Annotated in this window: 57 protein-coding genes and 1 tRNA gene (2 of these 58 cut by a window edge); 36 read left to right on the top strand and 22 right to left on the bottom strand. The window is 31.7% G+C overall.

Going from position 1 to position 57671, the window contains the following annotated elements:
* From DYH56_RS05735 to DYH56_RS05700, 9 genes are all read right to left on the bottom strand, one after another.
* Positions 1-944, bottom strand: the 5' portion of a protein-coding gene (locus DYH56_RS05735) for an NgoFVII family restriction endonuclease (protein ID WP_114641910.1). The gene continues 367 nt to the left of window position 1, outside the view; the window shows 944 of its 1311 coding nt (coding positions 1-944); its start codon is at positions 942-944; the stop codon falls past the left edge of the window.
* A gap of 159 nt (positions 945-1103) precedes the next feature.
* A complete protein-coding gene (locus DYH56_RS05730) occupies positions 1104-1520 on the bottom strand; it encodes a very short patch repair endonuclease (RefSeq protein WP_114641909.1) in 417 nt (138 codons plus the stop codon).
* 304 nt (positions 1521-1824) lie between these two features.
* Entirely contained in the window at positions 1825-2475 is a 651-nt protein-coding gene (locus tag DYH56_RS05725; RefSeq protein ID WP_114641908.1) for a hypothetical protein, read from the bottom strand.
* Entirely contained in the window at positions 2460-2750 is a 291-nt protein-coding gene (locus DYH56_RS05720) for a hypothetical protein (protein WP_114641907.1), read from the bottom strand. Before DYH56_RS05720 ends, DYH56_RS05725 begins: the two co-directional genes overlap by 16 nt.
* Before the next feature lie 14 nt (positions 2751-2764).
* The gene (locus tag DYH56_RS16120) at positions 2765-3103 is read right to left on the bottom strand and encodes a hypothetical protein (protein WP_199532979.1); all 339 of its coding nucleotides are present in this window, start codon (positions 3101-3103) and stop codon (positions 2765-2767) included.
* 23 nt (positions 3104-3126) lie between these two features.
* Positions 3127-4050, bottom strand: a complete 924-nt coding sequence (locus DYH56_RS05710; RefSeq protein WP_114641906.1) for a DUF4268 domain-containing protein — start codon at positions 4048-4050, stop codon at positions 3127-3129.
* Positions 4051-4062: 12 nt separating this feature from the next.
* On the bottom strand, positions 4063-4302 hold the full coding sequence (locus DYH56_RS05705; RefSeq protein WP_114641905.1) for a hypothetical protein: 240 nt from the start codon (positions 4300-4302) through the stop codon (positions 4063-4065).
* Positions 4299-4430 carry a crossover junction endodeoxyribonuclease RuvC gene (locus tag DYH56_RS16355; RefSeq protein ID WP_147269593.1) on the bottom strand — a complete coding sequence of 44 codons (132 nt, stop codon included), beginning with the start codon at positions 4428-4430 and terminating at the stop codon, positions 4299-4301. Before DYH56_RS16355 ends, DYH56_RS05705 begins: the two co-directional genes overlap by 4 nt.
* 101 nt (positions 4431-4531) lie before the next feature.
* A complete protein-coding gene (locus tag DYH56_RS05700) occupies positions 4532-5230 on the bottom strand; it encodes an XRE family transcriptional regulator (RefSeq protein ID WP_158539072.1) in 699 nt (232 codons plus the stop codon).
* A gap of 144 nt (positions 5231-5374) precedes the next feature.
* Between DYH56_RS05700 and DYH56_RS05695 the strand changes: the two genes are divergently transcribed.
* The 24 genes from DYH56_RS05695 (at position 5375) to DYH56_RS05590 (ending at position 23213) form a co-directional block, all read left to right on the top strand.
* A complete protein-coding gene (locus tag DYH56_RS05695) occupies positions 5375-5554 on the top strand; it encodes a helix-turn-helix domain-containing protein (protein ID WP_114641903.1) in 180 nt (59 codons plus the stop codon).
* 39 nt (positions 5555-5593) lie between these two features.
* Positions 5594-5734, top strand: a complete 141-nt coding sequence (locus DYH56_RS15935) for a hypothetical protein (protein ID WP_158539071.1) — start codon at positions 5594-5596, stop codon at positions 5732-5734.
* 12 nt (positions 5735-5746) lie between these two features.
* Complete coding sequence (locus DYH56_RS15930) at positions 5747-5902, top strand: hypothetical protein (RefSeq protein WP_158539070.1); 156 nt, start codon at positions 5747-5749, stop codon at positions 5900-5902.
* A gap of 9 nt (positions 5903-5911) precedes the next feature.
* Complete coding sequence (locus DYH56_RS05690) at positions 5912-6208, top strand: hypothetical protein (protein WP_114641902.1); 297 nt, start codon at positions 5912-5914, stop codon at positions 6206-6208.
* Positions 6205-7206 carry a hypothetical protein gene (locus DYH56_RS05685; protein WP_114641901.1) on the top strand — a complete coding sequence of 334 codons (1002 nt, stop codon included), beginning with the start codon at positions 6205-6207 and terminating at the stop codon, positions 7204-7206. Before DYH56_RS05690 ends, DYH56_RS05685 begins: the two co-directional genes overlap by 4 nt.
* On the top strand, positions 7206-7919 hold the full coding sequence (locus DYH56_RS05680; protein WP_114641900.1) for a ParA family protein: 714 nt from the start codon (positions 7206-7208) through the stop codon (positions 7917-7919). Before DYH56_RS05685 ends, DYH56_RS05680 begins: the two co-directional genes overlap by 1 nt.
* The gene (locus DYH56_RS05675; RefSeq protein ID WP_114641899.1) at positions 7919-8578 is read left to right on the top strand and encodes a hypothetical protein; all 660 of its coding nucleotides are present in this window, start codon (positions 7919-7921) and stop codon (positions 8576-8578) included. The genes DYH56_RS05680 and DYH56_RS05675 overlap by 1 nt, the downstream gene beginning before the upstream one ends.
* A gap of 27 nt (positions 8579-8605) precedes the next feature.
* Complete coding sequence (locus tag DYH56_RS05670; protein ID WP_114641898.1) at positions 8606-8803, top strand: hypothetical protein; 198 nt, start codon at positions 8606-8608, stop codon at positions 8801-8803.
* 192 nt (positions 8804-8995) lie between these two features.
* Positions 8996-9337: a TrbC/VirB2 family type IV secretion system protein gene (locus DYH56_RS05665; protein WP_114641897.1), complete on the top strand. Its 342-nt coding sequence runs from the start codon at positions 8996-8998 to the stop codon at positions 9335-9337.
* A gap of 21 nt (positions 9338-9358) precedes the next feature.
* A complete protein-coding gene (locus tag DYH56_RS05660; protein ID WP_114641896.1) occupies positions 9359-10030 on the top strand; it encodes a VirB8 family type IV secretion system protein in 672 nt (223 codons plus the stop codon).
* Between the two features lie 12 nt (positions 10031-10042).
* Positions 10043-10804 carry a TrbG/VirB9 family P-type conjugative transfer protein gene (locus DYH56_RS05655; protein WP_114641895.1) on the top strand — a complete coding sequence of 254 codons (762 nt, stop codon included), beginning with the start codon at positions 10043-10045 and terminating at the stop codon, positions 10802-10804.
* Between the two features lie 8 nt (positions 10805-10812).
* Positions 10813-11877, top strand: a complete 1065-nt coding sequence (locus tag DYH56_RS05650; protein ID WP_114641894.1) for a TraB/TrbI/VirB10 family type IV secretion system protein — start codon at positions 10813-10815, stop codon at positions 11875-11877.
* A 39-nt stretch (positions 11878-11916) separates the two neighbouring features.
* Entirely contained in the window at positions 11917-13815 is a 1899-nt protein-coding gene (locus DYH56_RS05645) for a type IV secretory system conjugative DNA transfer family protein (RefSeq protein WP_114641893.1), read from the top strand.
* Between the two features lie 58 nt (positions 13816-13873).
* Positions 13874-14191, top strand: a complete 318-nt coding sequence (locus DYH56_RS05640; RefSeq protein WP_114641892.1) for a hypothetical protein — start codon at positions 13874-13876, stop codon at positions 14189-14191.
* Between the two features lie 16 nt (positions 14192-14207).
* Complete coding sequence (gene trbB / locus DYH56_RS05635; RefSeq protein WP_114641891.1) at positions 14208-15128, top strand: P-type conjugative transfer ATPase TrbB; 921 nt, start codon at positions 14208-14210, stop codon at positions 15126-15128.
* 13 nt (positions 15129-15141) lie between these two features.
* Positions 15142-15384 (top strand): VirB3 family type IV secretion system protein, encoded by a 243-nt coding sequence (locus DYH56_RS05630; RefSeq protein WP_158539069.1) that lies wholly within the window; start codon positions 15142-15144, stop codon positions 15382-15384.
* 14 nt (positions 15385-15398) lie between these two features.
* Entirely contained in the window at positions 15399-17858 is a 2460-nt protein-coding gene (locus DYH56_RS05625; RefSeq protein WP_114641889.1) for a TraG/VirB4 family ATPase, read from the top strand.
* 16 nt (positions 17859-17874) lie between these two features.
* On the top strand, positions 17875-18627 hold the full coding sequence (locus DYH56_RS05620; protein WP_114641888.1) for a hypothetical protein: 753 nt from the start codon (positions 17875-17877) through the stop codon (positions 18625-18627).
* Positions 18628-18636: 9 nt separating this feature from the next.
* Positions 18637-19641 (top strand): type IV secretion system protein, encoded by a 1005-nt coding sequence (locus DYH56_RS05615; protein WP_114641887.1) that lies wholly within the window; start codon positions 18637-18639, stop codon positions 19639-19641.
* 31 nt (positions 19642-19672) lie between these two features.
* Positions 19673-20089 carry a hypothetical protein gene (locus DYH56_RS05610; RefSeq protein ID WP_114641886.1) on the top strand — a complete coding sequence of 139 codons (417 nt, stop codon included), beginning with the start codon at positions 19673-19675 and terminating at the stop codon, positions 20087-20089.
* Position 20090: 1 nt separating this feature from the next.
* Positions 20091-20567 carry a S26 family signal peptidase gene (locus DYH56_RS05605; RefSeq protein WP_114641885.1) on the top strand — a complete coding sequence of 159 codons (477 nt, stop codon included), beginning with the start codon at positions 20091-20093 and terminating at the stop codon, positions 20565-20567.
* A gap of 32 nt (positions 20568-20599) precedes the next feature.
* Entirely contained in the window at positions 20600-21757 is a 1158-nt protein-coding gene (locus DYH56_RS05600; protein ID WP_158539067.1) for an autotransporter outer membrane beta-barrel domain-containing protein, read from the top strand.
* Positions 21758-21962: 205 nt separating this feature from the next.
* The gene (locus tag DYH56_RS05595; protein WP_114641883.1) at positions 21963-22133 is read left to right on the top strand and encodes a transcriptional regulator; all 171 of its coding nucleotides are present in this window, start codon (positions 21963-21965) and stop codon (positions 22131-22133) included.
* Between the two features lie 3 nt (positions 22134-22136).
* Positions 22137-23213, top strand: coding sequence for a site-specific integrase (locus tag DYH56_RS05590; protein ID WP_114641882.1), 1077 nt, complete (start codon positions 22137-22139; stop codon positions 23211-23213).
* A gap of 66 nt (positions 23214-23279) precedes the next feature.
* Here the strand turns inward: DYH56_RS05590 and DYH56_RS05585 are convergent.
* Positions 23280-23356: transfer RNA gene (locus tag DYH56_RS05585), tRNA-Arg, on the bottom strand.
* A gap of 82 nt (positions 23357-23438) precedes the next feature.
* On the opposite strand from DYH56_RS05585, the gene DYH56_RS05580 reads away from it, so the two are divergent.
* The 7 genes from DYH56_RS05580 to DYH56_RS05550 all read left to right on the top strand — a co-directional run bounded on the left by DYH56_RS05580 (position 23439) and on the right by DYH56_RS05550 (position 32917).
* Positions 23439-24758: an SH3 domain-containing protein gene (locus DYH56_RS05580; protein ID WP_114641881.1), complete on the top strand. Its 1320-nt coding sequence runs from the start codon at positions 23439-23441 to the stop codon at positions 24756-24758.
* A 63-nt stretch (positions 24759-24821) separates the two neighbouring features.
* On the top strand, positions 24822-26879 hold the full coding sequence (gene fusA, locus DYH56_RS05575) for an elongation factor G (protein ID WP_114641880.1): 2058 nt from the start codon (positions 24822-24824) through the stop codon (positions 26877-26879).
* A gap of 440 nt (positions 26880-27319) precedes the next feature.
* Positions 27320-28843 carry a glutathione ABC transporter substrate-binding protein gene (locus tag DYH56_RS05570; RefSeq protein WP_114641879.1) on the top strand — a complete coding sequence of 508 codons (1524 nt, stop codon included), beginning with the start codon at positions 27320-27322 and terminating at the stop codon, positions 28841-28843.
* A 77-nt stretch (positions 28844-28920) separates the two neighbouring features.
* Positions 28921-29847, top strand: a complete 927-nt coding sequence (gene nikB / locus DYH56_RS05565; protein WP_114641878.1) for a nickel ABC transporter permease — start codon at positions 28921-28923, stop codon at positions 29845-29847.
* A gap of 15 nt (positions 29848-29862) precedes the next feature.
* Positions 29863-30774, top strand: coding sequence for an ABC transporter permease (locus DYH56_RS05560; RefSeq protein ID WP_114641877.1), 912 nt, complete (start codon positions 29863-29865; stop codon positions 30772-30774).
* Positions 30775-30952: 178 nt separating this feature from the next.
* Positions 30953-31936, top strand: a complete 984-nt coding sequence (locus DYH56_RS05555; protein WP_114641876.1) for an ABC transporter ATP-binding protein — start codon at positions 30953-30955, stop codon at positions 31934-31936.
* A 12-nt stretch (positions 31937-31948) separates the two neighbouring features.
* Entirely contained in the window at positions 31949-32917 is a 969-nt protein-coding gene (locus DYH56_RS05550; RefSeq protein WP_114641875.1) for an ABC transporter ATP-binding protein, read from the top strand.
* Positions 32918-33817: 900 nt separating this feature from the next.
* On the opposite strand, the gene DYH56_RS05545 is transcribed toward DYH56_RS05550, so the two are convergent.
* Positions 33818-34033 carry a hypothetical protein gene (locus DYH56_RS05545; RefSeq protein WP_114641874.1) on the bottom strand — a complete coding sequence of 72 codons (216 nt, stop codon included), beginning with the start codon at positions 34031-34033 and terminating at the stop codon, positions 33818-33820.
* A 102-nt stretch (positions 34034-34135) separates the two neighbouring features.
* Positions 34136-35614 (bottom strand): glucose-specific PTS transporter subunit IIBC, encoded by a 1479-nt coding sequence (gene ptsG / locus DYH56_RS05540; RefSeq protein ID WP_114641873.1) that lies wholly within the window; start codon positions 35612-35614, stop codon positions 34136-34138.
* A gap of 442 nt (positions 35615-36056) precedes the next feature.
* On the opposite strand from ptsG, the gene DYH56_RS05535 reads away from it, so the two are divergent.
* The gene (locus DYH56_RS05535) at positions 36057-37136 is read left to right on the top strand and encodes a Mu transposase C-terminal domain-containing protein (RefSeq protein WP_114641872.1); all 1080 of its coding nucleotides are present in this window, start codon (positions 36057-36059) and stop codon (positions 37134-37136) included.
* Positions 37137-37350: 214 nt separating this feature from the next.
* Here DYH56_RS05535 and DYH56_RS05530 read toward each other — a convergent pair whose 3' ends face one another.
* From DYH56_RS05530 to DYH56_RS05495, 8 genes are all read right to left on the bottom strand, one after another.
* Complete coding sequence (locus tag DYH56_RS05530) at positions 37351-39255, bottom strand: amino acid permease (protein ID WP_114641871.1); 1905 nt, start codon at positions 39253-39255, stop codon at positions 37351-37353.
* 267 nt (positions 39256-39522) lie between these two features.
* Positions 39523-41442 (bottom strand): amino acid permease, encoded by a 1920-nt coding sequence (locus tag DYH56_RS05525; RefSeq protein ID WP_114641870.1) that lies wholly within the window; start codon positions 41440-41442, stop codon positions 39523-39525.
* Positions 41443-41665: 223 nt separating this feature from the next.
* Positions 41666-43279 carry a Na/Pi cotransporter family protein gene (locus DYH56_RS05520; RefSeq protein ID WP_114641869.1) on the bottom strand — a complete coding sequence of 538 codons (1614 nt, stop codon included), beginning with the start codon at positions 43277-43279 and terminating at the stop codon, positions 41666-41668.
* Positions 43270-43803, bottom strand: a complete 534-nt coding sequence (locus DYH56_RS05515; RefSeq protein WP_255414680.1) for an HNH endonuclease — start codon at positions 43801-43803, stop codon at positions 43270-43272. The genes DYH56_RS05520 and DYH56_RS05515 overlap by 10 nt, the downstream gene beginning before the upstream one ends.
* Before the next feature lie 175 nt (positions 43804-43978).
* The gene (locus DYH56_RS05510) at positions 43979-44668 is read right to left on the bottom strand and encodes a M48 family metallopeptidase (RefSeq protein WP_114641867.1); all 690 of its coding nucleotides are present in this window, start codon (positions 44666-44668) and stop codon (positions 43979-43981) included.
* On the bottom strand, positions 44665-45252 hold the full coding sequence (locus DYH56_RS05505; RefSeq protein WP_158539066.1) for a class I SAM-dependent DNA methyltransferase: 588 nt from the start codon (positions 45250-45252) through the stop codon (positions 44665-44667). Before DYH56_RS05505 ends, DYH56_RS05510 begins: the two co-directional genes overlap by 4 nt.
* Positions 45253-45339: 87 nt before the next feature.
* The gene (locus tag DYH56_RS05500; protein WP_114641865.1) at positions 45340-46866 is read right to left on the bottom strand and encodes an alanine/glycine:cation symporter family protein; all 1527 of its coding nucleotides are present in this window, start codon (positions 46864-46866) and stop codon (positions 45340-45342) included.
* Positions 46867-47373: 507 nt separating this feature from the next.
* Positions 47374-49842 carry an AMP-binding protein gene (locus tag DYH56_RS05495; protein ID WP_114641864.1) on the bottom strand — a complete coding sequence of 823 codons (2469 nt, stop codon included), beginning with the start codon at positions 49840-49842 and terminating at the stop codon, positions 47374-47376.
* Between the two features lie 226 nt (positions 49843-50068).
* Here DYH56_RS05495 and lon point away from each other — a divergent pair, with 226 nt between their 5' ends.
* The 4 genes from lon to DYH56_RS05480 all read left to right on the top strand — a co-directional run bounded on the left by lon (position 50069) and on the right by DYH56_RS05480 (position 55425).
* On the top strand, positions 50069-52438 hold the full coding sequence (lon, locus tag DYH56_RS05490; RefSeq protein ID WP_114641863.1) for an endopeptidase La: 2370 nt from the start codon (positions 50069-50071) through the stop codon (positions 52436-52438).
* A 292-nt stretch (positions 52439-52730) separates the two neighbouring features.
* The gene (locus DYH56_RS15925; protein WP_158539065.1) at positions 52731-52892 is read left to right on the top strand and encodes a hypothetical protein; all 162 of its coding nucleotides are present in this window, start codon (positions 52731-52733) and stop codon (positions 52890-52892) included.
* Between the two features lie 78 nt (positions 52893-52970).
* Positions 52971-53792 carry an NAD(P)H-hydrate dehydratase gene (locus DYH56_RS05485; protein ID WP_114641862.1) on the top strand — a complete coding sequence of 274 codons (822 nt, stop codon included), beginning with the start codon at positions 52971-52973 and terminating at the stop codon, positions 53790-53792.
* 127 nt (positions 53793-53919) lie between these two features.
* Positions 53920-55425 (top strand): sensor domain-containing diguanylate cyclase, encoded by a 1506-nt coding sequence (locus DYH56_RS05480; protein WP_114641861.1) that lies wholly within the window; start codon positions 53920-53922, stop codon positions 55423-55425.
* Positions 55426-55472: 47 nt separating this feature from the next.
* On the opposite strand, the gene pyrB is transcribed toward DYH56_RS05480, so the two are convergent.
* Complete coding sequence (pyrB, locus tag DYH56_RS05475; RefSeq protein WP_199532977.1) at positions 55473-56495, bottom strand: aspartate carbamoyltransferase; 1023 nt, start codon at positions 56493-56495, stop codon at positions 55473-55475.
* Between the two features lie 147 nt (positions 56496-56642).
* A protein-coding gene (gene carB, locus DYH56_RS05470; RefSeq protein WP_114641860.1) for a carbamoyl-phosphate synthase large subunit crosses the window boundary here: on the bottom strand, positions 56643-57671 show its 3' end. It continues 2178 nt past the right edge of the window; the window shows 1029 of its 3207 coding nt (coding positions 2179-3207); its start codon lies beyond the right edge, outside the window; it ends in the stop codon at positions 56643-56645.

Genomic DNA, 57671 nt, shown 5'->3' with positions numbered 1-57671 from the left:
CTTAATTTAACAGCCTCACTATCAAAAGCATCTATACCAAAAAACTTTGGGAAAACTCTATGTATCCAAGTGCTGATTCTAATTTCTATTTCATACTCTGGACGCGGTGTATTACTTCCTTTATTCTTAGATTTTGCATGTCGAATATTTACACCGGAGCAATCTGAGACGATTCCTCCATCTTTTTTATCTTGATAAAGAGGAAGGTATATTTCTTCAAATATAGTTTCTTTATTTTTTTTAGGAAGTTCAATCATTCTTATAAGCTCAAAAGGATCATCAAATTGTTCGATTTTAATCTGTGCTATTATTTCCCCTTTTGAAGCATCAAATTTTTTCTGTAATACACTCTTACTTCTATAAAATTTATATTCATTTTTTTTATCTTTGAAATTATAGGTTTTTCCATTAGTGTCAATAAGCTCAAGGCTGTCAATATCTATTAAATCATACGGTGCTTCTACAATATTCATAATATCATCATCACGAGTGATGTAATGATATACATCTCTATCTGTTTTATATAAACGTTTATCAAGCATTATACGTTCATTTCTAAATTCTGAAACCTTCTTTATAACTTGCTCTGGTGTACCCTTCTCTATTAGTGGTGCTATAAAGTCTGGAGCTAATTTATTAAACTCAGCTACCTTTTGATATGTATGGTCTCTTGTATGCATCCATGTTTTAAGACCAATTCCCACTCTATCATTTTTCCAGGTTCCAAGTGCATCAAAAGCACTATTTTTTCTAGCTAAATCATCTACACTAAAAATTCTAGTAAAAAGTTGTTCATGATTTCTGTAATATAAATACGGCTTTCTGGCATTCGCCCCTTCTTTATTATCTTTAAATAAACCACTTAAAGCCCCGAATATTTCCAAATACTGAATATATTCTTCTTTTTCTTCCTTTAAAAATTTATTCCAAATAATATCCGCCATAATAACTCCTCCTAGTGCTAATATTGTTTCTGTTAATTTAAATTGTATTTGGATTACTATAACCCTTAAAAATATAGGGAATAGCTAGACAGCATATTAAATTTTAAAATATAATTTAATATTTCCTTTTCTATTTTTAGGTCCAAGGAAAAAGCTTAATTATAGCTTTTTATTCAGCATTTTCTCCACTTTTTTTACACACTCATCCAAGTTTTTCAGTACATTTTTACTCCAAAACCTCAATACAATCCACCCTGCATCCTCTAATTTTCCTTGAATTTCCTTATCCCTCTGCATATTTCTTTCTATCTTCGGAATCCAGTATTCACGATTGCTCTTAATATCTTGCTTTCTATTCTCCCAGTCAAATCCGTGCCAGAATTCTCCGTCAACAAAAATAACTGTTTTCTTTTTTGAAAAAACAATATCAGGTTTTCCTGGTAATTTTTTATAATTTTTAAAATATCTATATCCTTTTTTCCAAAGAGCTTTTCTCAGCATGACTTCAGCCTTTGTATCCTTCGATTTTATGGCTTTCATATTCTTTGTTCTTTGCTCGGGTGTCAAATTATCCATAATATTCCTTTAATTCATTTTCCCAAAATATATTATTTATGGCCGTTTTTATTTCCTCATATAATCCCATGGAGCTATTGGATTAGATGACTTCCATAATCCCAATTTATTTGATCTAGTATACTTCTCTGCACTCTCTAGATCCTTGTCTGTTTTAGCATAATTCTTATAACACCATGCATATCTATTGTTTCATTATTTATATCAAGACTAGCTTTATTTGTTCCATCTCATTTGGTAAAAAAATTGATTTATTTAAATATTTCTCCTTTAACTTTACTGTAGCTATAAAGTTTCGCTTTTTTTATGCAACTACTAAAAAGATAATCGCAATTATCATTGGAATTTTTAGCATAATGTGATAATTTTTGAATAAAAAAATCAATATTGACAATACAATCATAGGGATTATATATTCCAATTTTTCAATAAGATTGATTTCTAAATCCTTAAATAAAAAATCTATAATATAATATACTAATGTTAAAGAAATAAACAAATTTGCTTTTCCCATTAATTTCAAATCTGGTCTTTTGTATCCATTGTATTGATATCTATAACCTTCTTGACACATTATGAACACATATTCACTGTTATCTTTATTAAGAACACAATAATTTGAATCGATTGCTAATAAGGTTTTAATTATAAGTTCTTTTATTTTTTTTATTAAATCATCTTCATCTATTGCGCTTGCCATTATTCTCTTACTATGATTTTTCGATATGAAATTTAAAGTTTTTAAAGCCATCCCTTTAAAATTTTCAGCTGTAAATGTTAATTTATCATCGCCTAAAGTTGTCCCAAAATCATTTATTTCATTTCTAGCGAGTTGATGTTCATTCATAAATATTAACATCATTTGATATCCTAGAGATTGTTTTTTATCTATTATGTGCCTTAAATAATATTCATTATATTTTTGTTTTATAGAAAGTTTTAATTTTTCAAACATATTTTTACCTGCTTTTTTATATTTTTGGTTATATTATTTTCTTTTTTTATAGCTTCTAAAGTAAATTTATAAGACGTTGTTTCATCTTTGGTATTGGTATCTACTTTGCATATTTTAATCTCATTAAAGTCTGAAATACCATTTTGCCTTGCAAATTTTCCTATCGCAAGTTCCTTAGCTAATAAATTTTCATAATCTTTACTTTTATTCTTTGAAATTTTATTTGAAAATTTTTTATAATTTAATTTTATACTTTTAATATCGAAATCTGCCATTATTTACTCCCCTCCTACTCCCAACAAACCTTACAAGCTTCTAATCCTCTACCTCTAGCCTCTTCTACACTCATAGCTCTAGTATTCTTGTTATACCTACAACTCTCTCTATGATACTTTTTACCACTTTTAGTTATATACACTACATGTTCTATCTTTTCATTAGATTTATTTACAGTTATTTTTTCACCTATTATATCTTCCTTTAAAGATTTCTCAAATTCTTCAGAATTAAGATTTTGAGGTCTTTCTATTGTAATTCCTGTCTCTGTTGGATCTGAATATATAACTTTCAAATTTAGCTTTCCAAAGATAGAAACTGATAGTAATAAAAATAAAATTAATTTTTTCATAATTGATCTCCTTGATTATGGTCTTACTTATTTTTACCAAAAACTAATTTCATTTTTTGAGCTTTATCCAACAACCAATTATATCCTTCTACCCAACTTTCTTTGTTTTTAATATCAAATTCTTTATATATAATTATTTTGCTTGCTTTCTTATCAATGAGTTCTTGCCACTCTAAATTAAATTCCAATTCTTTTTCTATTTCTCTCTTTTTTTCAAAAAAATTACGATAACAATCTTTATCCCGATAAATATAAATTCCAACACCCAATTGTTTCGTTTTAGAATTTTCAGTTAAAAGTATATAATATAAACTACTTCCAGCAGAAAGATTATAGCAATTCTGAGATCTTACAGTTCGAAACTTCAGACTTGAATAATTATCTTCTCCATATTCTTTTAAGTTTGTCCAAAATTCTAGTTGAAGCTTTTTGGTATCTGTTAATTCTCTTTTCCCACTATTAGAGCTGCTCTTAATAACTTTAGCCCAATTGTTTGGACTTTCTAGAACACTAAACCTTGGAGCAGGTTGTGAATCTCCTATTTTCCAAACTTCTATTCTTATTAAAAACATATTAATCTTCTCATCTAAATGATTATTTAACCATTCTATCGCCTTTTTATGTTCATCCTTCGCATCTTTAACTAACCATATAATAGTCTCTGCATCATATCCTGAGGCATAGGTGATTATCTTTCCTAGATGATCATGATCCGTTCTTTCTAGTTGATTTTCTATAATTATCTTACTATCTGTACTACTATCCCTTGCTAATATATCTACATTAAATGAACCTACACTTGCCTCTGTTTCTATCACTTCTATATCTATTCCAATTGTATCTGATAGAAGATCTATATTTTTCTCTTTTGCGAGCCACTTGGTAAAATCAATAGCTTCATGTTTCCATACATCTCTTAATTCAACTTTTTCTAATTTTCCTAACATGAATATCTCCTCCTAATCATTATCAACAGCTTTTAAAGATCTAGCTCCACTTCCAATAGAAGTAGCTTGGTATTTTCTGTGAAATTCTAGCTTAATTTCTGATTCAAGTTTCATGGTAGTTTTAGCTTTAATATAATATACATTTGCACCGTGATTTCTTATATATAAATATCTATCATTATCCCAAATATATTTTAATTCAGAATCTTTTTTTAGAGTTTTTCCACTCAAGTTTTTTTCTATGTTACTCAATACGGCTTACAAACCATACAAGCTTCTAATCCTATTCCTCTAGCCTCTCCTACACTCATAGCTGTAGTATTCTTGTTATACCTGCAACTCTCTCTATGGTACTTCTTACCACTCTTGGTTACATACACTACACTTTTTACATTTTATATCTTCTTTTAAAGCTTTCTCAAATTTCTTAGAATTAAGTTTTTGAGCTCTTTCCATTGTAATTTCTGCGTCTCTTGGATATTTACAATTTCTTTTCAGTAATTACTTTCACAACCCTACCTTCTACCTTTACCTGTTTTATCTCTTCATCAATTATGTATTTATCTTCATAATTGGAATTTAAACTCTTTAAAACTATTATATTTTTTTTAGGACACTGAACTTGTTTTATATAAGTTTCGTCATTATAAGTTATTACATATATTTTTCCAGCAACATAATCATTTAACTGTGGATCTACTACTACTATATCTTCATCATTGATAAGTGTAGCCATGGAATCTCCATTTACCTCTACAAGAAAAGAATCGGAGCTAAAGCCATCATTTATAACTTTTTTATATTTAAGAATGGTCTCTAAATTAAGGTATCCTTTTCCAGTGGAAGCTACCCCGTATACAGGGAGTTCTACGACCTTAACGCCTGTATATTCAGCTTGACTATCTTTAATTTCCATTTCCTCTTTAAAATCTTCTTCTTCTAAATATCCAACTATTTTATATAACTCTTTATAGTCAATTCTTAAAGCCACTGCTAATTGTCTTAAGAAAAATGGATTTATTTTTAAAATTTTACCCGCTTCAATTCTTGAGAGAATAGTTTTTTGTATCCCAGCTTTCATAGCTAATTGGTTTAATCCAAATTCTCTTTTTTCTCTTAAAGTTTTTATATAAATTGCTAACTTTTTTCTTCCTTCTTCGCTAACCACAAATTCTGACATAATAACTCCTCCTTTTCTCATTATAATTTTACTCAATAAAGTCACAAATGTGAACTAATTGAAAAATATGTGTTGACATTTGTGTCTTTTTAGGTTAAATTTATAGTGTTAACATATGTGGACAAACTAGGAGGGGATTGCACAATGCTTGATAAAATAAAAATTAAATGTATTAACAGAGGTCTTACAATGACTGAATTAGCTATGAAATTAGGGATTTCTAGGGAATATATGTATAGAAAAATCAAAAGCAAAGACAACGATTTTTTAAAAAAAACAGAAAAAATTTTAAACCAACCAGACACGTTTGTGTCTGAATTATAGATTGATTTATAAATTTTTATTTAATAACAGGGGGGAACTATGGAAATTTCAAATGCTGTGGTTATAAAAAGTGTATTTAGGAATAAAAAGAAGATAAAAAAGAATGAATTTATAAAGAAAGTAAAAAAAATTTCATATGATCTTACTCCTAATGGAGAAAAGCAGTACAAATTATTTTGAGGGAGGGAAATTATGGCTAGACCAGAATCAGCTTTATCTTTAGAGCTGGAGAGAAGTATGAATATGCAGGTGCGAGTATCAACCTTTGAAGAACATCTGAGACATGCTCAAATGATAAGTGATTTAGACCGTGAAAGAAGGGTGAAAAGTTTTAACTTAAATAAATGAAATGAGGATATGCAGAAATCATTTAGTAAAACCAGATCTGGTATTTTGGAATTAAAAGATTTTTTATCCATGAAAGAAGCTCTAAAAGAATTAGATCAAAAAATAATAAAATTTAATGATACATACCTTAAGAAGAGAAAAGAAATAGATGCTTTAGAGATCGAGTACGATACTTTAAGTAAAGAATTAATTCTATGGCTCTTAAAATATGCTGTTAATTGTAGGGAGAAGCTAAAAGTAGAAAATTATAATATTGAGAAAAAACTTATTAAAGAGAATTTAGACATAAAGAGAGGGAAGTTATGAAAAGAGATAATATAAAGTATACAATTGGAGAAGTCCAGCAACATAAACTTATAGAGTTTGGTTTGGATATAAAAGATGCTTTTATTATTTCTTATTTAAAAGATATGAAAACTTGGAAAACCATCCTTGAAAAATCTGTAGATGGGGATAATTATATGTGGGTTGACTATCAAAAGTTATTAACCTATCTTCCAGCATTAAAGATAAACTCAAACGATGTATTATCTAGAAGGTTAAAAAAATATGAAGCTCTTGGATTGATAAAAAGACATCTTCATAAAAATTTAGTTTATGGATCATATAACTTTATATTTCTAGAGGAAAAGTTCAATACCTTGTTTGAATTCAATAAGATAGAAGATAATGAAGATGAGATAGAAGAGATGAAAAAAAAGATGGGTCTTCTAGGTCAACAAACTCCGCACCCGACTCAAAAGTCGTGTGGTTTCGACTCAAAAGTAGCCTCTACGCCGTCTCAAAAGTCGTCTGATAATACTCCCATAAATATACTCCCACAAAAAGATAGTAGTAGCACAAAAGGAAATCCTGCTGCTGCTTCTGATGAAATTATTTTAAAAACCATAAAAGAGTTGATAGTTAGAAATGGATTTAAAAACTATAACTCCCAAACCCTAAAAAATATTAAAAATTATTCCAAGGGATCTGTAGGCGAAGTTGAAAAAGTGATTGAATTTATGAAATCAAAGAATAAACCTCTAAACTCTAAAATTTTAGTAGCTATTTTAAAAGATAAAGATCATCGGATAGTTGAGTCGATAGATCTTAAGAAAATCACTAGGAAAGAAAAAATAACCTTCATGGTTAAAAATCTAGGGGAATCTGAAATTAGATCTATGAGAAATTCAATTTTAAAAAATATTGGGTATGAGTGCCAAGGTGTAGATGATGATCTTGGGAACCAGCTCTGCAAAAAATATAATAAATTAAAAACTCAAGAGGTATTATATGAAAAAAAAAGTGAGAAGGTGATTGTCTAATGGGAAAAGTAATTCTATTTAAAAATAATAAGGGTGGAGTAGGAAAATCGTTACTTACATTTTGGACCGGACATATTTTATCTTCCCTTGAAAACCTTCATGGAAAGAAAAATAAGGTGTTAATTCTTACATCAGATTCTCAAAACAATATCTTGCAGCTTGCAGGTATTGATACGGGGTATGGTAAGGGATTAGAGGGGTATATTGAGGATGGTCATGGAGAGCTCATGAGGTTACGGGAAGGGTTACTCTATATCCCACTGACTACTACAAGGATTAAATCTACATTTGAAGATAAATTTTTAAAGTTAATTGAAATTTTTAAAAAACAATATGATTATATCTTAATTGATGGGTCTCCAGTACTGAAACTAGATGATATATTTTTAGATGTCAGTGATAAAGTGGTTATTCCCACATTTCTGGATAATGTGACTACTAAAGGGATGGTCAATCTAATTAAAGAAATTGGTATTGAAAAAATAGCTATGGTGGTTCCTAATCGAGTTGGTAGAAGTAAGATGGAAAAAGAACATCTAAAAATGCTTAAAGATAATTTAGATAAGGGAGGAATTCAAGTTCTAGATCCAATCTTTCAATCTTCAAAAATTATGAAATTAACAGAGAAAGGGAAAACAATCATGGAAACTAAAAGTATTCAATACAAAACCATACAATCTACCTTCGTAAAGATCGTAAAGGGGGTGATGTAGTGGATATCTTTGGAGAACTACAAGAAGTAATAAAAAAGGATATCTATGTTTCTAATTTTGATTTCGGAAGTTACGAAATTGAAGAAAAAGATATTGAATTTATAAAGAGTAGTGAGCAAAAACTAAGGAAAAGCTTCATGGCTATAAGTAATTCTCTATATGATATTTGTACAGTGCTTAATCAGGTATCTTTAAAATTTAAAAACTCCGGAGATTTTATGAAATGGTATCAGGCCAATGGTTTAAATAAAGATAACATTTCAGAATTTAACAAAAGGTTTATTTTGTTTAATGAATTTAAAGAAAAAAAGGATCTTATTTCTTCTCTTTCTAACCAGGCGGTAAAACTCTTAACCCATAAAGATGTAACTTACAGCACCAGAGAAAAGATCATTAAAGAAAACATTACTAAAGCCCAAACCATTAAACAACTACTGAGATCTGTGAAAGATCAAGGTATTCTTGAATTTAATGATAAACCTAAAACACATATAAATTTAAAAAAGTTTGAAAAAATGAAAAATAACCTGACAAAGGTTAAAAATTCAAAAGAACTAAAAAATATAAAAAGTGAGATAGATATCATTGAAAAATATTTAAAAGAGATAAATCAAATAGTAAAAAATAAAGAGAACGAATTGGATAAGAAAAATAATTAATTATCATTACCATAAGGGAGGGGGACTATGACCGATAGAAATCAAGAATATTTAGGAGAACTATTGTCAAAGATTCAAAAGAATGAAATCAAATTAAGTAGTAATTATAAGGGGATGAACTTAGATCTAAAGGGTTCCGTATGCAGCTTAAAGATAACATATGATTTTAAATTTAATGTCAGTGATCTTGAACAAATTTTAAAAAATAAAGCACTTAATAACTAGTAACCAACAACTTAAAAATTAAATCTAAATAAATTAGTAGGGATTAACCTAAAGGTTTATTTATAAAAGTAAGATTAATTTTTAAATAACAATAGATAGTGAGCATAATGACTCAAAGTCTGTTAGAAAAAGCAATTAAATATTGCTTTCTTTTAGCAGGCTTTTTTTTATCGTTTTTTTTAGGAGGTAATAATGAAAAATAAGGAAATTAAAGCAATTAAATTTATCAGTGAGAATATTGGATTTTTAACTATATTAACCCTGTTCATTGTGTTAAATCAAGCAAGTCTGGCTTCTGGAGCAGGGCTTCCATTTGAAGGACAATTAGATAAAATAATGGAATCTATTACAGGTCCAGTAGCTAAATCACTTGCAATTATTGCAGTTGCGTCTTGTGGTCTTGCCATGGCATTTGGAGAAATGGGTGGTGCGATGAAAAAATTAGTAAACATAGTATTTGGTATTTCCATAGTATTTGCAGCAACAAGCTGGGTTCCTACATTCTTTGGATTCTCAGGAGGAGTAGGATTTTAGATAGGGAGGTAGAGAATTATTATGTGGAAAACAAATATTAAAAAAACTAAGGATAAGGTGGAGCTTTCTCCATCTAGTCCTTGGAATGACAGATATATGAAATTATCAAAATCAGTAAGAAATTGGCAATTAGCATTTTTAAGCATGGTAATAATGTTTAGCATTAGTCTATTTGTGACTCTTCGTATATCAACAAAAGCATCATTTGTACCCTATATAGTTGAAATAAAAAAAACTGGTGAAGTAACAAATATTGTGAGACCTCTTGAAAATAAATATAGTATTTCAGATGTTCAATACAAACATTATTTAAGACAATTCCTAATTAAGATTAGATCCATACCATTAGATCCTGTTTTATTTTCAACTGAATATAAAGAAGCTCTTAAGTATACCAGTCTAGAAGCCAAAACAAAATTAAAGAAAATATATATGGAAGACAACATTAATCAAAGATTTAAAGATAAGGAGAGTAGAAATATTCAAATTGCTTCCATAGTAAAAGTTCCAAATACTAATTCATTTAAAGTTAGATGGAAGGAAACAAGCTATAGGGAAGGTGGAATATCAGATAGAGCAAACCAAGAAGGGATTTTTAGTTTAAAATCTATCCCTGCCAATACAGAAGCAGAGCTGATTATTAACCCATTAGGGATAACAATAACAGATCTATCTATAAATCAAGATTTTTAAGGAGGATTAAATTTGAGAAAGAAATTGTTAATTTTAATGATTGCTATTAGTAGTATTACTTCATTTAGTGAAGATTTTACAATGGTAAAAAGTAGAATACAAAGCGGCTTAAAGCAAGCGAAGGCAAATATAAAAACAACTTTTGTCTATAACAAGAGCGATTCGTATAACATCTATGGGAAGCTTGGATATTTAACTTCTATCAATCTTAACAAAGATGAGGAGATTATCTTCATAGGAGCAGGAGATACCTCTAGGTGGGGGCTTGAGACTGTTTCAACACCTAATGGTTCAAGGGTATATATAAAACCATTTTATAAAGATATAAAAACTAATATAACAATTCAAACAGATAAAAGGGAATATAACATCTTAATAAATTCATCTACTAATCAATGGAACTCAGTTGTTGAGTTTGATTACCCCCAGCAAAAGTTGGAATTAAAGAGAAATAAAGAAAAAATAAAGCAAGAGCAGGCAGCTAAAGATCGAAATGAGCTAACAACTGTAAATACTGAAAGTATTAATTTTAGATATAAAATATATAGTCATAAATTAGAGATTGCACCTACTCAAGTATTTGATGATGGGAATAAGACTTTCTTTGTTATGAAAGATATTATGCAGGAAGCACCATCTTTATTTTTAAAAGATGGTAAAGATCTAAAATTAGTTAATTATAGGGTGAAAAATAACTATTATATCGTAGATCGGTTAGGAAAAGAGTTCATATTAAAGCTGGGTAAAAAAAGTGTGAGAATTAAGAAAAAATAGGAGGCTATATGGAAAAGGTAGAAATTAAAGGAGTTCACATTTCAAAAAAGATGGTTGTACTGACAGCTTTAGGTGTAATTCTTGTATTTATCCTTCTTTTAGTCCTTAAACCATCTAAAAAAGAAGTGGTAAAAGTAGTTGAGACTCAAGTAATTGAGAAAATAGAGGAAGATATAGGATTACCTGGGGACTATGTGGAACAAAAAGAATGGGAAAACCAAGGAAAAGAAATTGAAAGTTATGAAAAACCTCCTGAAGATGGATATCAAAATAATTATGAACAAGAGGTTCCATCATACTATGCTGATCAGGAAGAACAAAAGAGATTAGCTGCTATTGAATTAGCTAAAGCAAGTAAAATAGGCTTTATGAATTCTGGTTCAGATTATTCTAAAAAAAATATTAAAGAAAAAAAAGAAATGGATGCAGTTAATGAAACTAGCCTAGGGTTTTACAACACAAATTATCTGAAAGCAAGGGAAGAACTCCCGTTAAAAGACCTAGAGGTAAAACAAGGAACTATTATTCCGTCGGTGACTATCTCTAAAATAAATAGTGATCTTCCAGGAGATGTAGTAGCTCAAGTTTCTGAAAATGTTTATGATTCAAAAACAGGAAACTACTTACTAATACCTAAAGGATCTAAACTCTATGGGAGTTATTTATCAGATATTAACTTTGGGCAGGAAAGAATAGGGGTAAATTGGGATAGAATAATTTTTCCAAATCAAAAATCTATAAATTTAATCGGAATGGCTGGTATTACTTCTTCAGGAGAAAAAGGGTTAAAAGATAAGGTAAACAATCATTATGGGAAATTACTGCAAGGTATTGTATTTTCAAGTGTATTAGCTACAACAACTTCAATTGTCACAGATGATAATGGTAGCGATGACGACGATAGGAGTTATTTATCAATTGCAGGGGAAACAGCATCACTTGAAACAATCAAAGTTGGGAACAAAATTGTTGAGAGAAGCCTCTCAGTAGACCCAACAATAGAGATACGAAATGGAATGAAGTTCAATATCTTAGTGAATAAAGATATTATTCTTTCAGAGTATGAGCTCTAAATCATAGAGATCTTAGAAAAAATGTCTTGGAGGTAGTGAGTGGCAATAAAAAAAAAGAAATTATCAATAGCTGTTATCTTGATGACTTTTATCTCTACTTTACAGTTTGCAACCCAAACATATGCTAAGTACACCAATTATCATAGGAGTTTAGGTAATCCCTTATTAGTTATAAGGTCAATTCCTGTCTATCATTTTTATAGTTTTTTCATATGGGGAATAAAAGGATTCTTTAAAAATACCCCCATAGCTTTTGATAGGAGTATAAATTCTATATTTTTATCTGCCTTAATCGGGTTTATTATTCTAATTCTACTAAATAAAAGTAAAAAGCAATTAGATTCACATGGTACTGCTAGGTGGGGAACAAAAGAAGATATAAAAAAAGCTGATCTATATCCAGATCCTAAAAAGATAAGAAATAGTTTGAAAAAAAGTGGAATGTGGGAGAGATACAGTAAAGTTCTTTCCGATGAAGAGTTAAAAAGAGATGGAGTAGTTTTAGGCTTAGACGACAAAAGAAATGAGATCTTAGATACCAGTGTTACACATATTACTCTCATGGCTCCTACAAGATCAGGAAAAGGTGTAGGTGTAATCATTCCTACCCTTCTTACTTGGAAGCATTCAACAGTGGTAAATGACATAAAAGGAGAGAACTTTCAGCTTACTGCTGCATATAGAGAAAAGGTATTGGGGCATAAATGTTTTAAGTTTGATCCAACTAATCCCTATGATAGTTGTAGATATAATCCTCTAAAGGAAATCAGAAAAGGAACAGTTTATGAATACCAGGATAGTATGGTCATAGCCGAGATAGTTTGTTCAGTAGAAAAAGAAGATCATTGGACTATATCAGCAAGAAAAATATTTTCAGGGGTATTGATGCATATTCTATATATCGAAGAGGAACCGACAATAGGTAAAGTTCTTAAATTTTTAACAGATCCTTCCAAAGATTTACAAGAAAAGATGGAGGAGATAATAGAGACAAAACATACAGATGATTCTACACTTTTTGAAAACATATATAACGATACAACAAAAGTTAAGATGGAGAACGAAGAGGGGGAAATTGAAGAGGTAGCAATGAAACATACTCATCCTAAAGCTTCAAGGGAAGCAGGAGACATAATCTCAAAGCCAGATAAAGAAAGAGAAAGTATTATGTCATCTTTAATCTCTATGCTTGGAGTGTATGCCGATCCAATAATAGATAAAAATACTTCTTCATCAGATTTTTCAATAAAAGATCTAATGAATGATGAGGTTCCTTTAAATCTATATTTAGTAACCCCACCAAAGGCTATAAAGATAACAGCACCAGTATTCAGATTGATAATAGCACAGATAATAAATGGTTTAACAGATGAAATGGATTTTTCAAATGGAACAGAGAATAAAGGGTTTAAACATAGATTATTACTGCTGCTGGATGAATTTCCGGCTTTAGGAAAGATTCCTATTATAGAGACTGCTTTAGCGTATATTGCAGGATATGGAATGAAAGCATTGATCATCACTCAGGATATCAACCAGATAAATAGATTATACACAAAGGATAATAGTATTTTATCAAATTGCCATATTAATATGTTTTTTACTCCAAGTAAAGGAGACTATGAAACACCAAAAATAATATCAAGTGCACTAGGAACTGAAACAATAGAATATCAAACTAAGTCTTTTAAAGGATTCAAGTATTTTTCCGATTGGAACCATACAGAACACATTGCATCGAGAAATTTACTCACTGTAGGAGAAGTTGGAACCTATGATATGGATAAAAGTTTAATCCTTGTAACAGGAGAACATCCGATTCAAGGGACTAAGGTTAGATATTTTAAAGATCCTAAGTATTTAAAAAAAATAGATAAGAAAATTTTAGATAAAATAGTTAAAGAAAAAGAGGCAGCGGAACAGCCAACAGATCTATAAATTTAAACAGATAAATAATAAAAATGAATTTCGGAACTTCCGAAATGGAGGGAAATATATGAATGAAACAACTCAGGAAAAACAATTAACTCCCCTAGAAAAACTGGAAATTAAAGAACAAAAACTCCTGATTGAAAAAAATAGGATTATAAGATTAAAAAAAGAGCTATTGAAAAAAGAGGAGATTAAGCAGGAAAAGGCATTGATAAATTTTGTTAAGAGCACCGATATATTCAAAACATTTTCAGAATCTAAGGAGAACAAAAAAATAATCTTCGGAGGCATCATCCATGCTTTTAACGCTATTGAAAGTAGTAATATCTCTGAAACAAATACTTTAAAAAATCTGGTGAATAATCTAGAGAAGAAAAACTAGGGTCGAGGAGAGAAATATGATTAATTTATCACTTTTAAAAAGTGCTTTAGGAGATAAAATTTCAACCTATCTAGACGATAAAGATGTAATAGAAATAATGGTTAACCCGGATAAAAAGCTTTGGATAGATACTCTTTCAAAAGGAAGGATCTTTACAGGAGAAATAATTCTTTCAGAAAATTCAAGAAAGATAATAAATATTGTTTCAACGACTAGTAATGAAGTTATGAATAAATTTAGCACCATTATCAGTGCTGAACTTCCAGGATGTGGATCTAGATTCCAGGGAATGATTCCACCTTCGGTTATTAATCCAAGTTTTACAATTAGGAAAAAAGCATCCATGGTCTTTTCATTGGATAGATATGTAAAAGATAAGATAATGACTCTGGAACAGATGAAAACAATCCAAAGGGCTATTGAAGAGAGGATGAATATATTAGTTGTTGGAGGTACTTCTACAGGGAAAACAACGCTAACAAATGCAATTATTGATGAGATGAAAAACTATAATGATCGAATTGTAATACTAGAAGATACACAGGAACTTCAATGTAACAATGAAGATCATGTATTCATGAGAACTACTCCACATACAAGTATGAGAGATCTATTAAAATCAACTATGAGATTCAGACCAGATAGGATTATAGTTGGAGAGGTAAGAGGAGGGGAAGCCCTTGACCTTTTAAAAGCCTGGAATTCAGGTCATCCAGGAGGTGTCTCAACTATTCATGCCAATGACAGTAAATCTGGATTAAATAAGTTAGAACAGTATATCCAGGAGATTTCATCTACACCTCAACAAAAGATGATTGCTGAAGCTGTGAATTTAATTATAAATATAAAAAAAGACGGACTTAGACGGAAGATACATGAAATAGTTAAAGTTAAAAAATATGAAAAGAATGAATATATATTAGAAAAAATAAATTAAGATGGAGGATTCGATGAAAGAATACCAAGTATGTAAAGCGATAACTAAAGAGCATACTTTAGCAGGAGGAGATAGAAAATTAGTTATTTTGAACTCAACATTAATAGCAATATTTATCTTGGGTTTTCAAAACATAGTGGTTATACCGGTGTTTCTTGTATTTCATGCTCTAATAATTGTTGCTACAAAAAAAGATAATGATTTTTTTAAAATTTTTATGAGGTACATAAAGACTAAAAAAAATTATTACCCATAGGAGGAGTATAACAAATGATATTTAAAGAATATTTAAATGAAGATAAATTGTTTAATTATATCCCATGGGGATACTTAATAAATCTAGATGTTGAAGAAGATGAGAAAAACAATCAATTAGGTCTTATGCTTAATAAAGATGGAACTTTACAGGTAATTATTAAATACAGGGGTCAGGATCTCGATTCTAGTCTGGATGATACTGTTGATTTAATATCCTATAAGATAAATGAATTAATGAAAAGGTTAGGTAATGAATATAGTTTCTATATAGAAGCCAGAAGAAAGAAAAGTAAAATATATGAAAGTCATATAGATAAAATTAATAAAATACCGCTCTATTTAATGGAATCTAAAAGAAAAGAAAGCTTTGAAAGCGGTAACCACTATGAGAGTGAATATTATTTTACCATTGTCTATAGCCCTCCAAAGGATAATTCCCAAAAGATAAGTGATCTATATATAACGAAAAATAAGGATGATGTGAAAGAAATTATTGCTAAGAAATATTTGGATGATTTTGTCTCAAAAATTTCTTTTTTCTTCAGTGAATTTTCTACATATTTTGTGGAAGCTAAACTATTAAATCAGCAGGAACTACTTACATATTTGCACTCAACGATATCTAAACAAAATATAGATATGACAGTCCCAACTTTAGAAACACCTATAGATTCTTATCTATATGACACTGAATTAATAGGAGGGTTAGAACCTAGATTAGAAGATGAATATCTAAAAGTAATTTCTATAAATAGTTTTCCAGATACTTCGTATTCTTGTATTCTAGACAGCTTAAACAGGTTGCCAATAAATTATAGGTGGGTAACCAGGTTTATCCCTATAGAAAAAGAAGAAGCTCTTAAAACATTGAATTCTCAATATAAGAAATGGTTTGGAGGAAGAAAATCTTTTTTCCAGCTAATACAAGAAACTTTTACCGGAAGAGAGACAGAGCACAACATCAATAGAGATTCATTATCAAAAGCTGAAGAAGTCCAGGAAGAAAAAGAACTTATACAAGGTGAATATGCGTCCTTAGGATACTATACCAATGTATTAATCCTTCAAAATAAAGATATTCAACTCTTAGAAGAGGATAGTAATTTAATACAGAAAGTCATAAATAGTATTGGGTTTACGTGTGTAGAAGAGAGTTTAAATAGTGTGGAGGGATATTTAGGCAGTTTACCCGGAAACTTTACATACAACGTAAGAAAACCCCTAATAAACTCTATATTTTTATCACATCTTTTACCTCTCAGCTGCGTTTGGCAGGGAGAACAAAGAAATAAACACCTAAAAGATACATCGTTAATAGCTACCAGTACTAGTGGATCAACACCATTTTATCTTAACTTACATCAGGGGGATGTGGGACATACAATGATTATTGGACCTACAGGAAGTGGTAAATCAGTATTATTAAATGCAATTACTAATAACTGGTTTAAATATGAGAAATCCAAGGTGTTTACTTTTGATAAGGGAGGCAGCTCTAGAGTCCTTACTAAAGCATTAGATGGTATCTTTTATGATCTGGGACATGAAGAAAATATTATTAGCTTTCAACCATTAAAAAATATAGATAAAGATATAGAATTTTGCCAAGAATGGTTAGAAAACATCTTTATCCAAGAGAAAATTGAATTAATTCCTGAAAAAAAGGAGCATATATATAAAGCATTATTAGATTTAAAGGAAACTCCTGTAGAACTAAGAACTATTTCTTCATTTGCAACATATCTTCAAGATGAAGAATTAAGGTTGGCTATAAAACCTTATACAAACCAGGGAATTATGGGGAAATATTTCGATTCAAATAATGAAAATATAGATCTGAATAATTTTTATACGGTATTTGAAATGGAAAAGATCTCAGATAATAAAACTGCCATTACCCCTATACTTTCCTATCTATTTTATAGGTTAGAACAATCTTTAGATGGGACTCCTACCCTTATAATCCTGGATGAATGTTGGTTATTCTTTGATAATGAGCAGTTCGAACAAAAGATCAGAGAATGGTTGAAAGTCCTTAGAAAGAAGAACGCCAGTGTTGTTTTTGCAACTCAAGAATTATCAGATATTATTAATTCAAATATATCTAATACTATAAAAAATTCATGCAAGACAAAGATTTTACTTCCAGATCCATTGGCACGACAAAATATAGACTTATATAAAAGCTTTGGTCTTAATGATCAAGAAGTGGAAATACTGTCTCAAGCAACTCAGAAAAAAGAATATTATTATAAAAGTGAAAAAGGGAATAGGTTATTTGAATTAGATTTATCTCAAATAGAACTTTCATATCTGGCAACCTCTAGTGAAGCTGACAATAAGAAGTATCAAACTTTAGAAAATTTGGAAAATAAAAATTTTAACATAGAATGGCTTAGGTATAAAGGTATTGAAAAATCAAATGAAATAGTTGAAAAAGTAATAAAACGAATTTCGGAAGTCCCGAAATGAGAAGGAGGAAAAAAGAGTGAATAGATTAAAAAATATTTTTCTAATGCTAATGGCTATGAGTACTATCGCCTTTGCTACTATACCAGTTTATGATCCAATGAATTATTTATTGGCTTTTGAACAAAAATTAAATCAAATAAATATGATAGAAAACCAAATAAAAGGCTATCAAAATCAAATAAAGAGTCTACAAAATGAAGCTAAACAACTTGCAACTCTAGATAGAAGCTTAAGTGTAAATAGCTTACAAAGCTTACAGCATTCACTTCATCAAATAATACGGTTAAATAATTCTACAAAAAGTGTTATTAAGAGGTCTGAGGATCTAACTAATAAATTTTTAGTTCTATTCCCTCAAAATCCTGATACTTCCATGTCTGTAGATGACTTAAATAATAAAAGTAAAGAAATTGCTGATGAATTAAATAATAGTGTTTACGATGCACTAAATACTTCTTTAGTAGACCCGGAAAAATATAATAATGATTATGAAAGAGTCAATGCTTTAGTAGAATCTGCTGGTAATTCAGAAGGAAGTTTGCAAGCTCTACAATCCGCTAACCAGATAGCAGGGTTAAGTGCAGGACATTTAATGGAGTTAAAGCAGTTACAAGCTCAGGAGATAAAGTTATTAGGAACTATAGAAGCAAGTAAACAAGAGAAAGAAAGAATCCATAAGGAAACCAAAAAAAAATTAATGGATGAGTATTTAATAAAAAATAGAAAAGAATCAGAAACAGGAAATTTAGAGATAGGAAAATTTAAATAGGGGAGGATTATGGGGAATTTAACAGAATTAATGGAACTATTTGAAAGAAAGTTATTAGTTATTCCAGATAATTTAAAACCTTATGCAATGGGAATTTTAGCTACTTTAATTACAATAGATCTAGGGTTATTAGCTTTTCAACTAGGTGATATAGATATCATAAAGACACTATGTAAAAAAACCTTTAAATACGGGATGATCACATATTTTATCACTGAATATTCTAGTTTAGTAAATGTTGTTATTGAGTCGTTTATTAAAATAGGGGAAGTTGCTTTAGGTGGAAAATCGGGTATTGAATTTTTTAGAAGTCCTTCTAAAACAATTGATATAGGAATAAATCTGACTGGGGATATACTAGACAAAGTTGGAGGAATGGGAATAACAAAATTAGGAGATATAGTGATCAGTTATTTTTATATAGTAATTATTTTAATTATTGTATTTTTTATGGCTCTCTCGATATTCATAGCATGGATGGAATTTTATGCAATAGTGGGAATAGGAATTATTTTCTTGCCCTTTGCAGTATTAAACAAAACAGCATTTTTAGCAGAAAAGGTGTTCTCTTTAGTATTAAATTTATCCATAAAATTAATGGTTTTATCACTGATTTTAAATTTATCGGTTGATTTTTTAACCCCTTTCACTACAGAAGCAGCACTGCTTGATGCACATCAAGATAGCATCTATAAAGTTTCATCTTTAGGAACGTTAATGTTTTTAATGGTTAAATGTCCTAGTCTTGTTGCTAGTTTATTATCTGGTTCTCCTAATCTAAGTGGAAATGATGCTGCTTCAATGGGAATGTCTGCTGGGAAATCCATTGTCAGTAATACTAGAGAGGGAGTACAAAAAGTTGGGAATTTAAAAGAAGGATTAAAAGGAAATGCTTCTTCTAGAACATCTATGTCAAATTTAGCAGGTAGAGGAGCTAATCTTGTTGGAAAGGGTGGAATGGGATTAGGAAAAGCAGGAGTCAGCTTAGGTAAAAAATTTGCAGGTAAAAAATAAATAACAAGGGAGGAAAAAAATAAAAAAACTATTGTTAGTATTAGGATTGATAGGAGTATTAATAGGGTGTGGAATGAAAACATATTCACCAGAAGAAAAGAGAGAACTTATTTTAAAGAGTTATTCAGAAGATAAAGTTACAAGAAAAAAAGCATCGGATAAATATTATGAGATACTCAAGGAATTGTCTCTATTAGAAAGCAAAGGGAATAAAAAAGCAGGTGATGAATATATTGCATGGAAATCAGTCCTTAAAAAGGTATCTAAAGAAGTTAAAACGAGAAGAGAGGCAATTTCAAGGGTGAATTTTAGGAGAAAATATAATGATATTAATGATGAAGAATATAAAAAAGAGTTGATAGAAGCAAAAAAAGATCCAGGAGCTTATTTAGAAAGGATAGAAAAGGAAAAACTGCGTATTTGGAAATCTAAGATGGGATTAGATTAAAATGAAGTTTTTTATTTCATTTATCTTAGGAGTAGTTTTGTTATCTAGATTTTTTACGTATAACATTAGCGATTCTATGCCAAAAGGTTTTTATTATCTTTCAGTAAAGACTGAGAGCATCAAAAAAGGAGATGTAGTAGTTATACCAATTGATAGACTTAATAAAGAAATGCAAGATATGATATTTGATAGAGGTTATCTACCTAAATTTACAAAATATCTTATTAAAGAGGTTAAAGGAACTCATGAAGATGATATTTTCCTAGAAGTAAATGAGCTTCATATATCAGGAGAAAAATTTAAGATAAGAAAATATGATATTTTAAAAAGATCTCTTCCGGTTTTAAATAATGAGGATTTTATTTTGAAAAAAGATGAGTTCATAACTCTGGGAATCAAAGAAAATTCTTTTGATTCTAGGTATTTTGGGAAGATTAAAAAGAATCAAGTTAAATATATAGCTAAAAAAATAAATTGAAGGGATGGATTATGAAAAAAAGAATAGTAATTATGGCACTAATAGCAATATCAAACTTAGCTAATGCACAATTAAATGAAAATCAAAATGAATTCATTAAAGTAAATCAAAATAATTTATTAAATGGTCAAGAGGAATTTCAAGAAAATAAAATATTAGTATTTGGAAATTTCAATTCTTATAATAAAAATAGCAGACATTCTATGACAGCAGAAAAAGAATCAGATAGAGCTGCTAAAGATAATTATAGAATGTCCTACTATCCAGCATTAGCTAAGCAGACTTTCGAAATAATGAGCGATAGTAATCAAGTGATATTTAATAATGTTATAGATAATGTGAAGTATAGAGAAGTCAATGAAATCATAGCAATAGCAGGAGTTAATGGAACAAGGTTAGAGAGCGATTCGGGTAGTACCTCAGGATATGATACTGATCTACACAGTGTTTATTTAGGTGTAGAAAAACAATTAAGTAATAATAATCGTGTTGGTGGGATCATTACTATCGGTAAAAATGATACAGAATTTACAGATATTGAGGATGGGTCTAGAGAAGATTACTACTATCAAGGGAATTTATATTATATATATGAAAATTATGAAAGATTAAAGTTTGTATCAATGTTTTTTGGAGGAGTTACAGACACATCATTAGAAAGAACCCAGATATTTGATGATTTAAATGAAACTATGGCAGATGATATTAATAACTATTACTTAGGAGTAAATAATGAGTTAAGTAAAAAATACTATTATGATCAAAATTATATAAAACCTAAATTTGAGATTAACTTTGCATATATGATGCAAAATGATATTTCAGAATCGGGAGGTCAAGGTTTAGAGATTGATGGTGTAAATTCTATATCTATAGAAACGGGAATAGGTTTAGCATTAGGAAGAGATTTCTATTTAGAAAATAGAAGTAAAATTAACCTCGAAGGAAGTGTAGCAGGATATGTGGAACTAGGAGACCCATATAAAGATTTAAATTCAACCATTAATGCTTTAAAGACAGACAAAGTTAAGATAGATGGATATAATAACGATAGTTTCTATGGAGATATCTCAGTAGGAGGAAGTTATGAAACAGATGATTTATTAACTATATATACAAAGGTAGAATATAGAATAGGGGATAATTTAGAAGAGTTTGTAGGAAACATTGGGTTAAACTACTTGTTTTAATTCTAGGTTATCTCAGTGTTCTCGCAGAGGTTACTTAGATAATCAACCCAACCGTTAGAGCGGAAGAAAAGAGAATGAATTAAATTTTTTAAAAGCAGGATTAGGAGTTTTAGAGATCTTCTTAAAAGATATGAAACAGGCTGTTAAGGATAAGGAAAAAGATTGGGGACACAAAAATAATTTAAAACTGGAGGAGGAGGTATAGATGAAGGATTTCTATAGAAAAGGAGATTTAATGAAAATTTTAGATATATCAGAAAATACAGCATATAAAATAATAAGAGAATTAAATGGAGAGCTAAAAGAACAAGGGTATAAAACTATATGTGGTAGGTTACATAAAAAATACTTTGATAGACGTTATAGGATTAATTAGGATATGAGTGTATATAAAGATAAGCTAAGGAACAGTTGGTATGTAGAAGTAAGGTATAAAAGCTATAATAACGAACAGAAAAAAAAGAAAAAAAGAGGCTTTAAAACAAAAAAGGATGCAAAGGAGTGGGAAATTAAATTTCTTTCTCAAGAAAAAGAAACCAGCTCAATGTTAGATTTTAGACAACTAGCAGAAATTTATTTAGAAGATATACAAGTAAGGGTAAAAGCTAGTACATTTGCAAGGAAAAAAAGAGTATTTAGCGGAAAGCTTGTACCATATTTCAAAGATAAATTAATTCAAGATATTACACCGACAGCTATAAAAAAATGGCAAAACCATGAATTAAAAAATGAATATACAAAAAGTTACTTTAAAACTTTACAAAAAGAATTGAGTGCAATATTTAATTATGCAGTTAAATTTTATGGAGTGAAAGAAAACCCTGTCAAAGTAACTGGAGGAGTTCAAGAATCGCCTTTATTAAGAGATAAGAAAGATATTAATATAATTACTCCTGAAATATATAAAAGGTTTATAAGGGAGATTAAAACATTTGACAATAGTGAAATTTCACTTATATTTTCTTTACTGTATTATTCTGGTTGTCGAATAGGAGAAGTATTAGCTCTAAATACAAAAGATCTAAACTTTGATGATGGTAGTATAAATATAAATAAAACTTATTCTAAAATTGATAAAAAAGGATATATCACAACACCAAAAACTAAATCATCGATTAGAGTTATAAAAGTTCCAGATTTTTTGATGGATGATTTAAAGTGGTATATAGATACTCTATATGATAAGGAAGTAAAAAGAATTTTTCAAGTTAGTAGAACGAACTTACATAGACGTAAAAATCTAACAATAAAAAAATTGAAACTAAAACAATTCAGCCTACATGATTTTAGGCATAGTCACGCTTCAATACTTTTTCAAAGCGGAGTAAACATTGTTAAAATTTCAAAAAGATTAGGTCATGAAAGCATAAAGATGACCTTAGATACATATTCACATTTAGTAGATACTGATGAAAATAAGGTGTTAGAAGTTTTAAATAAATTAAACGATATTTAAACTTTTGTCCCCAAATTGTCTCCACAAATTTATGAAGTCAATAAAATCAGTTCTTAAAATCAAAAATGGCGCACCTAATAGGAATCGAACCCATAACCCTCTGATCCGAAGTCAGATGCTCTATCCAATTGAGCTATAGATGCAAACCAAGTAAGAGTAGTTTACCTTAATTACAGCCTTATGTCAACCAGAATTATCAATGAAATTTAAGATTGGAGGGAAAATATGAAAAAGATATACATATTATTAATTATAACAGCATATCTCTATGGTTGTACCGCCAGAGAGACGGCGATTCCGGTAAAATTAAAAATAATAGAAAATAGAGAGGCAGTGAGCAGCGTACCTGTAAATTTAAAAGCAGTGCCCTTATACGAGAAAAATATTGAATATACCGGTGAGCTGCCACTGGTAGATTATTTATTTACCGATACTACAGTTAATATAAGAGGCAAACCATCGACAAATGGAAAGATCCTGGGTAGGACAAAGATCCACGAAAAAATAGAGGTCTTGGGCACGGTAAGAGGAGAAAGGATTCAAAATAATAGGTTGTGGTATAAGGTCAGATATAAAAACTACACAGGATATCTCCATTCCTCTGTAATAGTAAAAAGAGAATTTAGATTCGAGGAGATGGCAAAGAGAGCAAGGAATTTGGACCTTTTTATTATGGAATCCAAGGTAAATAACCGGAGTATTGAAAGGGTCATCCAGTACAATCCCGGTTCCAGTGAAGCTGAGGGTGCTCCTGTAGATATGTATGGAAATAGGGGAGAGCAGAGTATTATAGGGATTTATACAAATCCAGCTGGTAAAAGTTCTTTGAGATATCTTTCGGATGGAAGGATAGTTTCGGTAAAAGAAAGAGGTCCGGGGGAAGCACTTGTAACGATTCCAGATTCAATGAGGACATATAAGATAGAAAGCGGTAAAACTCAAAAAATTGATCTAAAGGATGGGATAAACAAAATTATAGTAATTGATCTGGATAATCAGAATCAGGGTATATTTTTGAAAAAAGATGATGTATGGCAGCTGATTTCCTATTCATTGATTACCAGTGGTAAAAACAACAACCGTGATTCCTACGAAACTCCAAAAGGTTATTTTTTGGTTGGGAATACGGTGAGGCAGGTTATTTTTTCCTATGAAAAAAAAGTAAAAAAACAGGATCTAAATGGCGAAGTTGTTGAAAGTATCACAGAAAAAGGAATTGTTAAAGAATATAATAAGGATCATTATGAGATAGTGAAAAAATATTCTAGAGCCAATTATGGAATAAGATTTAGTGGAGGCGGGTATATTCATGGAATCCCGTTAAGTGATGATACGGTGAAGGTTTTAGGAAATGAAAAAGCCGTAAAAGAAAGAAAGGAAAGAGCAATAATTACATTGGGAACATATAAAAGGTCTCATAAATGTGTCAGAAGCCCGGAGGAACACGAAAGTTTTCTATACCATGATTTTGTAGGGTATGACCCAAAATATGAAGGGAAGTGGTGGAGGCTTCCCAAGGGAAATGTAGCGGTTATTGTATTTTAAAGATTCAATTTTAAAATTAATGCCAGTAAATATCGGTAATTATTAAGATCTGGAGGGGGTAAGATGAAAAATTATGATATTGATAAGATAAGAAATATTATATTTTTAGGGCATAGTGGTAGTGGTAAAACCAGTATTGTAGAAGCTCTTTTAAATGTAGCCGGGATCACCAATAGGATGGGAAATATTGAGGAGGGGAACACTGTTTCGGATTTTGAAAAGGAGGAGATCCACAGGGGGTTCTCCATAAATACTTCTGTTATCCCCATAGAATACCGTGGGAATAAATACAATATCTTGGATACGCCTGGTCACTTTGATTTTAAAGGAGAGGTCAGTGCTGCACTTAGGGTAGCCGGTGGAGCGGTTCTTGTGGTGGATGCTACTTCTGGCATTGAAGTGGGAACCGAAAAAGCTAATAAAATATTGGAAGAGAAAAAAATTCCAAGGGTTATCTTTATAAACAAGATGGATAAGGGATTTATTCAATATACTAAAATATTGGAGGAGTTAAAGGACACTTTTGGAAAGAAAATAGCACCATTTTGTGTTCCTATAGGTGAGAAGGAGAGATTTGAAGGATTTATAAATGTAGTGGATCTAAAGGGCAGAAGGTTCGATGGGAAAACCTGTGTAGATTCAGAAATTCCTGAAGGGATGCAGATTTCTTCCATCAGGGATATGCTGTTAGAAGCTGTAGCTGAATCCAACGAAGAATTAATGGAAAAATTCTTTAATGGGGAGGAATTTACCCATGAAGAGATCCATACCGGTCTTCACACTGGAATTGTAAACGGAGATATAATACCGGTGTTGGTAGGATCAGCTGTCAACTCCATCGGGATCCATACTTTATTTGATACATTTTTAAACTATATGCCAACTCCAAATGAGATGCAGGACGGCGAGAGAATAGGAGAAGATCCCAAGACGTCTGAAGTTAAAATTAAAAAAGTGGATGCTGAAGAGACTTTTTCCGCCATTGTATTCAAGACAATTGTAGACCCCTTTGTAGGAAGGATATCGTTATTTAAGGTAAACTCCGGAGTTTTAAAAAAAGACACAGAAATTTTTAATGCAAATAAGAATAAGAAAGAAAAAATATCTCATTTATTCTATCTCAGGGGGATAACTCAAATAGATAGTGATGAGATAAGGGCTGGAGATATTGGCGGGACTACTAAACTGCAGCATACTCAAACAGGGGATACTCTCTGTGATCTAAAAGATCCGATACTTTATCCGGCTATTGATTTTCCTGAACCCTGCCTATACCTGGCAGTAGAGCCACTCAACAAAAGCGATGATGAAAAGATAAGTATCCTTCTGCAAAAATTGACTGATGAAGATCCGACTTTTCAAGTCCAGAGAAACTATGAGACTAAACAGCTGTTAATAGGAGGTCAGGGAGAGAAGCATCTGAAGGTTATAATCCACAAGCTGCAAAATAAATTTGGAGTCAACAGTGTCATATCTGAGCCCAAGATAAGTTACAGGGAGACTATAAAAGGTACCATAGAGGTTCAGGGGAAGCATAAAAAACAGACTGGCGGATCGGGTCAATATGGAGATGTACACATAAGATTCGAGCCCAGTAATGAAAAGTTTGAATTTGTGGATAAAGTCAAGGGGGGAACGGTTCCAAAGCAGTATATACCAGCGGTGGAAAAAGGCATAGTTGAAGCAAGCCAGAATGGGATTTTAGCAGGATATCCACTGATTAATTTTAAAGCTACCCTTTTGGACGGATCTTACCATTCTGTAGACTCAAATGAACTTTCTTTTAAAATGGCAGCAATGCTTGCCTATAGACTGGGAGTCCCTAAAGCTAAACCTGTAATTTTAGAGCCCATAATGAAGGTAGAGGTTTTGGTTCCCGATGATTATTTGGGAGATGTAATAGGTGATTTAAATAAAAGAAGGGGTAAAATTTTGGGGATAGTACCATTTGGAGACCAGCAGAAGATAAGTGTAGATGCTCCTCAGAGGGAGATGTTAAAGTATACTACCGACCTTAGAGCTCTTACTCAGGCAAGGGGGGAATTTACATTGGAGTTTAAAAACTTTGAGGAACTGCCTGAAAAAATCAGTGAAAAAATAATTTTAGAGAATAAAGAATAAGGCAGTATTAGGTAGCAATAAATAGGGTGAAAATGGGAGGAGAAGCCTCCTATTTTTTTTTGTAAAAATATTCATAAACAATTACTTCTGTTTATGTTTTCTCAGATTTTTTTAAGGATTAGAATAAAAAATTAAAATAAATTTTGGTTTTTATTTTTTAAAAGGGTAAACTGTATTATAAAAGTTTTTTTGTCTGAAAAAATGACAACTTCATTAAAATTTCCTTTACGCAATAAAATTTTTAACTCTATTTGAAAGTGGATCATAGTACTGTTTTTTTGGTATAGTTTTTGAATTTAGTTTTAAAAATACGGTAATAATACAAAAAACAAGAAAATAAAACAATAATTATTGATTTTTTGTTGACAAGTTGTGAAAATTGGGGTAACATTATCTTAGAAGATGCTTAACAAATTAAGAAAAAAATAGGGAGGAACAAAATGAAAAAAGTTTTATTATTAATTTCATCATTGGTTGTCTTATTAACATTAACAGCTTGTGGTGGCGGGGAAAAAGAAACTAAGATAAAAGATACCTTAGTCGTTGCCCAAGGGGCCGATGCTAAATCACTGGATCCACATGCTTCAAATGACCAACCATCATCTAGAGTATCATCACAAATTTACGATGGTTTAGTATCAACTGATGGAGATATGAATATAGTACCTGCACTTGCTGAATCATGGGACCAGCCAGATTCTACAACAACTATCTTCCACTTAAGAAAGGGAGTAAAATTCCATAATGGAGAAGAATTAAAAGCATCAGACGTTAAATTTACAATTGAAGGGATGTTAGCTTCTCCTCAAACTCACCATATTATAGAAGCTGTGGACAAAGTTGAAGTTGTAGATGATCATACAGTTAAGATCATTACAAAGGAACCATTTGGGCCATTATTACACCATTTAGCACATACAGCATCAGCTATCTTAAATGAAAAAGCTGTTACTGAAGCTGGAGACGACTATGGACAACATCCAGTAGGAACAGGGCCATATTCATTTGTAAAGTGGGATTCTGGAGATAAGATCGTATTAGCTGCAAATGAAGATTATTTCTTAGGAGCTCCTAAGGTTAAAAATGTAATCTTTAGAAATATAACTGAAGGAACAAATAGAACTATCAGTTTAGAAACTGGTGAAGTAGATATCGCATATGATATCGAACCTATTGACAAAAATCAAGTTAAAGACAATGAAAAATTAGAATTAATTGAACAAGAATCACTATCTATGGATTATATCGGATTTAACTTTAAGAAAGCACCATTTAATAATAAATTAGTTAGACAAGCTATCGGGCATGCAATCGACGTAGATATTCTTATCGATGTAGTATTAGACGGTGCTGGGACTAAAGCAAATTCACCTATCGGGCCAAAAGTATTTGGTTACAGTAAAGATGCAAAATCATATGAATATGATCCAGAGTTATCTAAAAAATTATTGGCTGAAGCAGGATATCCAAATGGTTTCAAAACTACAATCTGGACAAATGATAATCCGGTAAGATTACAAATTGCAACTATTGTACAAGATCAATTAAAGCAAGTAGGAATAGAAATGGCAGTAGAACCAGTAGAATGGGGAGCTTATTTAGATGGAACTGCAAGAGGAGATCATGAGATGTTTATCTTAGGTTGGGGAACTAACACAGCAGATGCTGACTATGGATTAAACGCTTTATTCAACACTGCAAACATTGGTGGAGCTGGAAACAGATCTTTCTATTCAAACAAAGATGTAGACAAGTGGTTAGATGAGGCTAAATCATCTATAGATCCACAAAAAAGAATTGAAATATATGCAAAAATTCAGGATCAATTAATGGAAGACTTACCAGTAGATCCATTATTTTACAAGACGATGAATGCTGGTATCAATAAAGATGTAGAAGGGTTTAAATTAAATCCTGCAGGGCATCATAAGATCTATGGAGTGTATTTTGATCAACAAAAATAATCTTGATTGCCCTCTAAATGATTAATTTTTAGAGGGTAATTTTTTTAAGAAATAAATATAAAAATCAGGGAGGAAACATGCATAAGTATATATTTAAAAGATTGTTGTTACTGATACCTGTTTTATTAGGTGTATCATTTTTAGTATTTTCAATAATGTCATTTACACCTGGAGATCCGGCACAACTTATCTTAGGAGAGAGTGCTCCTAAAGCACAAGTGTTAGCGCTCAGAGAAGAGATGGGATTAAATGATCCATTCTTAATGCAGTATGGAAGATTTGTTCTAAATGCAGTGCAGGGAGATTTTGGAAGATCGTATACAAGTGGAAGAGAGGTATTTGGAGAGATATTCCAAAGATTTCCAAATACATTGATATTGGCAGTAATTGGTGTAATAATAGCTATATTAATTGGTATACCGGTAGGGATTATATCAGCTACAAAACAATATTCAATTTTGGATAGTACAAGTATGATAGCGGCTCTTTTAGGTGTAGCAATGCCAAACTTCTGGTTAGGACTTATGTTAATTTTATTTTTCTCAGTAGGATTGGGATGGCTGCCATCAGGTGGGTTTGGAGACTGGAAAAGTTTGATCCTTCCATCTATTACACTGGGGACAGGAGCAGCAGCAATAATTACCCGTATGACCAGATCATCTATGCTGGAAGTAATCAGGCAGGATTATATCAGAACGGCTAGAGCCAAGGGGGTTGCTGAGAAAAAAGTTATCAACAAACATGCTCTTAAAAATGCATTAATTCCAGTAATCACAGTTGTAGGATTACAATTTGGATACCTATTAGGTGGGGCTGTACTTACAGAAACTGTTTATTCTTGGCCGGGAGTGGGAAGAATGATGGTAGAAGCTATTAGAAGTAAGGATACACCGATTGTATTAGCGGCTGTTTTATTCCTTGCAACAACATTTTCAGTAGTAAATCTATTTGTAGATATATTATATGGATTTGTAGATCCTAGGGTAAAATCTCAATATAAATAAAAGGAGGATTTAATTATGTCAGAAGTACTAAGCAGTGAAAATATAAAGAAAAATTCTTCTGTTGAAACTGTAAATAAAAAAAGAAGTCAGTTAGCTGAAGTATGGAGAAGACTGAAGAAAAATAATATGGCTATGGCAGGCCTGGCAATTTTAGGAGTAATAATACTTTTAGCTATTTTTGCAGATGTGATAGCTCCATATGACAGTGTAGCAATCAAGCAAAACTTAAAGGATAGATTACAAAGTCCAAGTGGAGCACATATTTTTGGGACAGATGAATATGGTAGAGACATGTTTGCCAGACTTGTTCATGGTGCCCGTGTATCACTGCAGGTTGGAATCTTAGCTGTTGGAATTTCTATAGTTATTGGTGGAACGTTGGGAGCTATAGCCGGTTATTATGGAGGTAAGTTGGATAACGTTGTCATGAGAATAATGGATGTTTTCCTTGCAGTACCTAGTATCTTATTGGCTATCGCAATAGTTTCAGCATTGGGACCAAACTTATTTAACCTTATGCTTGCCATCAGTATATCTTCAGTTCCTGGATACGCAAGAATTGTAAGAGCATCTGTAATCTCAATAAGAGACCAGGAGTTTGTAGAAGCTGCCAAAGCAATTGGAGCCGATGATTTTAGAATTATATTTAAACACATCATACCAAATTCACTTGCCCCGGTAATTGTTCAAGGAACATTGGGAGTAGCAGGAGCAATACTTTCGACAGCCGGACTTAGTTTTATAGGTTTAGGTATTCAACCGCCTGCACCAGAGTGGGGAGCAATGCTTTCTGGTGGTAGACAATACCTTAGATATGCACCTCATGTAACGACTATTCCAGGTATAGCAATAGTAATCACTATCTTAGCTTTAAACTTGGTTGGAGACGGACTTAGAGATGCATTAGATCCAAGATTAAAATCATAATTAAATAAAAAGCAACGTGACGTTGCATCCAGAAAGGCACAATTTAGGTTGTTATAATTTTTTATTCGTTCCAAAATTTTAGTGCGAAAGTCTATATTTATGGAGTGAATCACCAGTATTTTGGTGATGCCCCTTAGGGGTATAATTTCCTATACTATAAAAAAAGGAGACAAGTCTTATGAGTGATAAATTGTTAAATATAAAAGATCTTACTATTCAATATACAACTGAAGACGGAGTAGTAAAAGCAGTAAATGGCATCAATTTAGATTTAAAAGAGGGGGAAACGTTAGGTCTGGTAGGAGAAACTGGAGCAGGGAAAACTACCACAGCTTTAGGGATGATGAGATTGATCCCAAATCCTCCAGGAAAAATTATGGGCGGAACTATTGAATTTGAAGGAAGGGATCTATTGTCACTTTCTGAAGATGACATGAGAGGAATCAGAGGAAATAAGATCTCTATGATATTCCAAGATCCAATGACTTCGTTAAATCCAGTGTTAAGTGTCGGGGAGCAGATCTCAGAAGTAATCTTAATTCATCAGGATATAAATATGGAAACAGCAATTGATAGAGCTAAAGAGATGTTAGAATTAGTAGGTATCCCAGGAGCAAGATATAATGATTATCCCCATCAATTTTCTGGTGGGATGAAACAAAGGGTGGTAATTGCCATAGCTCTTGCATGTAATCCAAAATTACTCATAGCGGATGAACCTACAACAGCTTTAGATGTTACGATCCAAGCCCAAGTTTTAGATCTTATGAATAACCTGAAGGAGAAATTTAAAACAGCTATGCTTATGATCACACATGATCTGGGTGTAGTAGCCCAAGTTTGTGATAAGGTAGCTATAATGTATGGGGGAGAAATCATAGAATATGGAAAGATAGAGGATATATTTGAATCTACAAAACATCCATATACAAAGGGGTTATTTGGTTCTATACCAAATTTAGACAGTGATGCTACTAGACTCAGTCCAATCAAAGGAACTATGCCGGATCCAACAAATCTACCTTCTGGATGTCCATTTCATCCTAGATGTGACAGTGCAAAAAATATTTGTTCAGACAGAGTACCCAGACATACAAATATTGACGGACACAGAATTAAGTGTTTGATGTTTGAAGAAGACATCAAACAAAAATGGATATAGGGAGGAATAAAGATGGCAGATAAAATATTAGAAGTAAGAAATTTAAAAAAACATTTTAAAACTCCTAAAGGGATGCTGCATGCAGTAGATGGAGTAAATTTTTCTATAGAAAAAGGGAAAACTCTGGGAATAGTAGGAGAGTCTGGGTGTGGTAAATCTACAACTGGAAGGGTAATTCTCAGATTATTAGAAGCTACAGATGGGGATATATTTTTCGAAGGTCAGAATATAAGGGAATTTGATAAAAATCAAATGAGAAAATTAAGGGAAGATATGCAGATAATTTTCCAGGATCCATTTGCTTCTTTAAATCCTAGAATGACTGTAAGTGAGATCATAGGAGAACCGTTAATTATCCATAAATTAGTCAGCAACAAGAAGGAATTAAGTGAAAAAGTAAAGGAATTGATGGATTTAGTAGGATTAAGTCAGAGATTATTAAATACATATCCCCATGAATTAGATGGTGGAAGAAGACAAAGGATTGGTATAGCCCGTGCACTGTCATTAAATCCAAAATTTATTGTATGTGATGAACCTGTATCAGCCTTAGATGTATCTATCCAAGCTCAAGTTTTAAACCTTATGCAGGATCTACAACAAAAATTGGGATTAACTTTTATGTTTATTACCCATGACCTGTCTGTAGTTAAACATTTTTCAGATGATATTGCAGTAATGTATTTGGGTCAGTTAGTGGAAAAAGCTCCATCTGCTGTACTGTTTAAAAATCCAAGACATCCATATACAAAAGCTTTACTTTCTGCTATTCCAGTAGCAAGCTTAAAGCATAAGATGGACAGGATTGAATTACGTGGAGAGATAACTTCTCCAATCAATCCAGAGGAAGGGTGTAGATTTGCAAAGAGATGTGCGTATGTCAGGCCTGAATGTAGTCATGGAGATCCTGCATTAAATGAAATTTCAGATGGACATTTTGTTGCATGTCATCTTGTAGATAACTTAGTTCAAAATAAATAGAATTAAAAATAAAAAAGAGGATTGATCCAAAAGGGTCAATCCTCTTTTTTGATTACTAAATCTAGTCTTAATCGATCTGAGAAGTGAGACGACTATAAACTTCGGAATAAAAGCTCAGAACTAAGCTTTACTCGCTTTTCTCTTCAGCTTTTAATTTTGAAGGTGATGCTGCTTTTACAATGATTATCCTACTAAGAGCGATATACAAATTAAGTCCTCTCAAGGTTCTTGAATTATGTAATAATCTTTAGAAATCTTGGTGATGCCCTTTTCGGGTACGCAACGTAGTGAGGACTATAGCTTGGGAGCTCGTGGTTATTCTACCTCTACTAAAAAGCTATTTTCAAAATTTGAGTTTTTCTTTCCTCTATTTCGATTCACGAATATTAAATTTATTTATATTTAATAAAAAAATTTAAATGTGACACATCAAAAGAAATAGAGTCCGTTAAGGATGATACCCTTAGATTTTAATCTTTTTTTAATTACTATTCCCAAGTATAAAAATTAGATTTAGTAAATATGATTTTTACGATGCCAAGGGAAAGAGGGTCTACATGGAAAAAGAGAGAAACCTAAGCTATAACCATCTTGTCTTAGTGGAGTAGGTCACAATCGTTGTTGTAGAAGTAAAGAAATTATACTCCAGTTGCTAATGGCAGTCATTAGCAACCATTTTATTCAATTGTAGATCCATTTTAAACAAGGTTGTAATGATAAGGGTGCACTAAAGGATGAAACCGCTACAGGAGCGGATTTGAGGCGTTCACTTCAATAGGTAGTGTAACATTTTTGTTGTAGTCACTTTTTTAAATTGTCTAAAAATGAACTCAATGAAATTAAAGCTAAAAGGACACTAAATTAAGTGTCCTTTTTATCTGGTGTCTTTTAAAAAATTACTTACGATTTTTGTTTGAATTTATTTTCGAGAATAGTCAAATTTTCTAAATCTTTTTCTAATTGGTTTATTTTCTTTTTAATATTTTCCATTCTTTGGTCTATTTTTTCACTTTTATTTTTAAATTCATCATTTTTTTCTAATCTCTTTAATTCTTCTTCAGCTACCAATTTCTTTGTTTTTCTTAATTTTTTGATTTCATTTAATCTATTAATCATAAAACCATCTCCCAAATTACACTTTTAAAAATCATTTTTTATTGCTATCATTGGAGCAAAGAGGACAACCCTTTTGGGTTGCCCTCCTTTATGTTTTAGAATTTACATTCCTTTTAAATCTTGTGCTATAAATTGAGCTTTAGCTCCAAAGATTGCTTGAACACCGTTTGTACCAACTTTTAGTACTCCTGAAGCTCCTAATCTCTTTAACTCTTTGTCATTTACTTTATTTACATCTTTAACTTCTAATCTAAGTCTTGTAATACAAGCATCGATTGTAACTAAGTTATCCTTACCACCTAAGGCAGCCATAACTAAGATAGATAATTCACTTCCACTTACCTTTACTTCTTCCTCTAACTCTTCATCTTCTCTACCTGGAGTTTTAAGATCAAACTTTCTAATAACAGTTCTAAATAAGAAGTAATAAATAACAGCTAATACTAATCCTACAACTATTACCATATACCAGTTATTGTCAAATTTTCCACTCATTCCTGGTAAGGCTCCGAATAAAACATAGTCGATAACTCCACCTGAGAAAGTCATACCAATTCTAACTTTTAACATATTCATCAGCATAAATGATGTTGCAGCAATTACACAGTGAATACCGTATAAAACTGGTGCTACGAATAAGAAAGCAAATTCAATTGGTTCTGTAATACCTGTTAAAAATGATGTTAATGCTGCTGAGAATAAGATACCTCCAGCTAATTTTCTTTTTTCAGGTTTTGCCTCATGATACATAGCCAGTGCAGCAGCCGGTAATCCAAACATCATGAATGGGAATTTACCAGTCATAAATTTACCTGCGCCTTGATAAGTTGAAGATGAGAAATCTCTAACTCCATCATTAAACATTGCAAACCAAATTCTATTATCTCCTTGAACTAATTGTCCAGCGGCATTTGTATATTCACCGAATTGGAACCAGAATGGAGAATAGAAAATATGATGTAATCCGAATGGAATTAATGCTCTTTCTATTAAACCAAATACAAATGTCGATAAGTTTGAATTATTAGGATCATTTGCGATCATTGATAATGAAGCTAACCCTGCTTGAATTGGCTGCCAGATATAAGGCATAACCATACCAACAATAAATCCTACTACAGCTGCCATGATAGGAACTAATCTTTTACCTGCAAAGAATCCTAAGAATGGCGGTAATTCTGTTTTATGGAATTTATTGTACATAGTAGCACCAATAATACCTGCAATAAGACCACCAAATACACCTGTTTGAAGTGTAGGTGTACCAAGAACTAAAGCAAATGCTTTATCTCCAGCTTCTAACCCTGCGGCTGCATCAGTTAAACTTCCCATAGTAACATTCATAATTAACATAGCAACAATACCTGCTAATCCAGCAACTCCATCTCCACCTGCTAAACCTATAGCTGCTCCTACTGCAAACAGTAATGGCAGATTTCCAAATATAACGTCACCTGCATTCTTCATTAATGGTATATCCGCATGTGCTCCTACTGCTAAGAATATACCAGCAGCTGGTAATATTGCGATAGGTGTCATCAGTGCTTTTCCAACTCTTGATAATTGTGCAAACATTTTCATCTTCATTCCTCCTAAATTATATATTTTAGTGATAATATTTATGTACAAATTTAAACTTGTTTTCCTTCTTAGAGAGTAAAAATACTTTAAAAATGTTACATTTTTGATGTTAAAATGTATCTATTTGATTTATTTTTTATCTAGTTGTTCTAATTGGGAACTTTCAAGTCTTTTTTGTTTCATGCTTTAGAATAAAACTTTTTCATAAAAAAGTCAACATTTTTTTGAAAAAAAATGAGCCTTTTTTCATAATTCTGAATTTGATTCTTTAATTTTATTGGGTTAGATTATCTTTTATTAAAAAAAAATAATTTTTTATTTGAGCCTTTTTTTTATAAAAATTTGACTTTTTATTTTTTTTATCATAAAATCAAGGTAAAAATGAATTGTTATCAAATGTTTTGTGCGAATTAAGATTAGGGGGGTGAGATTAGGAGTAGTTATGAAAAAAGATAAGTATAGTATAATAGAACCTTTTTTAAAAAAGGAAAAAAAATTAAAAGAACTCAGCAGTGAACACGATATTCCATATAGCACCCTTAAGAGGTGGATAAAGGCATATAAAGAATTCGGTACCAAGGGTCTCTCTAAAAAAATTAGGAGTGATAAGGATAGTTTTAGAAAAGCTGATGATGAAACTATGGAATATATATTAAAGGAACATAAAAAAAATCCAAATATAAATATAACAACCCTTTATAAGAATTACTTAACTGCCTTTAAAAATAAAAATATCACTAAATTAAGTTACAATACTATATATAGAATGGCTACTAATTTAGACCCGTTCAGCCAGAAATATGTAAATAAAAACTTAACTAATATAAAGAAACCAAATGATATATACAGGATATCCACTGAGAAATTACATATTAAAAACTTAAATATTAATCAAGGGATCGCTACCATAGTTATAATATATGACGTTTATGATGACAGTATATTAAACTATAAGATATATACTGGAGAAGTTAAGGAAGAGCATTATCTCATACTCATAAGGGAAACTATTATAAAAAATAAAATAGGAGATTATCTGGTAAAGCCCAAAAATATATTTATAGATGACTTTAAGATGGGAAATAAAGAAAAATTTTTTACAATTTTAAAGGAATTAGATATAAATATTAATGGAAATTTAGATAAAAATAAGGAGATAACTAAATTTGTCAGGTTCTTAGAAAAAGATATTATAAATATTTTCAAAGGAGAACCCCTCACTATTAATTATTTAAACTATAATCTTGAAAAATATATATGTAACAGCGTTTTAAAAAATATTCCAGAGGGCAATAAATTATTTGATTGTAATAAATTAGATTTTTTGCTTGAAAGTGCAGATAGAAAGGTACAAAATTATGGGATACGTTTTAAAAATAATTTATATAGCGATGAAGTATTGAAAGGATATATAGGGGAAATAGTCACTTTGAGATACAATCTCTTTGATCTGAATGTTTTAAAGATCTATCAAAACGATAAATATTTATTTTCTGTATATCTGACCGATGCACTGATTTAAGATCCTTTTTTAAGGATTTTTTTTTTGCTGTATCTTTGATGAAATTTAGTCCTGCAGATACTGTATCTAGAGATCAAATAGTTCAAGCAGTTAATTTTAACAATCAGATAAAAAATTTAAAATCAAAAAAAAAGACTGTAAACTCGATTGTTTACAGTCTGAAACGTCACGTGACGTTTTTATTATAAATCTTTGCTTATTTTTTTCTGTTTTTTTATTTTCTCGTTCTAAGTAAAATTAAATCCCTTAAATAATTTTCATTTTTAGCTTCCAACCATTTTTTTTCAAAATTATCATCTTTAATTAATGTTGCTATAGATGCCAGAGTCTGGAGGTGTAATTTATTTAATTTAGGACTGCTGACAAATAAAAATACTGCTTTTATCTGTGGGTGCTTTTCACTAAACTTAATCCCGTCTCTGCACCTGAATACAGCCATATGGAATGTATCTATATCCTCTATAACAATATGCGGAATAGCTGTAAATCCAGAAATAGCAGTGGTTATTTCATTTTCCCTTTCAAAGAAAAGATTCTCTAATTCCAAATTGTTTTTTCCTAAGATGGTAGAGAATTTTTCAGCTTCTACCTCAATTAACTCTTTTAAACTAGTAAAACTTTTTAGGTCTACAATGGGAGCTTCCATAACTATCTTATCAAATTCTGTAAGTTCAACCTCATCCCTTTGATGAATAATATCCCGGAGTTCACTCTCTAAGCTATGGCCTAATTTAAGATTATCAGTAATTTTTATTAAAAGGTGTAATAATGCATATTCCCTGCTGGAATTTTTCTTTCCATAGGTAAAATAGATAGCCAAACTTATAAAAATAAGACCGATACTGGATTCTATAGCAGCTATACCCAATTGGGCTATAAAAGATGTGAATACAAATATAGTAAATATCTGAATCCATGGGTATAGTGGGGCAACAAAAGACGGTCTGTAATTTGACAGATTACTTTCTCTGATAATAATCACCGATAAATTGGTAAGGACATATGTCGTTAGTATTACTGCTGATGCTGTTTTTGCTAGTGTTTCCAATGGTAATAATAATGATCCTACCATAAGTAATCCTGTAGAAATAATAGCTACTGTAGGAGTTTTAAATTTTTTATTTACGTGACCTATAAGACTAGGAAATAATTTATCCCGGCTTAGTGCCAGTGGGTATCTGGACGCTGCCATGACCCCGGCATTTGCTGTGGAGATAAAGGCTAATAGGGAAGCTACTGTAATAATGATATATCCTGGATTTCCTGCTAAGACCTTTGCAGCATCAGCAATTGGAGTCAGTGAATTAGCTAACTGGTCTCCTGGCAATACTCCTACAGTAACAAATAGTGTAGCACCATACACTAATATGATAACAATTATGGAAGAAATTAATCCTTTAGGAATATTTTTCTTAGGATTTTTTACTTCTTCGGCGACACATGCTACAGTTAATAATCCACCAAAGGATACAAAGATAAGAGCAGCACTAGAAACTATAAGACCTGCACCTAAAGCAGTAAAAGGTGAACCGGAACTTACTAATTCTAATCTATTGTTTACAACATCATAAATTTGAACAAAGGGATTAAAAAACTCGAGATTGACATTGAACATTCCAACAGCTATAAAAATTCCCATTAACAGTAATAAACCTGCCACTATAATAGTTTCAAATTTACTGGCTGCTTCAACTCCAACAATATTTAAAATCAAAAATACCGCAGTGACTAAAGAGGAAATGATTATTAAGGTATGGTGATCCATAGCATCCCCGTATAAAATTCTACCAACAACACCAGCTATACCAAAGATTGCAAAAGCAGTTTTCAAACAGATTGCAAACCAGCTGAGGACTCCAGAGATAGTTCCTATAAGAGGGCCCAGGGTTCTCATTATAAAAAAATAATCTCCACCGGCTTTTGGCATTGCGGTGATCAGTTCAATAACCGACAGTGTGCCCACAAGTACAATTAACCCGCCTAAAATATAACCTAAAATCATAATTGGACCTGCCTTACTAAAGGCTATTCCAGGTAATATAAATATTCCTGAACTTATCATCGCTCCAGATGCAATGCTAAACACATCCATAAATCCAAGTTCCTTTTTTAGTTCCATAATATCACCCCATTAATATATTTTAATAATCTGAGTATACTCTATTTTTACGTTATTTCAAACTAATCATTCGTTAAGATAAAATTAATAATTATAAAGTTGTTCTCAGATAAAGTTCGATGGAGTCAATTTAAAAGATTATTATTTTCTAAAAAAAATCCTTTAATATCTAATAGTACATTGAAATCCAAAGATCGATATAAAAAAATTGGAATTAAATTTAAAAAACATCACTGGATTTCCTGTGATGTTTTTTTCTGAAAACATTTACTTATTTTTTCTGTTTTTTCTTTTTCGAAGCAAGATCAGATCCCTTAAATAATTCTCATCTTTGGCCTCTAACCATTTTTTTTGAAAATTCTCATCTTTAATTAATGTTGCTATAGATGCCAGAGTCTGCAGGTGTAATTTATTTAATTTCGGGCTGCTGACAAATAAAAATACAGCTTTTATCTGTGGGTGTTTTTCACTGAATTTAATCCCGTCTCTGCACCTGAATACAGCCATATGGAATGTATCTATATCATCTAAAACAATATGTGGAATAGCTGTAAATCCGGAGATAGCAGTGGTTATCTCATTTTCCCTTTCAAAGAAGAGATTCTCCAATTCCAAATGGTTTTTCCCTAAGATGGCAGAAAATTTTTCAGCTTGTAACGTAATCAGCTCTTCTAAACTAGTGAAACTTTTTAGGTCTATAATGGGAGCCTCCATCACTATTTTATCAAATTCTGTCAGTTCAACATCATCCCTTTGATGAATAATATCCCGGAGTTCACTCTCTAAGTTATGCCCTAATTTAAGACTGTCAGTAATTCTTATTAAAAGGTGTAAAAGTGCATATTCCTTACTGGAATTTTTCTTTCCATAGATGAAATAGATAGCCAGACTTATAAAAATAAGACCGATACTGGATTCGATAGCAGCTACTCCCAATTGGGCTATAAAATATGTAAATACAAATATAGTAAATATCTGGATCCATGGATACAGGGGTGTTATAAAGGAAGGTCTGTAATTTGACAGATTACTTTCTCTGATGATGATCACCGATAGATTGGTGAGGACATATGTCATCAATATAACGGCAGATGCTGTTTTAACCAGTGTCTCTAATGGTAATAATAAAGATCCGACTATGAGCAGCCCTGTAGATATAATAGCCACTGTAGGAGTTTTAAATTTTTTATTTACTCGACCTACAAAACTAGGAAATAATTTATCCCGGCTCAGTGCCAGGGGGTATCTGGACGCTGCCATGATCCCGGCATTGGCCGTGGAGAGAAAAGCTAAGAGGGAAGCTATAGTAAGGACTATGTATCCAGGTTTTCCTGCTAATACCCTTGCAGCATCAGCAATAGGAGTCAGTGAATTGGCTAACTGGTCTCCTGGTAAGACTCCTACAGTAACAAATAGTGTAACTGCATAAACTACAGTGATAACTGCAATTGATGAGATCATTCCTTTAGGAATATTAACTTTAGGATTTTTTACCTCTTCCGAGATAGAAGCAACTTTTAAAAGTCCTCCAAAGGACACAAAGATAAAGGCTGCTGTAGAAACTATAACTCCTGCTCCTAAAGCAGTAAAAGGCGAACCGGAACTTACTAATTCTAATCTATTGTTTACAACATCATAAATTTGAATAAAGGGGGTAAAAAAATCAATATTGATATGAAACATACCAACAGCTATAAAGATTCCCATTAATGAAAGTAAGCCTATAACAAGGATAACTTCAAAGGTACCGGCAATTTTAACACCGATTATATTTAATATTAAAAATATAGTTGTGACAATGGAGGAGATAATGACCAAGGTTTGGTGATCCAGGTTACTTCCATAGATGATTCCACCGATAACTCCTGCTATACCAAAGATTGCAAAAGCAGTTTTCAAGCAGATTGCAAACCAGCTGAGGACTCCAGAGATGGTCCCTATGAGAGGGCCCAGGGTTCTCACGATAAAAAAGTAATCTCCACCAGCCTTTGGCATGGCAGTGGTAAGTTCAATAATAGATAATATTCCTGTAAAAGCAATTAATCCGCCTAATATATAACCTAAAATCACCATTGGTCCCGCCTTACTAAAGGCTATTCCAGGCAATATAAATATTCCTGAACTTATCATCGCTCCAGATGAAATACTAAATACATCCATGTATCCAAGTTCTTTTTTTAGTTCCACAATATCACCTCATTTTTTTATTCTCTAGGAAATTATAAAAATCATGAAATAAATAAAAAATTATAAAATCCTAGATTGTGCCTATCTGGATGCAACGTGACGTTGCTTTTTTATTTTATAATCCGAGTATACTTCATTTTTATGTTGTTTCAAACGGAGCTATTGCTAAAATTAAACTGATAATTCCAAAATTAATTTTAGTCATGACTAACTACTTTCAATTTTAAAGGTTGTTATATTTTTCAACAGATCTCATTATAAATAAAAGGTGTCTGTTTATTCTCCTCAATTTTTCCATTATTCTAAAATAAATATGAATTTCCATGGTATTTTCCATTTTTTTATTGAATTGTAGGATTTGGTTAATATGTTCAGATCTTTTTATTAGATCCTTTATCTTAGTATTATCTGGATATTTCAATAAATCAGAAAATTCAGAATTCATTTTACCGATCAAAGAACAAATTTTTAAAATAGCTTTTTTTCTGTGGGGGTGGAAATGAAGGTTATCTCTCTTTAATTGCAGGTATTGTTTGGCCAAACTGGCCTCATAATCTCCTAAAGATTCATAAGAATCTGCCAACTCTAAATGATATCTTACTTCTAAGACGGATTTATTGGAATCACTGTGTCTGAGAACAGAGGTCAATGAATCGATTATGATGATCTGAATCTCGTCCAATTGACGTTCGGCTTCAAATAATCTATCTACACACCTATCACACTTTTTAGAATCCTCGGAGATAAGTGTTACAAAATCATGGAAAGCACAAGAATATATATCGTTCATCTTAGAGATTAAAAGTTTAGATTTTTCCAGTACAATAAACGGGACCTTAGCTAGATTGTCGTCATCAACTTCTAAATTTAAATTTTGTTTACTATCCGGGATAATATAATTGAGTAATTTTTCTAATTTAGTTGTAAATGGTAAAAATAATATAGCAATAAAAATATTAAATAAGGTATGGGAAATTGCAATATATTTAATTATATCTTCTTCTGGGCTAGCTATAAAACCGATAAACTTTACATAGAAAAAAAATAATGGAATAATGATTGAAACTCCTATTATCTTTATACTTATATGGGCATAAGCCGCCTTTCTAGCACTGGAAGATCCAGTGAGAGACGCCAGGAAAGCTGTGATGGTAGTTCCTATATTTTCTCCCAGGACCAGAGCCACTGCACTATTGGGGCTTAGAAGACCCTGACTTGCCATAGCCATGGTTATTCCTATAGTTGCAGAAGATGACTGTAAAATAGCAGTAATAAATGCTCCCATAAGAGCAGACAAAACAACACCCTGAAAATCAGATGCTTCAAATTTACTAAATAACTCTATAAATCCAGGAAGATCTTTAAGAGGTCTAATTCCAAGTTTCATCAGCTCTAATCCAAAGAAGATCATCCCAATTCCTAAGATCAAATTTCCCCTCTGCTTCCATTTGGATGATGGATAAAAAAGAAAAATAAAGATACCTATTCCTGCTATGGGTAAGCCGTATTTACCAATTTTTAAAACTAAAAGCCACCCTGTAATAGTAGTCCCTATATCCGCACCTAAAATTATACCTATGGCCTGCCTTAAAGTCATAAGGTTTGCGTTTACAAAACCTACCACCATAACCGTCGTTATAGATGAAGATTGGATGATGGCTGTGATGGTAGCTCCTACACCTAGTCCCATGATCCTGTTAGAAGTCATGGTATTTATAATATTTCTTAGTTTCTGTCCTGCTAACTTTTGTATACTGTCAGACATTCGAAACATCCCATAGAGGAAGATACTTAATCCACCGATGGTATTAAATAATATCTCTAATGTCATCCCCATAAGATCACCCCTTTAATGTCTCTCAACCTTAGTTTTAGATTATCTATATCTACCCTTCCTAAAAAAAAATTATATTTTATTTTACCGTAGATTATTTGCAGTTTCCTATCTTTAATGTAGTAGATCTTATAAAAACTTCCTTTTTTCAACCTATATTTAGATATTTTTTTCTGATTCCATAGATAATCCAGATAATCTAAATACAGCAAAGCCTTATCTTTTAGGGATTTTTCATAGAGATCTATGATATTTTCAATATCTATATTTTTATAACCCTCTATATATTTATCTTTATGAGTACAAATATCATAAGCAGTTTCTAAAATTTTAAGCTGAGATGGTGTATAGAATTTTGTAGGCAGGAGGCTGCTCTTTTGGTTATTACATCTTTTACAGAGGAGAACTGCGTTATATTTATCATCGGTTTTTAGTCCATAGCCTAGAGAAAGGGGCATATGATGATCAACTTGCAGATTTTTTTTACTCCCGCAATTAAAACAGCGGTGTTCAAATAGATGTTTTATCCACTGGCTGTCAGCATAGGTAAAGTTCGAATCTATAACTTTATGTCTTTCATACCGTTTTCCCTTAACTTTAAATATTTTATTAATTCTTTTTTCGGTAACATTAAAGGGGATCTTACTTTTAAAATCCCCTTTGATTATTCTATATGCAACCTGTTCTTTTTTTTTTATAAGTTCATCTATCCCATAAGGTTTCCCCCCCTATAAATTTATATCCATTCTTTCTCAGCCATCTACGGTAAGATTTTGGATCTTCTATATATTTTCCTATATATTCCCAATATTCCTTAGAATGGTTAGGGTATTTTAGGTGTCCTAGTTCATGCATCACCAAATACTCAATTACATCCAGGGGAACTTTTATAAGGTTGAGGTTGAAAGTAATAGTTCCGCTGGAATAGCAGATTCCCCAGGCAGATTTTAATGGTTTAATCTTTATTTTCTTAGGGTAAAGCTCCATAAGTTTAGTATGTTTTTCTAGATAACCCTCTAAAATCCTTTTTATTTTTTGCTCATACCACTGATTTAATACCAGATCAAAATTCTCAGAGCTGTTGAAAATTATATTTTCTTCCCCTATCCTTATGGAAACCTCGGATTTTTCTGTCTTTAAAGGATAGAGTTTCCCCAGATAATAAACCCCTGAATTATCAGCTGCAGAGGAATATTTTTTCAGTTTATTCTCTATCCAGGCATATTTATCCTCTACCAATTTTAACCCGTAGGAGTAGGAGATCCTCATAGGGATACTTAAAATAATTTCCATAGATGGTTTTACCTGGAGGGAGATATTTTTCTTTTTCTTTTTGATGATACTGAGTTCTCGTTCTTTATTTCCAATTAGTACCTTATATTTTTTTATCATTTTGTTCCTATGACTAAGAATAACGGATATTTTTTATTGTTTTTTTCGATAATAAAAATATTTTCAATTACTTTTACCTCTTTAAATCCTGCACCTTTAAAAATTTTCTCTAAAAATTCATTTGAGAATCCCAAGGAGTAGATTCCATCCATTGAATCATGAAATGAACCATCTTCTTCCATTAGATCTGCAATGGCTATCATCCCGTTAGGGTTTAAAGAATCATATAGTTTTTTTGCTAAATTTGTTATATCTTCGATATGGTGCATAACCATAGAACTCATAATCAGGTCGAAGGTTGAGGTGATTTCAAATATTCCCTTGGGTTCAGTGGTTAAATTTTTATAGTCTCTGCCTTTTTCTTTTAAAATGTCTAACATATTAGGAGAAAGATCTATCCCGTGGACTGCTCCAACTTCTTCTATTAATGGGAAAATTAGCAGTCCGGTACCACATCCAAAATCCAGGATATTCATATTTTTATTTAATTTTATATTGTTTTTTATTGCTCTGGCAATGGCCTTGCCACGTTCTATTTTTGATTCTGTATCCCAATCTTTTGCACGTTCATTAAAGTTACTCATATTTATCCTCCTAATTATTTTTTCTAGTATAATTATACAATAAAAAAGCCATAAACAAATAATTTTGTTCATGGCTTTAGATTTATATTATGAAATTTCTAATTCTACCTCTGTTGGTTCTAGATCTCTACCTTCTATTCTTATATCATCCCAAAGTTTAAAACTTCCTTCAATCCCAATTTCATTGGGGTTAAAATTCCAGTCATCTTGAGTTCCGTTTTTCATTCTAGCCTTATAGTCTTTTAAACATAATATAGTTGGTTTGTACATGATTAAGATACCCACTATATTTACCCATGCCATCATTCCCACACCGATGTCTCCCAATGTCCAAGCCAGACCACCAGACATAATTGAACCTAGGAATACGAATCCTAAAAATAATATACTTAATATTTTTCTGATTTTCTTACCTGAAGTTTCGTCTCCGAACAGGTAGACTGAAGCTGTGTCCCCATTCCAGAAATAAGCTAGGATTGTTGTAAATGCAAAGAACATGATAGCTATAGCTACGATATAAGCTCCATAACCAATACCAGCATCCAATGCTGCAGTTGTATTAAGAGGTCCAATAGTAGACATTGTCATCTCAGTAGAAGCTATAGCTCCTGAGTAGATCTCTTTTCCAGTGGGAGCGAAAACTTTGTATGCACCAGTGATGATGATCATCAGTGCAGTTGCTGTACATACGAATACAGAATCAATGTAGATAGAGAAAGCTTGGATTAATCCCTGTTTAGCAGGATGTGAAGTATCAGCGGCAGCGGCAGATGCAGGACCAGTCCCCTGTCCGGCTTCATTGGAATAGATTCCTCTTTTAACTCCCCACATAACAGCACTACCTACGATACCAGCAAAGGCTTCATGTTGCCCAAATGCGGATCTAATTATTAATGATAATGATGGAACAATATCTCCAACATTTAAAGCTAGTACAATAAGAGCTACCAGAATATAAGCTATAGCCATAAATGGAACTACTATACCAGCAAATTTAGCTATCCTTTTAGCACCACCAAATATAATTATTCCTAACAATGTAACTATTACTACTCCGGTTGCCCATGTAGGGATACCGGTAGCTGTCTGCATAGATCCTGCAATTACATTAGCTTGCACAGAAGGCATGAAGAATGTCATTCCGGCTACAGTTACAATGGCAAATAAGTTACCATACCAGGCTTTTCCACCTAATAGACCTTTCTTAAAATAATAAGCTGGTCCTCCTCTGTATCCACCTTCAATTTTTTCCTTATATAGTTGTCCCAGTGTAGATTCAACATATGATGAAGCTGCACCTAGAAGTGAGATAACCCATAACCAAAATATCGATCCCGGCCCTCCTAAAGCAATGGCTGTAGCGACTCCTGCAATATTTCCTGTTCCTACTCTTCCAGAAACTGACATACACATTGCCTCAAATCCACTTATTGAGTCTTTAGATCTTTCTCCTGGTTTAACATCTTTTCCCATTAATAACCTTATCATCTCTTTTATCATTGTAAATTGTGCTCCTCCAATCTTTAGAGTGAAGAATAGTCCTGCTCCCAGACAAAGATAGACAAGCAGTGGTGACCAAATAATACCATTTAACTGATTAATAAAACTTTCCATTAAATACCTCCGTTTAAATACAATATAAAACAATTGAAATTCGATCTGAATAATTGGAACAACAGTCTTTATCATTGGTAACAATTAAAGGATAGCACCCTATAAATGAGAAGTCAAACCTAAAAAGAAACATTTTATTTATTTTTAGGACACAGTTTTGATGTTCGTTCGTTATTTAGTGAAATTTTTATCTTGATGTTTATATGTTTTCAATACTGAAGTTATTTTTTCGTTATAAAAAATAACGGTAGAGTTATAGTGAAAATAAAAAATCCCTACTTATAAGTAGGGATTTTTTATTCAAATATTTATACATCATTTGGTGCTCATATATTATTTTCACATAGAATGTATATATATTCTAAATGTTCAAATTTTTACACCTATAGATCAAAATAATTGATACTTTTAACATGAAGTTAGAACTTCACTCAACCTATAAAGTGAAATAAATAACAAGTTTGTTGAAATATTATTTTTTTTTAATTATGTTAAAAAAATTAAAGTTTAACTCTTTTCTAGGAGTTTCTTAACTGAGTTTTCACTCTTTCTTACAATTTCATCGATCTCTAAATCTTTAGGATATAGAGGTGGGAGGAATGTTAGATCGATATTTGTAGATTTAGGAAATTTACTTCCAACAGGCATGGATTTATAAGCTCCATCGATGACAAATGGTTGAATTGGTATATTTAAAGTTTTACTTAATATAGCAAAAGCTTTTTTAAATTGTGCCATCTCTCCATCTCTGCTTCTAGCCCCTTCTGGAAATATAACCAGGTTTTTTCCCTGACGGAGAACCATAGCAGCAGCCTGCAAAGTTTCACTTAAGTTATTGTCTAAATCTAAAAGTATTACATTTCCATGGTTAGCAACCCATTTTTTAAACGAACCATTAAAATGTTTATTGACAGCCAGATAATAAGTATTTTCTAAAACTTTCTTGTTCAGAGCTGTATTGAGTATAAAACTATCTAAGAAACTTTGATGATTTCCGATGAAGATTGAGGGCTGATTAGTTATGTTTTCCAAACCATTTTTATTTATTTTCATATATCCCTTAAAAAAAGGAGTCAGGACACATTTTGAAAATTTTAAAGTTGCACTGGATTTAGGGATAAAAACATCAATGTCTTTATCTAATATTTTAGACCAGTCATTTTCTTTCTCTGTGATCTCTACACCCTTGTCATGTAAAAACTTAGACAGGTCATATAGAGTTGGGTAGTGAGAAAGCTCCTCCTCCATAATGGTAATGTTAAATGTATTCCCTACAAATGACAGTAATTCTACAAAATCCAAAGAATCCATTCCTAGATCCAATTCAAAATGATCTTTTGGGGTAGGAGATACTCCTTTTAATTTCTCTATAAATTTTTTCAATACTAGATATTCTTTTATGGTTGGTTCTGTAACTTTCTCTACGACTCTTTTTTTCTCTTCTAACAGGTCTTTCAACTTAAATCTTCTAAGTTTTCCAAGCCTTGTTTTAGGCAACTCCTCCTGTACGATCTTGATATCCAATATTTTTCTATAATTAGGAGCTTCGATATTATATGGATCTATAATATTCCATTTTATAGCTTCACTTATGTTTTTTATACCCCCTTGTTCAATCGCTGCAAAATTAGGGTATACAATTGCAACTAGATGGCTTTTATGTTCAGTAACAGCTAATTCAGAAATTAAATTAGTTCTTTTCATAATATTATTTTCTATATCCTGCGGGTTGATATTTTTACCATTTGGAAGGACTATCATCTCTTTTTTTCTGCCGATAATATAAAGGTAACCATCTTTTATCTCTCCTAAATCTCCAGTATGAAACCAGCCATCTTTATCTATGACTTCTGCTGTAGCCTCTGGTTTTTTGTAATAACCCTTCATGACGTTTTTTCCACGGGCAATGATCTCCCCGTCATGGGCTATTTTTAATTCAATTCCTGGTAGGGCTCCACCACAGGAACCGGGCCTTATGTCGTCATATCTGTTAAAGGTAAGGATTGGAGATGTTTCAGTAAGACCATAGCCCTCCAGCATTCTAAATCCCAGAGTGTTAAAATCTTTGACTATCTGTGGTTCTATCTTAGCTCCTCCGGAAACCATAATATGCATCTCTCCGCCAAACCCGTCTTGTACTTTTTTAAATACCTTCCTGCCTAACTCTATATTATTTGTTTTAGCAACTATTTTAAATAGTATTCTGGGGATAAAACCTGCATTTATTTTTTCCATGATTCCCTTATGAAACATCTCCCATAACCTGGGAACTCCTACAAACAATGTGATCTTATATGTCTGTAATGCATCTTTAATAGCAGCAGAAGAAAGATCATCTAAGATAACAACGGTACACCCAACCTTTATAGGAAGAATCAGATTTCCCATAAGGGGCAGGATATGGTGCATTGGTAAAAGGGCTAAAACTCGGTCAATTTCACGGTATAAGCCAACTTTAGCTATATTGTCGATATTAGAAAGGAGGTTTTCCATAGTAAGCATAACTCCCTTAGGGTTTCCAGTAGTACCAGAGGTATAGAGGAGTAAGACAGTTTGATCTCCTATTGGAGCTTCAATATAATCTTTTTTACCTGTATATTTTTCCGGGACTTTAACTTCATCTAAGTTGATGATGGGGATATTCAGTCCGGATATTTTTAGTGCTTCTACAGCGACTTCCAAGTTTTTATTGCTGGTATATAAATATTTTGGTTCTGAGTCGGTTAAAAAATATGCGATCTCAGAAGCACTACTTCCAGCATCTACATTGATGGAAATTCCTTTTTTTTCCCAAATAGAAAATACAGCATATGCGATCTCAGGCCGATTTTCTAAAAATACCAACACCTTGTCCTCTGGATTTTCTAATGTTAACAGATCTGAATAATATAAAATTCTTCTTACTAATTCTTTATATGAAATTTCAGTTCCCTTATATATTAGGGCTGGTTTGTTTCTTGAAATAATAAATTTCATCATATTCCTCCTAAATTTTTAATGAATATTTTAACCTATTATACTATATTTATTGATGTAAAACAAACATACTCCAGGAAAAATAAGAATAAATGAATTAGTTCGTCTGCCTTAGATTCTAAGGCAGATTAAATAAAAATTTTTTTAATTAATTTAATAGGAAAATATGAGGAAAGAAGGTATAAATTATTATTCAAAATAAAATATTTCATAAGGGGGGTTGACCATGTATGCACAAGAAAATAATAGTCAATTAATTCACGTAGAACATATCTTGCCAGAAAACTTAACAATTTTGCCAATGCTAACAAGACCAATATTTCCAAATATTATGATTCCTATAACTTTTTCAGGGGAAGTTTTTTTAAAAACTATCAAGCAGGTAGAGGAGACAGAAAATAGATTATTAGGTTTAGTTTTTGTAAAGGAATTAAATCAATTTGATATTTTTAAATCAGAGCTATATGAAATTGGAACAGTAGTAAAAATTCATAAGATAACACCTCTTTCAGCCAATACAATCCAGATAATAGTTCAGGGATTGAATAGGTTTGAACTAGTAAAAGTGATAAGAAAAGAACCTAATCTCGTTTGGAATGTAAAATATGACGAAGGAGAGGAGGGACCTCCAAATGATGAAATACGTGCATATATGTTAGCAATTATGTCATCTTTAAAAGAAATTTTTAAGGTCAATCCAATCTTGCAGGAAGAACTAAAGTTACTCATGACCCAGGTAAATTATGAACAACCAGGTGTACTTATGGATCTGATTACTTCCATGTTAAAAACTGAAAATAAAAACTTACAAGAAGTTTTGGAGGAGTGGGAACTAGCTAAGAGGAGCAGACTGATATTAACTATGCTGAAAAAAGAACTAGAGATATCGCACCTCCAACAAAAACTCCAAAAACAAATTGAGGAAAAAGTAAGTAAACAGCAAAAAGAATATTTTTTAAGGGAACAATTAAAGTTGATAAAAAAAGAATTAGGAATGGAAAAAGATGATCAAGAGACTGAAGTCGAAAAAATATTACAGATGTTAGAAGGAAAAACTCTAAGCGAAGAAGCGTTAAAAACTGTGGAGGAACAAATAGAAAAATTGAAATTATTGGACAGCCATTCACCGGAACACAATGTAGTGAGATCCTATCTTTTAGCCATAGCTGAGCTGCCGTGGGGAGTTTATTCAGAAGATAGTTTAGATATACAAAAATCGAGAAAAAAACTGGATGAAGATCACTATGGATTACAGGATGTTAAAAGTAATATATTAGAATTTATTAGTACCATTATGAAAACTGGAAATGTAAGTGGAGCTATCCTTTGTTTAGTAGGACCTCCGGGAGTGGGGAAAACTTCCATTGGAAAATCAATTGCAAATGCATTAAACCGGGAATTTTTCAGGTTTTCTGTAGGGGGGATGAAGGATGAAGCAGAGATAAAAGGTCATAGAAGAACCTATATCGGTGCCATGCCAGGGAAGATACTGCAGGCTATAAAAAAAGTCGGGACAGCAAATCCAATAATAATGTTAGATGAGATAGATAAAATTGGAAACAGTTACCAGGGGGATCCAGCATCAGCTCTCTTAGAGGTATTGGATCCAGAGCAGAATGTAGAATTTTTAGATCACTATCTGGATGTAAGATTTGATCTATCTAAAATTTTATTTATAACTACAGCCAATCAGTTAGATACTATCCCCAGACCGCTCTTAGACAGGATGGAATTAATTCAACTGCCGGGATATATATTGGAAGAAAAAGAAGAGATAGCAAAGAAATATCTGATCCCGCATCAAATGGAAGATCATGGATTATCGAAAAAAGAAATATCAATATCAGATACAACTCTCAGGGAAATTATCGATAAATATGCCAGAGAAGCAGGGGTAAGGGGATTAGAAAAAAATATTAAAAAGATTATGAGAAAAGCTACTCTGAAGATTGCCGAGGGGGAACATAAAAAGATAAATGTGACTAAGAAAAATATGGAAGAGTTTTTAGGTAAGCCAATTTTTACTACTGAAGAACTGTATAATAAAAATATACCTGGAGTTACACTGGGACTGGCCTGGACATCTATGGGAGGAGTTACTCTATACATAGAGGCACGAGTTATAGGCCATCAAGGCGGGTTTAAGCAAACAGGTCAATTGGGAGAAGTAATGAAGGAGTCTTCAATCATTGCCTATTCATACGTTAAATCTCTGATGTGCAAAGAAGACTGTGATAAGGATAAAAAAGATTTCTTTGATAAACATAGTATCCATCTTCATGTACCTGAAGGTGCTACTCCAAAAGATGGACCTTCTGCTGGAGTAACTATGGCACTGGCTCTATATTCACTGGCTAAAAATAAACCAATTAAAAATAATTTAGCTATGACTGGGGAGATCACTCTGACTGGAAAAATATTACCTATTGGAGGAGTAAGGGAAAAAACAATAGCTGCAAGACGGGTAGGAGTAGATACACTATTATTTCCAAAAGATAATAAAACTGATTTTGAAAGACTGCCTAATTATATAAAAGAAGGAATCACAGTACATTATGCTGATTATTTTGAAGATGTTTTAAAAGTAGTATTTTAAAATTATTCCTTAATATAGATCGTATAAATTTTAGATTTTTATCTTTGATTAATACGATCTATAATCAAACAGAATTAAAGTCCGATAACAATTGAATATAATAATTTTTTTAAAACAAAATTATAAATAATTTATTAAAATATATGGAGGTTGGATGATGATATTAATCCATGAAAAGTTAAAAAAACATATGGCTAAAAAAAATCTTAATGTTATAAAAATCTCTATTGAAGTTGTTAAAGGCGGCTGATGTGCTGGAAAGCAGATACTTCAGGTTGAAGCAATAAAAGAGATGGAAGATGAAAATGGATTTACAAAATATGATGCAGATGGTCTGGATGTATATGTCTCTGATGGACTGGAATTGACAGATGAAGTGGAGATTAAATATGTATATTCAATACCTGTAATAGGAACTGTACTCAGTGCTACAGGGATAAGGATAAAAGATTAAAAAATAGTTTCTTAAAATAAGGGAGCCTTTGAGTTTCTTTATTTTTTTATTATCCGGTTCACCACGGGAGGAGGAATTATGGAAAAAAAATTAGAAAAAAAAGATATAGTCTTAAAAAAACGAGATCTTCAGGGATATAAAGGGGATTATGGGCATGTGATAGTAATAGGGGGAAGCCGGGGATTTACAGGAGCACCTGTAATTACAGCTAATTCAGCAGTGAGGTCAGGAGCAGGTCTTGTAACTCTTTGCATAGAAGATAATATAGAAAATATGGTAATACCAAATCTTTTGGAGGCCATGAGCTGTGTTTTTTCAAACAAAACTAAAATAAATAAATTATTAAAAAATGCTGCAGTAATAGCCTTTGGCCCGGGAATGGGTCAGGAAAAAACATTAGATATTTTAAAATATATTTTAGATAATTCCACCTGCCCCCTGGTAATAGATGCAGATGGAATAAATATCCTGCATAAAAATATGGAATTGTTAAGAGGTAAAAAAGTGGTTTTAACTCCCCATTTAGGAGAGTTTTCAAGACTGACCGGATTAGATATAGAAGAAATAAAAAAAGATAGATTAAACATAGTTAAAGAGTTTGCCCATATTCATAATGTGGTTTTACTTTTAAAAGGACACAGGACTCTTATTACTGACGGGAAAGAAGTATATATAAATACAAGTGGAAATCCTGCTATGGCAAATGGAGGTATGGGAGATTCTCTTACAGGGATAATTGCCTCCTTAATAGCACAGGGATATGATGTGTTAGAAGCTGCCTGTACAGGGACTTATATTCATGGTTATATAGGGGATGAATTATCTAAAGAAAGGTTTTGTGTTACTGCAAGGGATATAATAGAATACCTGCCTATATATATGAAAAAATTCCAAAGATAAGAGTTGTTAATTGAGTAAAAATGGTATTTTCTCATTATTTTTTCATAAATATGATAATTATCCTTGTAATTTAAATTAATTTACAAGTATACTGTAAGTATAATCAATTATTATAGGGGAGAAAAACATGCTGAGGATAAAAAGTTTAACTGTTGTGACCGTTTCAAGTGTACTGGTTTTTATATTTATGTTTGTTTATTTAAAAAAATCAATAGACACAGATTATAAAAGTCTAGAGATCATCAGATCAGAATCTGTATATCATTTGGTAGATAAGGAGTTTCAAGGGATATATAAAGATTTAAAAAAAATAAATACTGACTGGAGTAAGTGGGATGATACCTATGAATTTATAGAAGGTGATGTGAAAGAAAGGGAAAAATTTATAAAGAGTAACTTGGACTATGGAATATTTAATGGGTTATTATCCGATTTAAATTTAAATTTCATTATTTTTCAGGATGACCAGGGGCAAATCTTATACCAGCAGGGTTATGATGAGTTATCAGAGGATAAAATCCCTAAAAATAAAATTGAGCTGATAACAAAAGAAATATCTGATTATAAAGGTAAAACAGGGATGCTGGTTGGGGAGAATAAAGAAGTTATTGTTTTTTCTAATTTAAAGATAACCGACAGCCAGGAAGTGAAAAAATCAAATGGTAATTTAATAATGGGTTATTTTTTAAATAAAAACAGAGTTATGGCTCTAGAAGAAAAATTAGGAATCCAGCTTGTTATGGCAGGGATTTCTGAGAAGTTAGAAATCCCATATCAGATCAATATAGGTAAAAATAAAATAGATAATAAACTGTATATTTCAACTCTCTCAAGGGAAAGTGTTATTTTTGATAATCAAAGGAATGCTGATCTATTGATCCTGGGGAAGAAAAATGTGAAAAAGTATATGATTGTGCTGTTTATTAATTTTCTAATATTGATATCTGCGATCTATATATTTATGGAACATATTATAGTGAAAAGATTGAGAAAGATGGATAAATCGGTAAGAGAAATCATAGAATGTCAGGATTTGGGGAAGCGCCTTAAGATTAACGGCAGGGATGAAATTGGTAATTTAGGAAAAAATATAAATAATTTATTGGAAGATATTGAGATTATGAAGGAAAAATTATACAGCCTGGCTGCCTATGATGTGATGACCGGAATTTTAAACAGGCATACGGGATTGGGAAAATTGGAAAAAAACTTTAAAAAAGCTCAAGATAATAATGAAATTTTTACAATAGCTTTTGTAGATATAAATGATTTAAAATATGTAAATGACAGGTATTCTCATGAAGAGGGGGATAAATTAATTAAAAATGTTGTTAAAATTATAGAAGAAAAATTGGAACCAGAAGATGTTTTTTTGAGATTTGGAGGAGATGAATTTATTCTGGGATTTGATAGATTAAATTTAATAGAGGTAAATCTATTATTTAATGAAATTGAAGAAAATATAGAAAAATTTAATAAAAAATCAAAAAAAGAATATACACACAGCATCAGCGTAGGAATAGTAGAATGTTGTGGAAATAAAACCTTACAGGAATATGTCAACATTGCAGATATAAATATGTATGAAAATAAAAGATATAAAAAAAAGTTTCCTGAAAAAATATATGTTTAAAAATATTAAAAGAGGTATAAAAATACCTCTTTTTTTAGGAAAATAAATTATTTTTCACAGTAAAAACATACTTTTTTACCTTTGAGATCCATCCATTTTCCTCCTAAATCTTCTATCTGTGAGATACATTTAGGATTTTTACACCTTTTGTCTACTCCGTCATATACAGGTTTAGTATGATCTTTCATGAGTAAACTCATGATGGCCTGCCTGACAAAAACACCATTTTTAGCCTGGGAAAAATAAACCGCATTGGGAGTAGAATCCAGATTTGTATGGATCTCTCCTACCCTGGGCAGTGGATGAAGAATTTTTAAATCAGGTTTGGATATTTTTAAAATCTCTTTATCTATTTGATATTTACCTGCACATTTTTTAAAATCTTCTGCATCATCAAATCTTTCTTCCTGTATCCTGGTCATATATAGGATATCCATATCTTTCATAACAGTTTCATAGTCTTCTAAAACTTCATATTCTAAAGAGAGGGAATCCAAGATATAAGATGGAATCTGCATCTCAGGAGGAGCTATAAAATAAATCTTATTCCCACTAAATTTATCCAATGCCTTAGCCAATGAATGAACAGTCCTTCCATATTTGAGATCTCCTACAAAGGCAATCTCCAAATTATCTAACCTGCCTTTTTCCTTCTGTATGGTATATAGATCCAGTAAAGTCTGGGTAGGATGCTGGTTAGCTCCATCCCCTGCATTTATTACAGGTATATCCAAAATCTCACTTGCTCTTTTGGCTGTGCCCTCATGGGGACTCCTGATTGCCATAATATCAGTATAGAGGCCCATCATAGTGAGGGTATCGGAGATGGTTTCCCCTTTTTTTAGGGAGTTATTCCCTCCTCCATCTAATTCTATTACCTTTCCTCCTAATCTATACATGGCACTGATAAAAGATAACTTAGTTCTGGTAGAGGGCTCAAAAAACACAGTGGATAAAATTTTATTTTCTAACTCACAAGGTTTAGGGTTATTTTCCAATTCTTCTGCCTTATCTAAAATGCTTAAGATGTCTTTCATAGTTAAATTATTTAATGATAGTATTTCTTTCAAATTATCCTCCTTACTTTCCTTTAATGATTTTTCTTAAGGAACATAAAATTAGATATTATGAAAGAGGTCATTATACAACCTCTTTCAAATTTTTTATTAAATTTTATTTATTCCTGTTACAGAAATAATATCCAACAGCAGAGTCTATTAGATCTTGCTGATATCAAAGATATCTAAGTCTCTAGTGTTTACATCTTTTTCCATGATATTTAATACTGCATTCAGTGTATCCAGTGAAGTCAATACTTCTACACCATATTCTATAGCTGTTCTTCTTATCTTAAATCCATCCCTTTGGGCATCATTTGCTTTTGTAGGAGTATTGATAAGCAGATCAATTTGCTGAGTTTTTAATTTATCGATTATATTAGGAGATGCTTCATTGATTTTATTTACAGTTTCACATGGTACACCATTATTATTTAAATATTCAGCAGTTCCGCCGGTTCCAATCATTGTACACCCTTGGTTTATAAGTCTTTTAGCTAAACTTAAGAATTCATCTTTATCGCTTCCCTTTATAGTTGCTAAAACTCTCTTATTTTTAATTTCGTGTATTCTGTATCCTCCTACAAGACCCTTATAGATAGCCTCGTCCATATTGTTTCCTATTCCAAGGACCTCTCCTGTGGATTTCATCTCAGGTCCTAATGATACTTCCACACCACCAAGCTTCTCTGTAGAGAATACCGGAACTTTTACTGCTACCAGATTTGGTTTTTTATATATTCCCACACCATATGGCAGATCGGATAATTTTTGCCCCAGCATTACTTTTGTTGCCAGTTCGATCATTGGAACACCAGCTACCTTGGAGATATAAGGAACTGTTCTAGATGATCTTGGATTTACTTCTATGATATATAACTTATTCTCATAGGCGATAAACTGTATATTCATCATTCCGATTATATTTAATTCTTTAGCTAATTTTCTGGTGATTTCTAAAATCTCTTCTTCCGTCCCCTCATACAAATTTTGTTGTGGGTAAACTGTAATGGAGTCACCAGAATGGATTCCTGCTCTCTCAAGATGTTCCATGATCCCAGGAATAAGGACATCTTCACCGTCACAGATCGCATCTACTTCGATCTCCACACCATTTAAGTATTTATCTACCAATACCGGGTTTTTAGGATCTCTAATGAAAGAAGCTTCTAAGTAACCTTTTAAGTT

Source organism: Psychrilyobacter piezotolerans (assembly GCF_003391055.1).
Taxonomy (GTDB): Bacteria; Fusobacteriota; Fusobacteriia; order Fusobacteriales; family Fusobacteriaceae; genus Psychrilyobacter; species Psychrilyobacter piezotolerans.
Note: the sequence above shows the minus strand (reverse complement) of the source record. Positions and strands in the feature narration are given on the sequence as shown.

Coding starts and splice junctions, on each gene's coding strand:
- DYH56_RS05720 (WP_114641907.1), bottom strand. CDS start 2,750: ATGGCAGATTTCGATATTAAAAGTATAAAATTAAATTATAAAAAATTT.
- DYH56_RS05495 (WP_114641864.1), bottom strand. CDS start 49,842: ATGAAATTTATTATTTCAAGAAACAAACCAGCCCTAATATATAAGGGA.
- lon (WP_114641863.1), top strand. CDS start 50,069: ATGTATGCACAAGAAAATAATAGTCAATTAATTCACGTAGAACATATC.
- DYH56_RS05660 (WP_114641896.1), top strand. CDS start 9,359: ATGTGGAAAACAAATATTAAAAAAACTAAGGATAAGGTGGAGCTTTCT.
- DYH56_RS05595 (WP_114641883.1), top strand. CDS start 21,963: ATGAAGGATTTCTATAGAAAAGGAGATTTAATGAAAATTTTAGATATA.
- DYH56_RS05665 (WP_114641897.1), top strand. CDS start 8,996: ATGAAAAATAAGGAAATTAAAGCAATTAAATTTATCAGTGAGAATATT.
- DYH56_RS05535 (WP_114641872.1), top strand. CDS start 36,057: ATGAAAAAAGATAAGTATAGTATAATAGAACCTTTTTTAAAAAAGGAA.
- DYH56_RS15930 (WP_158539070.1), top strand. CDS start 5,747: ATGGCTAGACCAGAATCAGCTTTATCTTTAGAGCTGGAGAGAAGTATG.
- DYH56_RS05560 (WP_114641877.1), top strand. CDS start 29,863: ATGTCAGAAGTACTAAGCAGTGAAAATATAAAGAAAAATTCTTCTGTT.
- DYH56_RS05630 (WP_158539069.1), top strand. CDS start 15,142: ATGAAAGAATACCAAGTATGTAAAGCGATAACTAAAGAGCATACTTTA.
- DYH56_RS05600 (WP_158539067.1), top strand. CDS start 20,600: ATGGCACTAATAGCAATATCAAACTTAGCTAATGCACAATTAAATGAA.
- ptsG (WP_114641873.1), bottom strand. CDS start 35,614: ATGAAAATGTTTGCACAATTATCAAGAGTTGGAAAAGCACTGATGACA.
- DYH56_RS05590 (WP_114641882.1), top strand. CDS start 22,137: ATGAGTGTATATAAAGATAAGCTAAGGAACAGTTGGTATGTAGAAGTA.
- DYH56_RS05730 (WP_114641909.1), bottom strand. CDS start 1,520: ATGGATAATTTGACACCCGAGCAAAGAACAAAGAATATGAAAGCCATA.
- DYH56_RS05545 (WP_114641874.1), bottom strand. CDS start 34,033: ATGATTAATAGATTAAATGAAATCAAAAAATTAAGAAAAACAAAGAAA.
- DYH56_RS05520 (WP_114641869.1), bottom strand. CDS start 43,279: ATGGGGATGACATTAGAGATATTATTTAATACCATCGGTGGATTAAGT.
- DYH56_RS05510 (WP_114641867.1), bottom strand. CDS start 44,668: ATGATAAAAAAATATAAGGTACTAATTGGAAATAAAGAACGAGAACTC.
- DYH56_RS05650 (WP_114641894.1), top strand. CDS start 10,813: ATGGAAAAGGTAGAAATTAAAGGAGTTCACATTTCAAAAAAGATGGTT.
- DYH56_RS15925 (WP_158539065.1), top strand. CDS start 52,731: ATGGAAGATGAAAATGGATTTACAAAATATGATGCAGATGGTCTGGAT.
- DYH56_RS05480 (WP_114641861.1), top strand. CDS start 53,920: ATGCTGAGGATAAAAAGTTTAACTGTTGTGACCGTTTCAAGTGTACTG.
- DYH56_RS05670 (WP_114641898.1), top strand. CDS start 8,606: ATGACCGATAGAAATCAAGAATATTTAGGAGAACTATTGTCAAAGATT.
- DYH56_RS05690 (WP_114641902.1), top strand. CDS start 5,912: ATGCAGAAATCATTTAGTAAAACCAGATCTGGTATTTTGGAATTAAAA.
- DYH56_RS05695 (WP_114641903.1), top strand. CDS start 5,375: ATGCTTGATAAAATAAAAATTAAATGTATTAACAGAGGTCTTACAATG.
- DYH56_RS15935 (WP_158539071.1), top strand. CDS start 5,594: ATGGAAATTTCAAATGCTGTGGTTATAAAAAGTGTATTTAGGAATAAA.
- DYH56_RS05725 (WP_114641908.1), bottom strand. CDS start 2,475: ATGTTTGAAAAATTAAAACTTTCTATAAAACAAAAATATAATGAATAT.
- DYH56_RS05710 (WP_114641906.1), bottom strand. CDS start 4,050: ATGTTAGGAAAATTAGAAAAAGTTGAATTAAGAGATGTATGGAAACAT.
- DYH56_RS05625 (WP_114641889.1), top strand. CDS start 15,399: ATGATATTTAAAGAATATTTAAATGAAGATAAATTGTTTAATTATATC.
- DYH56_RS05580 (WP_114641881.1), top strand. CDS start 23,439: ATGAAAAAGATATACATATTATTAATTATAACAGCATATCTCTATGGT.
- DYH56_RS05685 (WP_114641901.1), top strand. CDS start 6,205: ATGAAAAGAGATAATATAAAGTATACAATTGGAGAAGTCCAGCAACAT.
- DYH56_RS05680 (WP_114641900.1), top strand. CDS start 7,206: ATGGGAAAAGTAATTCTATTTAAAAATAATAAGGGTGGAGTAGGAAAA.
- DYH56_RS05640 (WP_114641892.1), top strand. CDS start 13,874: ATGAATGAAACAACTCAGGAAAAACAATTAACTCCCCTAGAAAAACTG.
- DYH56_RS05700 (WP_158539072.1), bottom strand. CDS start 5,230: ATGTCAGAATTTGTGGTTAGCGAAGAAGGAAGAAAAAAGTTAGCAATT.
- DYH56_RS05555 (WP_114641876.1), top strand. CDS start 30,953: ATGAGTGATAAATTGTTAAATATAAAAGATCTTACTATTCAATATACA.
- fusA (WP_114641880.1), top strand. CDS start 24,822: ATGAAAAATTATGATATTGATAAGATAAGAAATATTATATTTTTAGGG.
- DYH56_RS05550 (WP_114641875.1), top strand. CDS start 31,949: ATGGCAGATAAAATATTAGAAGTAAGAAATTTAAAAAAACATTTTAAA.
- DYH56_RS05570 (WP_114641879.1), top strand. CDS start 27,320: ATGAAAAAAGTTTTATTATTAATTTCATCATTGGTTGTCTTATTAACA.
- DYH56_RS05615 (WP_114641887.1), top strand. CDS start 18,637: ATGGGGAATTTAACAGAATTAATGGAACTATTTGAAAGAAAGTTATTA.
- DYH56_RS16120 (WP_199532979.1), bottom strand. CDS start 3,103: ATGAAAAAATTAATTTTATTTTTATTACTATCAGTTTCTATCTTTGGA.
- DYH56_RS05605 (WP_114641885.1), top strand. CDS start 20,091: ATGAAGTTTTTTATTTCATTTATCTTAGGAGTAGTTTTGTTATCTAGA.
- nikB (WP_114641878.1), top strand. CDS start 28,921: ATGCATAAGTATATATTTAAAAGATTGTTGTTACTGATACCTGTTTTA.
- DYH56_RS05485 (WP_114641862.1), top strand. CDS start 52,971: ATGGAAAAAAAATTAGAAAAAAAAGATATAGTCTTAAAAAAACGAGAT.
- DYH56_RS05530 (WP_114641871.1), bottom strand. CDS start 39,255: ATGGAACTAAAAAAGGAACTTGGATTTATGGATGTGTTTAGCATTGCA.
- DYH56_RS05505 (WP_158539066.1), bottom strand. CDS start 45,252: ATGAGTAACTTTAATGAACGTGCAAAAGATTGGGATACAGAATCAAAA.
- trbB (WP_114641891.1), top strand. CDS start 14,208: ATGATTAATTTATCACTTTTAAAAAGTGCTTTAGGAGATAAAATTTCA.
- DYH56_RS05500 (WP_114641865.1), bottom strand. CDS start 46,866: ATGGAAAGTTTTATTAATCAGTTAAATGGTATTATTTGGTCACCACTG.